Below are 57,671 nucleotides of genomic sequence, written 5' to 3'. Positions count from 1 at the left end.
CCGCACAGGAGGAAAGCCGATCATACTTTCCAATCCGCTGACCAGCATGCTGGTACACAAAAAACGCGCCGAACATGACGCTATATTAGTAGGACGACACACGGCATTACTTGACAATCCCTCCCTATCCACCCGGAATTGGTACGGCAAGCATCCCGTGCGTCTGGTAATAGATAAAGATTTGACATTACCCCGAGATTTGGAACTTTTCAACGGCAAAATAAAGACATTCGTGTTTACCCGGGAATCCCCCTGTCAGCCAAACGCATTAACAGAATATATATCGTTGGATTTCAACAAAGATATCCTGCCGCAAATAATGGAAGTATTATATCAGAAAAAAATACAATCACTCCTAGTAGAAGGCGGAAGTATTTTATTACAGTCTTTCATAGACTCCGGCTTATGGGATGAAGCCTTCATAGAAAAGGCTCCACTACGCTTAAACAATGGAATACAGGCACCTTCTATTCAAAAAAAACACTTTAAACTGAATAAAATATACTTTGGAAGAGAAATAATGCATGCCGTCCATTCACAAATTCAAAGATAAAATGTGGCTGATTGACCGAGAAAAAGGGCTGGTTTATCTATAAATTAATATAAAACTTGTCCCAAAACTTCTATATAGAAAAAAATCTTCCTACTTTTGCGACTTGTAACAATAGACTCATTTGCAAATGAAAATAAAGTTTTTGACTGTCATCACAAGTCTGCTTGCTGCGGCTTTTATGATTACATCTTGCTTGGACGACAACGAAGTAGAAACAGAATATAGTTCAGAATCAAGCATTACCTCTTTTGCTATAAAAGATAAAATTGAAACTCAATATACCGAAAAGGTTAATGGCAAAGACACAACGCTGACATTCACCGTTGATGGTACCAAATACCCTTTTGCCATCGACCAAGGCACAAGACATATCTACAACGTAGACTCCCTGCCAGTCGGTACAGACATCAGCAAAGTCGTAGTCAGCATAAAATCAGACGGTATTGGCATTTTTATTGTCGCTGAGGACAAAGATTCGTTGTGGAATGATACCGACTCCTTGAATTTCGAAAAGCCTGTCCAATTTAAAGTTATGGCGATGAGCGGAGTCTATGGACCTATTTATAAAGCCGAGATTAATGTACATAAACAAGTTCCCGACTCATTGCAGTGGAGCCATAGAGGAAGTAGTTTCGACAACACTATCCAAGCACAGAAAGCAGTCACATTAGGGGATTATATTTATGTTTTCGCACAGCAAGACAATGGCGCCGCTGTTACAAGCACCCACATCAATGACGGAAAAACCTGGACGTCCTTACAGGCTTTACCTGAAAATATGCAAAATGCGGACTATTCTTCTGTCATGGCATGGGGAAACCAATTATACATACTTGCCGACAATGACCTGTACTGCTCCTCTGACGGAAAAAGCTGGAGCAAGATGGGCACTAACACCAAATTCGAGAAGCTGATTGCCGGTGTTCATTCAGAACATAACTGCAAATTGTACGCCATAGACACCAACAATCATTTTATGGAAAGTACGGATGCTCTGGTTTGGGATACTAATGGCGAGGTTCCGGCCAATTTCCCGAAAAATCAGTTATCATACACAGCTTACCCGTTGGTAACCAATAAATTCATAGACCGTATGGTACTAATGGGAGAAAATCCCATTGCGACCGACACGACCTCTACTGTATGGACCAGACTGACTACAGAAGACAGTTGGGCAGATTATCCTACAGCCGCATACGATAGTTTTTATTGTCCCAAGCTGGCTAATATAGCCATGATTCATTACAACGACCAATTATACGCTTTCGGCGGTCCGGGTAAAAGTTTCGGTAAGGACATTCCCGCTTTCAGCCGATTCTACGGATCAACGGATCAAGGCGTTACATGGAAACCTGTTTCAAGATATGTATTCTTCCCTACAGAATTCACTGATCTATACAACCAGGCAGACGGCAACTATTCTTATGTTGTAGACAAGAATAACTTCTTGTGGATTATATGGAGCCGAAGCGGAGAAGTATGGAGAGGACGAATCAATAAGTTGGGATTCGATTCCAAGGAATAAAGTCAAAGAGAGTCATATAAAATAGATTGCGACATGCCATATAGAGAGCAAATAGACAAAAGCCGTATACCTGCCCATGTAGCCATTATAATGGATGGAAATGGAAGATGGGCTAAACAACGTGGACAGGCGCGCAGCTTCGGACATCAAGCCGGTGCAGAAACTGTACACATCATAGCAGAAGAAGCGGCTAGACTGGGAGTCAAATACTTGACACTATATACTTTCTCTACCGAAAACTGGAATCGTCCGGTAGATGAAGTCGCTGCTCTGATGAGTCTTCTGATGGACTCCATTGAAGAAGAAACTTTCATGAAAAACAACATCAGTTTTCGCATTATCGGTGATACGGCAAAGTTACCGGTAGAAGTTCTGGAACGATTGAACCAATGCATTGAACGCACCTCAATCAATACTGGTATGTGTCTGACACTTGCTTTAAGCTACTCTTCCAAATGGGAAATAACAGAAGCGGTAAGACAAATAGCGGCCAAGATTCAAAACGACAAACTAGCCATTGAGGACATCGATGACAATTTGATAAGTGCACATTTAAGTACAAACTATATGCCCGACCCGGATTTGCTTATACGTACCGGAGGAGAAATCCGCCTTAGCAACTATCTGCTTTGGCAATGTGCTTATTCCGAACTATATTTTTGTGAAACGTTCTGGCCGGACTTCCGCGAAGAAGAATTTTGCAAAGCCATTTATGATTATCAGAAAAGAGAACGCCGTTTCGGCAAAACCAGTGAACAAATATAAAGTTAGATAAAATGCTATATCGTATTTCACTTATACTATTAACGCTTACATGCCTATTTTGCTTTTCAACAGGCAGTTACGCCCAAGAAGCAAACGTAGAAGAAAACGACAATCCAGTCATACTTTATTCCGGAACGCCCAAGAAGTATGAAATCGGCGGAATCAAAGTAGAAGGCGTAAAAAACTATGAAGATTATGTATTGATCGGACTTTCAGGACTATCGGTAGGACAGACCATTGTTGTTCCGGGAGATGACATCACCACAGCTGTAAAACGTTATTGGCGACACGGACTGTTCTCGGATGTACAAATCCTAGCTGAAAAAATTGTTGGAGACAAGATCTATTTAAAAATCATCCTGGCCCAACGTCCACGTATTGCCGACATTCGTTACCACGGCGTAAAGAAAAGCGAGCGTGAAGATTTGGAAGCCAAACTAGGTTTGGTAAAAGGAAGCCAGATTACTCCCAACTTGATAGACCGTGCTAAAATATTAATCAAGAAACATTTCGATGAAAAAGGTTTTAAAAACGCCGAAGTGACCATCGTAGAGCGTGATTTGGCTGACAATAAGGACCAAGTGGATGTTGATGTGATGATTGACAAGAAAGAAAAGGTAAAAGTCCACAAGATCACCATTGACGGCAACACCGTGTTAAGTGACAAGAAGTTAAAACGCGTCATGAAGAAGACGAATGAGAAAAACAAACTTGTCAACCTTTTCCGTACCAAAAAATTCATTGAAGAGAAATACGAAGAAGACAAACAGCATATCATCGACAAATACAACGAATTAGGTTACCGCGACGCACAAATTGTTGTGGACAGTGTTTCTCCGTACGATGACCGTACCGTCGACGTGTACATGAAAATAGAAGAAGGTGACAAATACTATCTGCGCAACGTGACCTGGGTAGGTAACACCATTTATGCTTCGGACTGGCTGAACGAACAGCTCCGTATGAAAAAGGGAGATGTTTATAACCAGAAATTAATGACCGAGCGTCTGACCGGTGATGAAGATGCTATCGGTAACTACTACTATAATAAAGGATACGTTTTCTATAACCTTGACCCCGTAGAAGTAAACATAGACGGCGACTCCATTGATTTGGAAATGCGTATTCAGGAAGGTCCTCAGGCCTCTATCAGCAAAGTGCGTATCAACGGTAACGACCGTTTGTATGAAAACGTAGTACGCCGTGAGTTAAGAACCAAGCCGGGAGACCTGTTCAGCAAAGAAGCATTGGAACGTTCTTATCGTGAGATAGCCCAAATGGGACACTTCAACCCTGAAAATATCCAGCCGGATGTACAACCGGACCCGACCAACGGTACGGTAGACATCAACTGGAACCTGGAGTCCAAAGCAAACGACCAGGTAGAATTCTCGGCAGGTTGGGGACAGACCGGTGTTATCGGTAAATTAAGTTTGAAGTTCACGAACTTCTCTATGGCCAACTTGTTCCATAAGAGTGACAACTACCGCGGATTCCTGCCACAAGGTGATGGACAGACATTAACCATCAGCGGACAGACCAACGGTAGTTATTACCAGTCATATAGTGTATCGTTCTTTGACCCATGGTTTGGCGGAAAACGTCCGAATTCATTCTCTGTTTCGGCTTTCTACTCCATACAGACAGATATCAGCAGTAACTACTATAACTCAGCTTATATGAATAATTACTACAATTATTACAGCGGTTATGGAAATTATTATGGCGGATATAATAACAACTACGAGTCTTTTTATGACCCCGATAAATCTATCCAGATGTATGGAGCATCTATCGGTTGGGGTAAGCGTTTGAGATGGCCGGATGACTATTTTACCTTGTCAGCCGAACTTTCTTACCAGCGCTTTATTTTGAAAGACTGGAGCTACTTGTATATCAAGTTGAACAACGGAGAATACATGTCAACCGGTAATTGCAACAACCTGAGTTTGAATCTGACTTTGGCACGTAACTCTACGGATAACCCGATTTTCCCGCGTCGCGGTTCTGAATTCTCGGCTTCCGTACAGCTGACTCCTCCGTACTCATTGTTCAGTAACAAGGACTACTCGGTATACGGTAAAGATGATTATGATGAAGCGGCAAGTATGTTCAACTGGATTGAATACCACAAATGGAAATTCAAATCAAAGACCTATACCGCTCTTACAGGAGGTCAGAAATGTCCGGTTATCATGACACGTGCAGAGTTCGGTTTGCTGGGTCACTATAACAAGTACAAGAAATCACCTTTTGAAACATTCTATATGGGTGGTGACGGTATGACAGGCTATAGCACCAGCTACGCTTCCGAAACCATTGCACTGCGTGGTTACGAAAACGGTTCATTGACTCCTTATGGTAGTGAAGGCTATGCTTACGTACGTTTAGGTGCAGAATTAAGATACCCGTTGATGCTGGAAAATTCGACCAGTATCTATGCACTAGGCTTCATTGAAGGAGGTAACGCATGGACAGATGTAAGCAAATTCAATCCGTTCCAGTTGAAACGCTCGGCAGGTGTCGGTGTCCGTATCTTCCTGCCGATGATTGGTATGATGGGTATTGACTGGGCATACGGTTTCGACAAGATTAACGGATCCAGCCAGTACAGTGGAAGCCAGTTCCACTTTATCCTGGGACAAGAGTTTTAATAACTAAAAACAATGTGATTATGAAAAAGGCTATCCTATTATCTCTATTGTTTGTGGCTTGTGTATTCACAGCCAGCGCTCAAAAGTTCGCCTTGATTGATATGGAATATATCCTGAAGAATATTCCTGCATACGAACAGGCGAATACCCAACTGAATCAAGCTTCACAACAATATCAAAGTGAGGTGGAAGCAAAAGCAAAAGAAGCGGAAGCACTTTATAAAGAATACCAGAAAGCCTCGGCTTCCCTGTCGGCCGCACAGAAAACGCAAAGAGAAGAAGCGATTGTAGCAAAAGAAAAGGAAGCAGCCGAACTGAGAAAGAAATATTTCGGTCCCGAAGGAGAAATGGCCAAAAAACAAGAGGCATTGATCGCACCAATTCAAGATAAAATCTATGAAGCGGTAAAACAGATTTCAGAGCAAAAAGGATATGCGGCAGTAGTGGACAGAAGCTCCGCCCAAAGCATTATTTTCGCATCTCCAAGCATTGATATCAGCAATGAAGTGCTCTCAAGATTAGGATATTCAAATTAATTTCCTACATTTGCAACCGATAATCCAAATTTGCAATAACTAATAAAAAATAGAACTATGTTGAAAAAAATTGCTTTACTACTTTTACTTATCGCTCCGATGAGTGTATTTGCTCAGAAATTCGGGCATATTAAATCCGCAGATGTACTTACTGTCATGCCGGAATTCACAAAGGCCCAGACCGACATCCAAGCCATGCAGAAACAATACGAGGATGAAATGAAACGTGCAACTGATGAACTGACCAAAAAATATACTGAATATCAACAGGAACAAGCCAACCTTCCTAAGAACATTCAGGAAAGACGCCAGAAAGAATTGCAGGAATTACAGGAAAAAGGAATGCAGTTCCAACAAGATGCACAACAACAGTTGCAGAAATCATACGCTGATATGATGGAACCTATCTACAAGAAAATTGAAGACGCCATCAAAGCAGTAGGCCAGGAAGGTGGATATACTTATATCTTCGATTTGAACAGAACAGAAATTCCCTACGTAAATGAAGCGCAGTCTACAGATGTAACTGCTGCTGTCAAAGCTAAAGTAGGAATCAAATAATTAAGTTAAGGACCTTTACAGGCACGGATTACACAGATTTCACAGGTTTCAGAACCGTGAACATCCGTGTAATCCGTGCCTGTATTATATAGCTATACTGCCATGATCCCATCTATCCTCCCTTCAACCGGTCCCATCGGTGTATTCGACTCCGGCTACGGCGGTCTGACCATTCTGGACAAAATACGCGGACTGATGCCTGAGTATGATTATATCTATTTGGGAGACAGCGCACGCTGTCCGTACGGACCGCGCTCTTTTGAAGTTGTTTACGAATTTACCCTGCAAGCCGTAAGCAAACTGTTTGAACTGGGATGTCCTTTGGTGATATTGGCATGCAACACAGCATCGGCAAAAGCCTTACGCACCATCCAGCAGATCAATCTTCCGGTAATAGACGCTACCCGCAGAGTACTCGGTGTCATCCGGCCTACAGCAGAATGTATAGGAGAAATCACCCGAAGCCGGCACGTAGGTATACTGGCCACAGCCGGTACCATCAAATCCGAATCCTATCTTTTGGAAATACATAAGTTATCTCCCGACATTGTGGTAACAGGAGAAGCCTGTCCCATGTGGGTTTCCTTGGTAGAGAATAATGAATATCAATCGGAAGGAGCCGACTATTTCGTCAAACAACATATCAACCGGCTGCTGGATAAAGATCCGATGATTGACACCATCATATTGGGATGTACCCATTATCCGCTACTACTGGATAAAATAAGGCAATTTACGCCTGAACCTATCCGCATCATTTCACAAGGGGAATATGTGGCCCGGAGCCTGCGAGACTATTTAAACCGCCATCCGGAAATGGACGCACGCTGCGATAAAGGAGGAAACTGCCGCTTCCTCACCACAGAAAGCGAAAACAAGTTTGAGGAATCCGCTTCCATCTTCTTGGGCCGGCAAGACATAAAGGTAAAAAGCATAGCATTGGAATAACTTTCTTCCGGTTTACCTGTTATATATACCATCCATAACGCTTAATTCATGAAGATATGTATACAAATAAAGTAAAGAAGATAGCTGCGGTACACGATCTGTCCGGTGCAGGGCGCGTATCCCTCACCGTCGTTATCCCTATCCTCTCATCCATGGGCTTTCAAGTCTGCCCTCTGCCCACAGCCGTATTATCCAGCCACACCCAATACCCGCACTTCTCTTTCTTGGACCTCACGGACGAGATGCCCAAGATTATCAGTGAATGGAAACAACTTGGCGTACAATTCGATGCTATTTATACAGGCTACTTGGGATCTCCCCGCCAGATACAAATCGTATCCGGGTTCATTGATGATTTCCGCCAGTCCGACAACCTGGTCATGATAGATCCCGTATTAGGAGACAACGGAAAGCTATATACCAACTTTGACGAACAAATGATTCTGGAAATGCGTCACCTCATCCGGAAAGCAGATGTCATCACGCCCAATATGACCGAACTGTTCTATTTGCTGGACAAACCCTATAAAGCGGAGAATACAGACGAAGAACTAAAAGCTTACCTGCATGAAATTTCGGAGCACGGCCCCGGTATCGTTATTATCACCAGCGTGCCCGTACAGGGAGATCCTCGCAAAACTTCCGTTTACGCCTATGACAGACAGGGAAACCGCTATTGGAAAGTAACGTGTCCCTACCTGCCCGCACACTATCCCGGCACAGGCGATACATTTACCAGTGTGATAACCGGCTCACTGATGCAAGGCGACAGTCTTCCTATCGCCTTGGACCGCGCCACACAGTTTATCCTTCAAGGCATCCGCGCCACTTTCGGCTATGAATATGATAATCGGGAAGGCATTTTGCTGGAGAAGGTGCTGCATAATCTGGATATGCCTATTCAGGTGAGCAGCTACGAATTGATTTGAGGACCCTGAAAGTAGAAGATCCGAAACACCCTGGAAAGAAGCTTGTACCAAGCCCTATTGCTCCGACGATTAAGGTCGTTTTCCCTTATAGCTAACCCTTATCATACAGTTAACTACTACAGACTCCGGCAGTGGACTGTACAGTCTACTGCAAGAGTTTATACAGTCCACTATATCAGACTGTACAAACCACCGCAAGAGACTATAGTACACAGCCATAAAAAAGAGCTTAACCATAAGGTAAAACAAGGTTAACCACAAAGAAGAAAAGACTTAACCAGATAAAGCCATAAGGCCAAAAGACGAAAAGAATAAAAACAAAGAAAGCAGCCAAGCCGTACCGTACAAACCGACAAACATCAGCCGTATCAACAATAATAAATAAATTACCTGCCCAGCAACCTGCGGCTGAGATAACGCACCGGATACCACACGGAAAGAAAGCCCACCACCAGCACAGTGACAAAGACTATAACAATATCCCATACATGGACACTGACGGGATAGGCATCCACCACAAAATTACCGCCGGAATTACCACCTCCCAGCGAAAGCAATCCGAATTCCTGCTGGATAAAGCAAAGGATCAGCCCCAGTATCACACCAACCACCGCACCTATCAGTGAAATCATACGCCCCTCGAACAGGAATATACGCGTGATCAGCTTGTCGCTGGCCCCCAAATTGCGCAATGTCACTACATCTGCCTTCTTATCTATAATCAGCATGGACAAGGAGCCTATTACATTAAAGCAAGCTATCATCAGGATAAAGGTAAGGAAAATATAAGATATCAGCTTCTCTATCTCCATAATGCGGAAAGTATCCGCTTGCTGCTCATACCGGTCCTGCACCCGGAAACCATCTCCCAATATTTTCTGTATCTTCGATTTTACACTCCCTACATCTGCATCCGGCTTCAATTTCAATTCTACCGAACTCACTTCTGTGTCATACTGGAACAACCTACGGGCAAATTGGAGGGAAGTCAGAATGTAAGAAGAGTCATACTTCTGTTGGTTCACCGCAAACACAAGGCCGCTGGAATATAAATCGGCAGAGTTAAAGCTGGAAGCTGGATTGGCCATATTGACTTTAGCTCCCCGTTTGGGAGCATAAATCTCTAGCGGATCGAGGAATTTGATACCCGTTCCCAAGATGGAAACCAATTCTATGCCGGGAATGGCATAATCCACCACTTCATCATGCAACACGAATTGCCCCCGGCCGAAAAGAATACTGTCAATAGCGGTCAGATCCTCGAAATTATCCTCAATTCCCTTGATCACCGCCATAGTCTGACGGCCCTTATACTGAACCATCGCATTCTCTTCCAAGGACTCAGAAAAAACAGCGATCTCCGGCATCCGGCGCAAAGCTTCTATACGCGCTTCCTGTCCGTCAAAGACCTTTCCGGTGACAGCCGTAATTTTCAGCTCCGGATCAAAAGCCGTAAAGAAAGTAGCCACCAGATCCTGGAAGCCGTTAAAAACAGACAAAGTACATACCAATGCCAATGTAGCCAAAGCCACTCCGCAGACGGAAATGGCTGAAATGACATTAATGGCATTGTGCGACTTCTTGGAAAAAAGATAACGCTTCGCTATATAAAAGGGAAAATTCACCGCCCGGTTCTACTTTTTCAACAATTCGTCTATACGTTCGGCATAATCCAATGAATCATCCACAAAGAATTTCAACTCGGGAATGATGCGCAACTGATGGCGTACCCGTGTTCCTAACTCATAACGGATGGATTTCATATTATCATTGATATTCTTTACTATTTCCTGGCTCCTCTCAGAAGGGAACACGCTGAGATAGACACGTGCAATACTCATATCGGGACTGATGCGGACAGCACTTACCGACACCAAAACACCATTCATGGACTTGGTCTGAAGCAGGAAAATCTCACTCAACTCCTTTTGGATCAAACGAGAAATCTTATTTTGTCTGGTCGTTTCCATAATTAATAATTATTCAGTTTGCTAATTTGTTAATATGCCATACGGTTCATAGCATAACCTATTGGCACATTATTCAACATTTTCTTATGATTGTCAGCCCGTCGCGCAAGGGAAGAATCACCTTTTCAACCCGTTTGTCGGCAGCTACCAAATCATTAAATTTCTTTATTCCAATAGTCTGAAGATCTGTATGATGCGGTTCCTCCAATACATGTCCGTCCCACAATGTGTTATCGGCAATGATGTATCCGCCGGGTGATAATTTCTCCAGTACCATTTCGTAATATTCAATATACTTCCGCTTATCACCGTCTACAAACGCCAAATCAAAGGTAATGTTCATGCCAGGCAGCAACTTCAGCGCATCACCTATATAAAATTTAATCTTGCCGGCGTAAGGCGAACCTTCCAGCCAGGGACGTGTAAAGTCCTCCTGCTCATCGTTTATCTCAAATGTGTGCAACGTGGCCCCCTCTTCCAACCCTTCGGCCAGGCAAAGTGCGGAGTAGCCACTGTAAGTCCCGATTTCCAGCACCTGACGGGGGCGTATCATTTGCACAAACATTTTCAGCATACGTCCCTGCAAGTGGCCGGAAGCCATACGGGGACGTAAAAGCTTGACGTGCGTATCGCGATAAAGTGCCTTCAGATAATCACTTTCTTCATCAATGTGCTGAAGGATATATTCGTCAATAGCGTCCGTTTCTTTCATTCCTATCTTCTATTATTATAGGTAACGGTTGCGGTTGGGCAGCACATAGTCCATAGCATACTTCAACACATCTCCCACTACATTGATTTCAAGGAAAGAAGTCTGAGTACCTTGCTTGCCGCTGCTCAGGTAAGCCACCATGTCGCTTTCACTCAAGACACCATCATCCAGCAATTTACGCAAAGCAGCGAAATAATATGCCTGTCCGTTAGCCTTTTCGGGCATATAGATAGCTTCCACCCCATATGACAAAGCCAGATGACGCATCGTTTTTTCTTTATAACAGATGGCCAATACAGGATATTTGCCACGGAAAGCAGCAATATTACGTGCGGTACGCCCGCTGAAACTGTCGGTAATAATAGCGCGGATATTCAGTTTGCTGGTAGCCTTTACTGCCTGTTTTGCCAGGAAAGCGGTTACATCATTGGAGTTTTCATCCAAAGGAATACGGATGTCATTCTCGGCCAGTTTATCTTTCTCGGCCTGCGCTGCAATCTTGGCCATCGTCTTCACGGCTTCCACCGGATACTTGCCGTATGCCGTTTCCCCACTCAGCATCAATGCATCCGTGCGGTAGTAAATAGCATTGGCAATATCGGTCACTTCAGCACGGGTAGGACGCGGATTATTAATCATGGTATGCAACATCTGGGTAGCAACAATCACCGGTTTCTTTGCCAGAATACATTTTTTGATCAACAGACGCTGAATGCCGGGAATTCGTTCCTGAGGAACCTCAATACCCAAGTCACCACGAGCCACCATGACTCCGTCGGCCACTTCCAATATTTCATCAATATTGTCCACTCCTTCCTGATTTTCGATCTTGGCGATAATCTTAATGTCGCTGCCGTATGCATCCAGTATCTGACGGATATCCAGCACATCCTGCTTATTACGAACAAACGAATGTGCTATGAAATCAATGTCCTTTTCAATAGCATACAGTATATTGTTACGGTCCTTTTCTGTCAAAGAAGGGAGATTGATGCGCACGCCCGGTACATTTACACTCTTACGGTTACCCAAAGTAGCTTCATTCTGCACCTCACACAACAAATACTCGTCTGTCTTCTCAATCACACGCAGCTCCAGATCACCATCATCAATCAGAATATCGCCATCCACCTGAAGATCATGCACAAAACCGGGATAAGATACAGCAATACATTCACGGGTCGTTTCTTGTGCAGGATTACCTACAATCTTCACTTTGTCACCAATCTGATAAGGAATAGGCTCGCCGCCCGCAATAGCAGTAGTACGCACTTCGGGCCCTTTTGTGTCCATCAATATGGCAATACGGTTGGAAACCTCACGTACATTGGTTATCAATTTTTCAAAACCTTCACGTGAAGCGTGAGCCGTATTCATACGGACCACATTCATACCGGCCTTGAAAAGATCTCTTATAAACTCTACCTCGCAACGCTGATCTGAGATGGACGCTACGATTTTTGTTTGTTTCAACATCATAATCTTATCACCTTATATTATACCTAAACGTTTTATTTTCTCATTAACAAAGCCTCAATCGCCAAACGATATGAATGAAGCCCGAACCCACAAATCACTCCCGCACAAGCACAGGAAATCATCGACTTATGGCGAAACTCCTCACGGGTATGTACATTCGAGATGTGCACCTCAACCACGGGAGCTGTCACGGCGCGGATAGCATCCTGCAAAGCAATGGAAGTATGCGTATAAGCCCCTGCATTCAACACGATGCCGTCATAATCAAAACCCACTTCGTGTATTTTGTTGATCATCTCACCTTCCACATTCGACTGATAATACGCTATTTCAATGTCCGGATAAGTATGGCGCAATTCCACCAGATAGTCTTCAAATGAAACAGCGCCATAAATGGAAGGTTCCCGTTTGCCTAATAAATTGATATTAGGTCCATTAATAATTTGTATTTTCATATTTATACTATATCTGAACTTTTTCTACCTTTGCAGGGAATTTGGGTACAAAGGTAGAAAAAAGAAATGAAAAGAACCGAGAAAACAGACAAGATATTGGTGAAATACAAACAATATTTAAAGTTGGAGAAATCGTTATCTGACAATACGGTAGATGCTTATCTTACTGACCTGGACAAGTTACTGGCTTATCTTACATTAGAAAACATCAACATTCTGGATGTCCGGCTTGAAAATCTGGAAGATTTCTCGGCCGGATTACATGATATCGGCATCCACCCCCGTTCGCAGGCACGCATCTTGTCGGGCATCCGCTCTTTCTACCGTTTCCTCATTATGGAAGATTACCTGAAAGCCGATCCGACAGAATTGCTGGAATCCCCCCAGACAGGTTTCAAACTGCCCGAAGTAATGACAGTAGAAGAGATAGACCTGCTGATAGGAAGCATAGACCGCAGCACCAAAGAGGGACAGCGCAACAGGGCCATACTGGAAACGCTTTACAGTTGCGGGCTCCGTGTTTCCGAACTCTGCAACCTGAAATTATCCGAACTTTATTTTGAAGAAGGCTTCATCAAAGTGGAAGGAAAAGGAAGCAAACAGCGGCTGGTTCCTATTTCACCGCGCGCCATCAAGGAAATCAGGCTCTACTTCACCGACCGTAACCTGATGAAAATAAAGCCGGGATTTGAAGACTTTGTCTTTATCAGCAATTTCGGGAAGAACATCTCCCGCATCATGGTTTTCCATATCATCAAGGAACTGGCAGCCCGGATAGGTCTGAAAAAAAAAATCAGTCCTCACACATTCCGCCATTCTTTTGCAACACATTTGCTGGAAGGAGGTGCCAACTTGCGTGCCATACAGTGCATGCTGGGACATGAAAGTATCGGGACAACAGAAATTTATACACATATAGACCGTAATATGCTACGCAGTGAAATCATAGAACATCACCCCCGTAACATCAAATTCAGAGAAAAAGATAATAAAGGTTCTATATTCTAAAATATTTTAAGATAAATTGAAAAAAAAGCAGGCTAAGAAGCTAGCATATAATAGAGTTTTTCCTATCTTTGCCCCCAAAGAGACGCACAAAAACGTACTATAGCGAATTTTACATTACAAACGTTAAATTAATAAGTAACTATGATTAAAAAGTTGTATTTGCCCTTAGTGGCTTTATTGGTCCTTGCCTTATCATCATGCGGCAAGATGGGAGAATTGTCTTCTGACTATTTCACAACTAACCCTGAAGTGCTTGAAGCAATCGGTGGTAAAGTGCCTGTGACAATTAATGGTAAATTCCCCGAAAAGTATTTCAAGAAGAACGCAACTGTTGAAGTTACCCCCGTTCTGAGATGGAAAGGCGGCGAAGCTAAAGGCCAGCCCGCTGTATTCCAAGGAGAAAAAGTAGAAGGAAACAATCAGACTATCGCTTACAAGGCAGGTGGCAGCTACACGATGAAAGCTTCTTTCGACTACGTTCCCGAAATGGCAAACTCTGAACTTTATCTTGATTTCAAGATTACAAAAGGAAAGAAATCATACACTATTCCTTCTGTAAAAATCGCTGATGGCGTTATCGCGACTTCTGAACTGCCTACTGCTGCCAGCTCTAACGCATCATACGCTAACGATGCTTTCCAACGCATTATTAAAGATGCTCAGACTGCCAACATCATGTTCTTGATCCAGCAAGCCAACTTGCGCAACAGCGAATTGAATTCTGACGATATCAAAGAATTCCATAAGAAAGTGGCTGAAATTAATGCCGACACAAAGAACTACAAACTGAACAACATCGAAATTTCTGCATACGCTTCACCTGATGGTGGTGTGGAACTGAACACCGGTTTGGCTGAAAACCGTGAAGCAAACACAGAAAAATATATGGAACGCCAGTTGAAGAAGGGCAAGATTGATACTAACCTGGATGCAAAATACACTGCACAAGACTGGGAAGGCTTCCAAGAACTGGTATCTAAATCAAACTTGCAGGATAAAGATTTGATCTTACGTGTTCTTTCTATGTACAATGATCCTGAACAAAGAGAAGCTGAAATCAAGAATATCTCTTCTGTATACAAAACTTTGGCTGACGAAATCCTGCCTCAGTTGCGTCGTGCCCGTTTAACTGCCAACTATGACATCATCGGTCGTAGCGATGACGAAATCAACGAAGCATTCAACTCTGATCCTAAAGTATTGAGTGTAGAAGAATTATTGTACGCTGCTACCCTGACTAACGACAACGCTCGCAAAGAAGCTATCTTCACCAAGACAACTCAACTTTATCCGAACGATTTCCGTGCTTATAATAACTTGGGTGAATTGGCATTCGCTGCCGGTGATGCTGCTAAAGCAGAAAGCTACTTCAAACAAGCTGCTTCTAAGAACGCTAACGCTCCTGAAGTAAACGCTAACCTTGGTCTTTGCGAATTGGTTAAGGGCAATGTTGCAGCTGCCGAAACTTACTTAGGCAAAGCTACAGGTGCTAACGCTGCCGGCGAAGCTTTGGGTAACTTATATATCAAACAAGGCCAGTATGACAGAGCTGTCAACTCATTCGGTGACGCTAAGACTAACAGTGCCGCTCAAGCTCAGATTTTGGCTAAAGACTATAACAAAGCAAAAGCTACTTTGTCTGCAATCAAGAATCCGGATGCAATGACTGACTACTTGATGGCTATCGTTGGTGCTCGCACAAACAATGCTTCATTGGTAAGCAGCAGCATCAAGAGCGCAATCGCAAAAGATCCTTCAATGGCTGGAAAAGCTGCTAACGATCGCGAGTTCGCTAAATACGCTGATGCTATCAAATAATATAACTAGATATCATCTTGTCTAGTTTTTTAGATGATTATGACTGAAACCGGAGGCTTCGTGATGAAGCTTCCGGTCTTTTTATGTAAAATAACCTTCATTTATGCCTGCCTTTAGCCACAAAATGCGTATTTTCGCAAAAAATATCTTGAAATGAAAAAATTACTATTCTTTCTTTTCACTCTTGTTGTGCTGGCAAGCGGCTGCGGCAAGAAAAATACATTCACCTTGGAAGGAAGCATTAAAGGACTTCCTTCAGACACTATATTAGTATTTTATCAAGAACCCGATTACAAGCTGGATACCATACTCCTCTCAAAAGGTAAATTCACTTACACCATTACCCCTGACACATTTACTATCTTCTCATTACTATTGGGAGAAAAACAAATCTTACCGATATATGCTGATAAAGGAGAAAGTGTTACCCTAAACGGAATGGCCGGAAAGATAGAGGTTAAAGGAAAGGGAGAAAACGCACAACTGGCAAAACATATCCAGTACCTTAGCACCTTAGAAAATAACAAGGCAGCTGTTATGACTGCTGTGGATTCGTTGATTAAAACCAACCCAAGCTCGTACAGCAATATCTATCTGATAGACAAATATTACGTACAGGACTCGCTTCCTGATTACAACCACATAGATCAGCTGATAAAAGGACTAAGCGGTATTATAAAAGACACACCTTATATTATAGAACTCCAGAATAAATTAAGTGAGAAAAAAGAACTGACAGAACATCGCTACGTTTCCAACATCTCGTGCACGGATAAAAAAGGAAAGACCGTCAACTGGAACAGTGTAAAAGGGAAATATGTCCTTTTGGATTTTTGGGCAAGCTGGAACAAAGAAAGCATTGCCACACAAGATTCTTTAGTATCCGTACAAAAGGCATTGAAAAAAGACAAGTTTGTTATTATCAGCCTCTCCCTTGATCTGAATAAAAAGGAATGGATGGAGAAAATCATTCAAAAAGATACCACGCAATGGAAACAAGTTTGCGATTTCAAAGGCTGGAACAATTCCATTGTCAAGCAACAAGGCATAACCCGGATTCCTGCCAATATACTGATAGGTCCTGACAAGCGGGTCATCACACAAGATATACGGGGCAAAGAACTGATAGACAAAGTGAGACAGCTGACAGAACAAGATAAAGAGAAAGAAAAAGCCGCCAAAGAGGCAGAACGTGCTCGAAAGAGACAAAATAAAAAATAAAAGAATGCTGGTAAAAGTCTATGGAGCAGCCGTTCAAGGTATCGACGCTACCATTGTAACTATTGAAGTAAATAGTTCACGAGGTATAAAATTCTTCCTTGTCGGTCTGCCGGACTCGGCCGTGAAAGAAAGTCATGAACGTATTATTTCCGCCTTACAGGTAAACGGATATAAATTCCCCACTTGTCAAATTGTAGTGAATATGGCCCCTGCCGACATACGCAAGGAGGGGTCTGCATACGACCTTCCGCTAGCAATCGGAATATTGGCCGCTACCCAAATCGTATCGGAAGAAAAACTTTCACGTTATCTTATTATCGGAGAACTTAGCCTGGATGGAAGCCTTCAACCAGTCAAAGGAGCCCTCTCCATAGCTATCAGTGCCCGCGAGCAAGGTTTTGAAGGCTTCATACTTCCCAAACAAAATGCGCGGGAAGCTGCTGTAGTAAACAACCTGAAAGTATATGGCGTAGAAAATATCAAAGAGGTCATCGAATTTTTCAATAATGAACGCAATCTGGAGCCTAGCATCGTCAATACACGGGAGGAATTCTATGAACACCAAAGTAGCTTTCCATACGATTTTGCTGATGTGAAAGGACAAGAAAGTGTAAAACGCGCATTGGAAGTAGCCGCGTCCGGAGGACACAACCTGATTATGATCGGTTCACCCGGAAGTGGGAAGTCCATGATGGCAAAGTGCATGCCAAGCATTCTCCCTCCCCTTTCATTGGGTGAAAGTCTGGAAACGACTAAAATACATTCAGTAGCAGGAAAATTAGGAAAAGACAGTTCACTGATTGCCATCCGGCCTTTCCGTAGTCCCCATCATACAATTTCGCAAGTAGCAATGGTAGGTGGCGGCACCAATCCCCAACCGGGAGAAATCAGTCTGGCTCACAACGGTTTGCTCTTTCTAGACGAGTTGCCGGAATTTAACAGAAGTGTACTTGAAGTACTTCGCCAACCCCTAGAGGACAGGCATATATCCATCGCACGAGCTAAATACAGTCTGGATTATCCGGCCAGTTTCATGCTGGTAGCCAGTATGAATCCCTGTCCATGCGGATATTATAATCATCCCACACGAGCTTGCGTCTGTAATCCCGGACAAGTGCAACGGTACCTGAACCGTATCTCCGGTCCTTTACTGGACCGCATAGATATCCAAATAGAAATAGTTCCGGTTCCATTCGAAAAAATGGCAGAACGCCATCATGCGGAAAGTAGTGCAAGCATACGCGAACGGGTTATCAAGGCCCGGGAAATACAAGCTCAACGTTTTGCCAACCATCCGGGTATTTACTGCAACGCACAAATGGAAGCCGGGTTACTCCATCTGTACGCTCAACCCAATGAAGCAGGGCTAAAATTATTACGAACTGCCATGACACGCCTCAACCTGTCGGCGCGCGCATACGGTCGTATTCTAAAAGTAGCGCGTACCATTGCCGATCTGGACAACAGCGAACACATTACTTCCATCCACCTGGCAGAAGCGATAAGCTATAGAAATCTTGATAGAGAAGACTGGGCCGGTTAGTTTAGCTGCCCGACTCAGTTTCCTTTGCATGATAAATGACCTGCATCAATGAGTCCAGTTCAATGTAATTTGAAAGAACATCCTCTTCCTTATCGGTCGTTTCCCAATCTTTATCCTCTCTCTTTTTAGAGAAAAGTGCATTTAAAATGAATTTATACCACGTATTCATGTCTCGTTCGACTTAAGGTTTTATAAAAAACAGGATAAGTAAAATTTAGTTCATCATTTTTCTCTCCTTAAGATTAAATGCAAATAAGTGCAAATCACTGCATCACGATATAACATTTTTCTGTATTTTCACTTCTTCCGACAAAGCCCCCGAATAACCATATTTTATAATAAGTACGGCCTGTCAGAGATTTTAAGGGAGAAATATTTCTGATTATTCCATATACTTACTAAAAATCACTAACTTTGCACGTTACTGGTAGAAATAACAAAAAAGACATCATACAATGGAAAATAAATTCAAAAGAACCACCGTCACATCCGCTTTGCCCTACGCAAACGGTCCGGTACATATTGGTCATCTGGCAGGTGTATATGTTCCTGCTGATATCTACGTGCGCTATCTCCGCCTGAAAAAAGAAGATGTTCTTTTCATCGGAGGCTCTGACGAACACGGAGTACCTATCACCATTCGTGCAAAGAAAGAAGGTATTACTCCACAAGATGTGGTGGACCGCTATCATACCTTGATAAAAGAATCATTCAAAGAATTTGGAATTTCATTCGATATATACTCTCGTACTACATCAAAGACACACCACGAACTGGCTTCCGAATTCTTCAAAACCCTGTATGATAAAGGTGAGTTCATTGAAAAGACCTCCATGCAATATTACGACGAAGAAGCCCATCAGTTCCTGGCCGACCGTTATATTACCGGTGAATGTCCTCACTGCCATGCAGAAGGAGCCTACGGTGACCAATGCGAGAAGTGCGGAACATCACTTTCTCCGACCGACCTGATCAATCCGAAAAGTGCTATCAGTGGCAGTAAACCAGTGATGCGTGAAACCAAACATTGGTATCTGCCATTGGACAAACACGAAGGATGGCTGCGTGAATGGATTCTTGAAAATCATAAAGAATGGCGCCCCAATGTATACGGACAATGTAAAAGCTGGTTGGATATGGGCTTGCAACCCCGTGCGGTAAGCCGTGACTTGGATTGGGGAATCCCTGTTCCTGTAGAAGGCGCTGAGGGAAAAGTACTTTATGTATGGTTCGATGCCCCCATCGGCTATATTTCAAATACAAAAGAATTACTTCCCGACAGTTGGGAAACTTGGTGGAAAGATCCAGAAACCCGTTTGATTCACTTCATCGGAAAAGACAATATTGTATTCCACTGCATTGTTTTCCCTGCTATGCTGAAAGCGGAAGGAAGCTATATCTTACCGGATAACGTACCTAGCAATGAATTCCTGAATCTGGAAGGTGATAAGATTTCCACTTCACGCAACTGGGCAGTATGGTTGCATGAATATTTGCAGGACTTCCCCGGCAAACAGGATGTATTGCGCTATGTATTGACAGCCAATGCCCCCGAAACAAAAGACAACGATTTTACCTGGAAAGATTTTCAAGCACGTAACAACAATGAGTTGGTGGCTGTTTACGGTAACTTTGTAAACCGTGCTTTAGTGCTGACTCATAAATATTTCGACGGAAAAGTTCCCGTTTGCGGTGAATTGACCGACTACGACAAAGAAACATTAAAAGAATTTGCAGACGTAAAGGCAGAAGTAGAAAAGCTACTGGATGTATTCAAATTCCGCGATGCACAAAAAGAGGCAATGAACCTGGCACGTATCGGTAATAAATACTTAGCCGATACAGAGCCTTGGAAACTGGCAAAAACTGATATGGACCGTGTAGCCACCATCCTTAACATAGCATTGCAACTAGTTGCCAATCTGGCTATTGCATTCGAACCTTTCCTGCCTTTCAGCAGCGAAAAGCTCCGCAAAATGCTGAATATGGAAACATTTGAATGGGACCAACTGGGACGTACCGATCTGCTGGCAGAAGGACATCAATTGAATAAGGCAGAACTGTTGTTCGAAAAGATCGAAGATGAAACCATTCAAGCACAAGTAGACAAACTGTTGGCTACCAAAAAAGCAAACGAGGCTGCCAACTATAAAGCCAACCCGATAAAACCGGTAATTGCTTTTGAAGAATTTGAAAAGTTAGATATCCGTGTAGGTACCGTATTAGAGTGTGAGGTAGTGCCTAAAATGAAAAAGCTGCTGAAATTCAAGATTGCTGACGGACTGGAGAACCGTACCATCGTCAGCGGTATCGCACAACATTATAAACCGGAAGAACTGGTGGGCAAACAAGTTTTATTCATTGCCAACCTGGCTCCACGCCAATTCAAGAACGGATTGGTGAGCGAAGGCATGATCCTGAGTGCTGAAAACTTTGACGGCACCTTAGCGGTGACCTCTTTATTAAGAGAGGTAAAGCCGGGCAGTGAAGTGAAATAATATACACCCAAATACAGAAAAGGCTGAAAGCAACTGAAACGTCCGCTTTCAGCCTGACTGTTTTATAATCTATCTATAAAAATGACAGAACAATCCTTGAAAGAAAAGACAGCAAAAGGCCTCTTCTGGGGCGGATTAAGCAATGGAGTACAGCAGCTGCTGAATCTTTTTTTCGGGATATTCCTGTCACGCATTCTGAATGCGGAAGATTATGGCATGGTGGGAATGCTGTCCATCTTCTCCCTTATTGCAGGCTCTTTGCAGGAAAGCGGGTTCACGGCCGCCCTAGCCAACAAACGGGATATCTCCCACAAAGACTATAATGCCGTATTCTGGTTCAGTACCGGGCTAAGTGCCTGTCTCTACCTCATTCTGTTCCTTTGCGCCCCACTCATTGCCGAATTCTATCACACTCCCGAACTGACAGCTTTGGCACGATACACTTTCCTCGGTTTCTTTGTAGCCAGTTTGGGCATTGCCCACAGTGCTTACCTGTTCCGCAACTTAATGGTCAAGCAAAAGGCAATGGCGGTCACTATCGGATTAACCGCCTCAGGAACTATCGGTATAACTATGGCCTGCTTGGGATTTGCCTATTGGGGGATAGCCACACAAAGCATTGTCTATGTAGGAACCATTAATATCTGTTATTGGTGCTTCTCACCCTGGCGACCTACACTTACTTTCGACTTCAAGCCTTTGAGAGGGATGCTTTCTTTCAGCAGCAAATTATTAGTAACCAATATATTCAACCACATCAATAATAATATCTTTACCGTTATCCTTGGTAAATTCTATTCGGGACAAGAAGTAGGCTATTTTACTCAAGCTAATAAATGGAATTATATGGGACATTCATTAATTTCAGGAACAGTCAACAGTGTGGCCCAACCTGTACTTTCCAGTTTGTCGGATGAAAGGGAACGCCAACAACGCGCTTTCCGGAAGATGCTCCGCTTCACTGCCTTTATTTCTTTTCCGGCTATGTTAGGATTATCATTAATCGCACCCGAACTGATTATACTGACTATTACAGACAAATGGCTACCCAGTGCCTTCATCCTGCAATTGCTCTGCATCGGTGGCGCATTCATTCCCATAACCAATTTGTATTCCAACCTAGTCATCAGCAAAGGAAAATCGGATATCTATATGTGGAATACCATCAGCTTAGGCATTATCCAGTTAACAACCATGCTGCTGCTCTATCCATACGGCGTACATACCATGATTATAGTGTATGTATCCATCAATATCTGCTGGCTGTTTGTATGGCACTATTTTGTATGGAAACAAATACGGCTCAGCTTGTTTGCAGCGCTGAAAGACATCCTTCCGTTTGCCTTCATAGCTACCGCGGTAATGGCGGCTACCTATTATATCACTATCGGCTTTGCCAATCTGTATTTATTAATGGCAAGCAAAATGATCATAGCCGGCACACTCTACACAGCCATCCTGTGGTTGAGCGGCTCCGTCACTTTTAAAGAGAGTTTACACTATATAATCAAGAAATAATGGCTGCTACACGTCACTCCGGATTAGAATGTTTACGAATTATCAGTATCATACTGATTGTATCCATGCATATTCTAGGAAATACCTTCCACACCGGTAACTGGCTGAACAAAGAATTCATACTATTTATCAATACACTGGGAAACACCGGAGTAACCTTGTTCATTCTGATCTCAGGTTATTTTGGAATCCGTTTCAATACACATAAATTTTTCAAAATGCTGGTTGTCGTATGGTTTTATTCCATCGTTTCTTATCTGATCGAAACAATATGGCTTCACACTCCGCATACCTGGACAGGGCTGGCCTCCTCATTGCTACCGATACTTAGCAAAAAATACTGGTTTATGACCTGCTATGTAGTACTTTATTGTTTCTCGCCCTATTTAAACCGACTGGTTCATAACCTCTCACAAAAAAGTTATAAACAACTACTGTTACTATGGGGATTCTTTTTTGTATTTGCCCCGACAATCCTGTTTTTTGAAATTCAGAATGACACGGGCAAGGGAATTATCAATGTCACACTAGCTTATCTCATAGGACAATATCTGAAGACCTATGGTCTTCCGGAAAATATGAAACGACATAGCCGGGAAATCTTGTCAGGCAGCCTTGCCTGTATTTTTATACTAAATTCCCTGCTTACAGCAATGAGTGGAAATATCATACTGAGATTCGCCCGAGATAATAATCTACTGATTATCATCGCCTCCATCATGATTTTCTACCAGTTTACCCGGTGGCATTTTTCATCCCGCATCATCAATTACCTAGCAGGATACGTTTTTGCCTTATATATGCTTCAAGGACTTCTTATCCACTGTTTACAACCCTGGTATACCCCTTATGCAGACAGCAACCTACTTGTTCTGTATTTTATGGGAACACTTGTTTCTATCTGTCTGACGACGCTTGTTATAGAATGGAGCAGACGGCTGCTATTAGGAAAAATAGAAAACAAATTGGCAAATGCCATAGAAAGAAGAGGAGCAAAAATAAAAATGTTTGCAGATAATCATTAAAACAATGATTTATTTCCGTAACTCATAATTTCAAAATCTCCAATGGAACCCCTCCTATCTGAGCTGCCATATCCGAAAATGAACTCTGAAAAGAACCATATATTTTTTGTGTACGAGCCAATGTGTACATATCCGTGATACCCTCCCTTATTCCCTCCAAAGATCCACGGTCTGCCTTTTTTCCGGAACAGAATATCCGGTCACCATAACGCTCTTTCATTTCCCGCTTCACCTCTTCCGAATCTGTAGCCAAATAGATAGCCACCTTGCCGTCCTCTTTTATCTTCTCATCTAATTTCTGATAGAACAACTCGATAGGGCTTTGCCTGATAGAAGCCAGATTATCTGTACGACGGATATGCACACCAATCATAGCATCCGAAAAATTCCGACAACGGTTTTCTACCTCTTCCATAATCTCGTCTACCGGAACAAACAACCGACTGATCCACGCATAATCATAAAGTTGGAAAGCGGTGTATGATGCCATATAAACACAGCCACCTTCTTTAACCCACCGTTCAAAATCAAAATGCCGGTTACATAAAGGAGTAATGGAACGCTCGTACAGACAAGACTTGAAAAGCAGTTTCTGAAACAAAAGCGGGAAATGAAAATTCTTGGAACGAGGTCTGTCTAATAATGCATAATCCAACCGCGAAGCATCCCGTAAACAAGCCACTTCCCTGTCTACAGGCTTAAACAACTGATAAAACGGTGCATTCAGTGCCCAATCCCGAAACCAAATGATGCTTAATTCACTTTTCGTCTTTCCTGCCAGCATTACCGCCGAAGCCACTGCACGCATACGGTTGGCCAATCCTCCTACCGGTACAAATGTTATTTTACCCATTCCTGTTTAAAATTTGAGGCAAATATAAATAACATCGCTTATAAATGCTAATTAATTACTACTTTTGCAATATATATACCTAAATTTATTATGCAAGCAATCATTCTAGCCGCCGGCATGGGCAAGCGCTTGGGAGATCTTACCAAAGATAACACCAAGTGTATGATTAAAGTAAACGGGACCTATCTGATAGACCGTCTGCTCTCACAGTTAGATTCATTAAATCTGGAACGCATCATTTTAGTCATAGGCTACCAGGGAGAGAAATTACGTACCCACATAGAGAAACAAAGTAGAAATACTCCGATAGAATATATTTACAATCCTGTCTACAATAAGACCAATAATATCTATTCTCTCTATCTTGCTAAAGAGGAATTGCAAAAGCAAGATACTTTATTAATTGAATCCGATTTGATTTTTGAGGATACACTTTTCCACAAAATTTTAAATAACCCCTATCCCAATCTGGCACTTGTAGCTAAATATGAGCCATGGATGGACGGCACGATGGTACGGCTCAATACTGAAAATGACATCATTGATTTTATCTCAAAAAAAACGTTCCGCTACGCAGATATTGACGATTACTACAAAACCGTCAATATCTATAAATTCAGTAAAGAGTTTCTCCGCAACAGTTATGTGCCATTTCTTGAAGCCTACAGCAAAGCCCTGGGTAATAACGAATATTACGAACAGGTATTACGGGTAATCACCCTGCTGGAGAGATGTGAACTGAAAGGACTCCCTTTGGAAGGAGAACGCTGGTATGAGATTGATGATATACAAGATCTTGACATCGCTGAAACCATTTTTGCCGAACAGGACCAGCTACAACGCTACCAAAAAAGATATGGCGGATACTGGCGTTTCCCAAAGCTGAAAGATTTCTGCTATTTAGTAAACCCCTATTTTCCACCACAAAAAATGTGTGAAGAACTACAGGCTAATTTTAATGTGCTTCTCCGTGAATACCCTTCCGGCATGGGAGTGAATACACTTGTCATGGCAAAAAACTTCGGTATCCGGCAAGATTATGTGGTTGTTGGCAACGGAGCCGCCGAAATCATCAAAGCGCTGATGGAACATTCAGATGGCAAAATGGGAGTAATTTATCCCACTTTCGAAGAATATCCCAACCGACAATCAGAAGAAATCATTGCATTCTATCCACAGAATGCCGATTTTCATTATACGGCAAAAGAACTGATGCTTTTTTATGCGGACAAAGATATCCGCCATTTACTCTTGATCAATCCGGATAACCCATCAGGTAACTTCATCCCCCTCAACGAACTTATGGATTTGCTGGCATGGACGCAGCAGCGAAATATCCACTTAATACTGGATGAATCTTTTGTTGACTTCAGCGAAAAAAGTGTCGAAAATACGCTGCTTAAGAATGAAGTTCTGGAAACATACCCACACCTCACAGTCATTAAAAGTATTTCCAAATCTTATGGAGTTCCGGGATTACGCTTGGGGATAGCCGCATCTTCCGACAAAGAGATAATATCCTATTTACGAAAAAACATGGCTATATGGAATATAAACTCCTTCGCCGAATTCTATTTACAGATATACAGCAAGTATAATAATGATTATCAAAATGCCTGTAAAAAATTCATAGCCGAGCGCCAACGCTTTTTCGAGGTATTGCAACAGGTTGACTTCCTACGTGTCATACCTTCACAAGCCAATTATTTCCTGTGCGAAGTAACTTCCCGCTTCAGTTCCACCAAACTCGTTTCTTTATTGCTGGAGCATAATCTCTTGTTAAAAGATTGTAGTACCAAGACAGGATTCGATGGCAGGAATTACATCCGTATCGCCATACGCGATACTGAAGACAACAATTATCTGGCTGAAAACTTAAAAAAACTGCAAGCATGAGTATCAATATCTGTATTTGTGGCGGTGGCGGTCTGGGGCACGTCATTGCAGGAGTAGCTGCACATAAAGGCTTTAATGTTTCCATCCTCACCCGGCATCCCGACCAATGGAATCCATCATTACTCATTGAAGATTGCCGGGGAAATACATTCTCCGGCTCATTAGCCTGCGTTACGGCTAACCCGGCAGAAGTCATTCCACACTCTGATATCGTATTGCTTTGTCTCCCCGGATTTGCCATTGAGGAAGAACTTCTCCACATACAACCGTTCTTGCAGGAAAAAACTTGCATAGGAAGTGTAGTCAGTTGTACCGGTTTTTTCTTTACCGCTTATAGAATATTAGGCAAAACAGCTTCACTCTTCGGATTCCAGCGTGCTCCATTCATTGCCCGTGTGCAAACCTATGGCCAGAAAGCACTCTTGTTGGGATACAAAAAGGAATTACAAATAGCCACCGTAAACATATCAAAATCCGATATTTTACTACGAACTCTTCAAGAAATGTTAGATACGCCGGTGCGTATGCTTCATCATTTTCTAGAAGCCAGCCTGACCAATAGCAATCCATTGCTTCATCCAGCCCGTCTTTATTCACTTTTCCATACCTGGAGTAGAGGAAAAGCATATCATGAGATTCCCGGGTTCTATAATAGTTGGGATGAAGAAAGTTCGGAGCTCCTCATTGCTTGTGACAATGAATTCCAACAAATTCTGAAAGCACTGCCGGTCCGAATAGAGCCAATTCCTACTTTATTGGAATATTATGACAGTTATGATGCAAGGTCACTTACCCGCAAGATACGCTCCATCATTGCCTTCAAACATATTCCAGCTCCTATGGAAAAAACAGAAAAAGGATTTCTGCCTGATTTCAAAAGCCGGTATTTCACTGAGGATTTTCCATTTGGATTATTGATAATCAAATCAATAGCAGAGGTATTAAACATTTGTACCCCAAACATTGATAAAATATTGCTATGGGGGCAAGATGTATTAAACAAAGAATATATCCACGAAGGAGAATTAAAAGGAAAAGACCTGTCAAAAACAGGTTACATCAACGCTGATTTGTTTTATAAACTACTAAAAAATTAATGTATGGATAGTGAACTAAGAAAGCGATTTAACCCCGATGGTTCCCTTCTCCGTCGCCAGCAACTACGTATGTTAGAGCTTCTGGAGGTTATTGATGTGATTTGTCGCAAGCACCAAATACCCTATTGGCTCAGTTCCGGAACTCTAATAGGTGCAGCACGTCACAAAGGTTTCATTCCCTGGGATGATGATCTGGACATAGAAATGCTTCGCTCAGATTACCTGCGTCTGCTGAAAGTTCTTCCTCAAGAACTTCCGGACAATCTTGCATTGCAAACTAATGAAACAGATCCCAATTACATCTTTATATACGGCAAATTACGTGATAAGGATTCTCATTTGGAAGAAACAAATTCATATGACCGTATTTTCCATTATACCGGTATCTACATTGATATTTTTCCTTTAGAAAATATCCCTTATTGTCTAGCTTGGATAGGAGGACACATGCAAGGGCAGATATACAATCAGTTGAATAATAAAAATATAAAAGAAAGCACATTATACAAACGGATTCGTAGAATTTATCATTTTAATACCCGCATCGGTTTTCCCATCCTAAGGTTCATTGCCAAGTTATTCCCCGGAAAAGAATTACGCCATTCTTTTGGCACCGCCTATTTCAAACCGCGCTATACAGACGATATTTTTCCACTGACAGAAATGGAATTTGAAGGAAAAATGTTCCCCGTACCACGCCAAACAGATGCTGTGCTAAGGAAGATATACGGTAATTATATGCAATTACCGGATTTAGAGAATATACATCCACATTACAACAAACTCGAATTTTACAAATAAAGGAGATTGAACCATGAAACCATCCCTTGTAGATGTACCCGTACTTATATTGTTCTTCAACCGCCCGCAACAATTGTCGCAAGTGTTTGAACAAGTCAGGAAAGCCCGTCCCTCCAAGCTCTTCCTCTATCAGGACGGGCCGCGTGGCGAACGCGACCTGCCCGGCATAAAGGCATGCCGCGAAGTGGTGGACCAGATAGACTGGGAATGTGAAGTGCATCGTAAGTATCAGGAAAAGAATTATGGTTGCGACCCTTCGGAATACATCTCACAGAAATGGGCCTTTTCCATGGTTGACAAATGCATCGTATTGGAAGATGACGACGTGCCTTCCGTATCTTTCTTCACCTTCTGCAAAGAAATGCTGGACAGGTACGAACAGGATACCCGCATCACCATGATTGCCGGTTTCAATAACGAAGAGATCACTCCGGATGTACCATACGACTATTTCTTCGCCTCCACCTTCTCCATCTGGGGATGGGCCAGCTGGAAAAGAGTCATCGACCAATGGGACGAGCATTATACCTTTCTGGAGGATACATTCAATATGCAGCAACTGGAACAGCTCATGAAAGAACGGAAATTCCGTAAAGACTTTATCTATATGTGCCATCGCCATAAAGAAAACAACAAAGCCTATTATGAAACCATCTTCCACGCTTCCATGCTTTTCAACTCGGGACTGGCTATCGTGCCCACCCGCAACATGATTAACAACTTGGGAGCCACGGCAGATTCCACCCATTTTGCCGGTTCTGTGCATACACTGCCTAAAGGATACCGCCGCATCTTCACCATGAAACGGTATGAAGTAGAATTTCCTCTCAAGCATCCTCGTTATGTCATTGAGAATGTAGCTTATAAAAAAGCTGTCTACCGCATTATGGGGTGGGGACATCCCTGGATTAAGATAGGACGTTCTTTTGAAGAACTATTTCTGAACCTGCGATACGGCAATTTTTCCATCATCACTAAAGCAATAAAAAACAGAATTAACAAATGGCTGAAAAGAGACCAACACCGGTAAAACCACTCACTATTTATTTTTATCACACCCGATTAACCCGTGAAAGTTACGAGGAATGGAAAGATTATAAGTTTCCGGGACATATCCTCTACGGACTTCCTTTGCTGGAAAAATATGGAATCCGGTCGGTGATGCATAAATACAAAGCTTTCCCCAGCCGTCTGAAACTAATGCTCTATGCCACTAAAGAGATTCTGTGCTGCAAAGAGCCATACGAAGTGCTCTACGGTACATCTTTCCGTGGGTTGGAACTTATCATCCTACTCAGAGCATTAGGCCTCTACCGCAAGCCCATTGTCATTTGGCATCACACTGCTTTAAAAACCTCATCCAGAAAAATAAGAGAACGCATCTCACGTTTCTTTTATAAGGGCATTGATCATATGTTCCTGTTCAGTAAAAAATTGATTAAAGACTCATTAGCAACCGGAAAAGCTCCCGAAGAAAAGCTTCAGCTTATCCATTGGGGGCCGGACCTCGCTTTCTATGACCATCTTCTACAAACAATGCCGGATCGGAAACCGGAAGGTTTTATCTCCACCGGGAAAGAAAACCGGGATGTAGACACAATGCTGCAAGCTTTCTGCGCCACCGATCAACAACTGGACTTGTACATAGCCCCCACCAATGGAAGTGTAAACTACCAACAGATTATTGAAAGCTTCTGTCTGCCCGATTCTGTACGAGTACATTATACGGACGGTGTCATCCCATACTTGTTGGCACAGAAAGTGGCACGAAAAAGCTGTGTTGTCATCTGCTGCATGGATTTTCCTTATACCGTAGGTCTTACCACACTGGTAGAGGCCTTTGCATTAGGCATCCCTGTCATTTGCTCACGTAATCCTAATTTTGAAATGGATATAGACAAAGAAGAAATAGGAATTACCGTAGCCTATGATGACGTGGAAGGGTGGATCAATGCCATTCATCGCATAGCCGACCATCCCGAAGAAGCCCAAAAAATGGGCGCCAACGCCCGAAAGCTGGCAGAAAAACGTTTCAATTTGGAAATCTTTTCCCGTGAAATAGCAGAAAGCTTACTGGAAATATCCAAGATGTCCCCTAAAAAACGTACATTTGCATAAACTTTTATGCACATGAGAGTACTTATCATCAATACGTCTGAGCGAATAGGTGGAGCCGCCATTGCAGCCAACCGCCTCATGGAGGCTTTAAAAAACAACGGAATAAAGACAAAAATGCTTGTACGCGACAAGCAGACCGACCAGATAAGTGTCGTTGAACTAAAGAAATCATGGTGGAAAGTATGGCAATTCATCTGGGAGCGTGTCGTTATCTGGCAAGCCAACCACTTCAAGAAACATAACTTGTTTGCCGTTGACATAGCGAATACCGGCACCAATATCACAGCATTGCCCGAATTTACCCAAGCCGATGTCATTCATCTGCATTGGATTAACCAAGGTATGTTGTCACTGACAGATATCCGGCGTATCATCCAATCCGGCAAGCCCATCGTTTGGACAATGCATGATATGTGGCCTTTTACTGGTATCTGCCACTATGCAGGAGATTGCGATAAATATGCCACACAATGCCACAACTGTCCGCAACTTTACAAAGGGAGCAAGAAAGACATAGCCTACCGTACTTTCCAGAAAAAGAAAAAACTGTTTGAAGGAGCACAAATCACCTTTGTAGCTTGTAGCCGCTGGTTAGAATCATTGGCTAAGAAAAGTGATCTGATTAAAGGTCAGACCATTACCAATATTCCCAATGCAATCAACACCAACCTGTTCAAACCTCGTGATAAAAAACAGGCCAGAGAAAAATGCCACCTCCCGCAAGACAAGAAGTTATTGCTTTTCGGCTCCGTAAAAATTACAGACAAGAGAAAAGGAATAGACTATTTGGTATCAGCTTGCAAACAAATAGCTTCCTCATATCCTGATTTTAGTAAAGAGTTAGGTGTAGTGGTTTTTGGCAACCAAGCCGAACAATACGCTTCCCTGTTTCCTTTCCCTATCTATCCGATGAATTATGTCAGCAACGAGAAAGAACTGGTAGATATTTACAACGCAGTCGACTTATACGTCACACCTTCTTTACAAGACAACCTACCCAATACCATCGTAGAGGCAATGGCCTGTGGTATTCCGTGCATAGGGTTCAATGTAGGAGGTATTCCACAAATGATTGACCACCTGCACAACGGCTATGTTGCCGAATATCAGTCTTCCAAGGATCTGGCAAACGGAATTCACTGGGCATTGACCGAAGGAGAATATGAAAGTCTGAGCGAAGAAGCCTGCCGTAAGGCAGTATCCAGCTATTCGGAAAGTACCATCGCCAAGAAATATGTTGAAATCTATAACAAGATTACAGGGAATCATGCATAACCATCATCCTCATCCCAAGTTTTCTATTATTACTGTCACCTACAACGCCGCAAAAGTATTGGAGGATACTATACAAAGTATTGTTACACAAACTTATAAGAATCTGGAGTATATAATTGTAGATGGGGGATCAACAGATGAAACACTGGATATCATTCACAAATACCAGGAACATATCACCACTGTTATCAGTGAACCCGACCAAGGTTTATACGATGCCATGAACAAAGGAATAAAATTGGCAACCGGAGATTATCTTTGTTTCTTGAATGCCGGTGACGGCCTGCACGAGGATGATACTTTGCTGCAAATGGTACATTCCATCAATGGAACAGCCCTGCCGGGAGTACTATATGGAGAAACAGAAATTGTGGACAGTCAAGGGCATTTTTTATATATGCGCCGCCTGTCCGCACCCGCAACGCTTACCTGGAAAAGCTTCAAGCAAGGAATGCTAGTCTGCCATCAAGCCTTTTTCGCCCGCCGTGATCTGGTGGAACCATATGACCTGAGATATCGGTTCTCGGCAGATTTTGACTGGTGTATCCGTATCATGAAGAAAGCGGATGTACTCCATAACACCCATCTTACTCTTATTGATTACCTGAATGAAGGAATGACCACCCGTAACCATAAAGCCTCCTTGAAAGAACGCTTCCGTATTATGAGCCGTCACTATGGATGGGCAAGCACAGTGACACACCACTTATGGTTCGTTCTGCGCCTGCTTTACAAATAATCCGGAGTCTGGCTTACGACGGGCCTTAATCAATTTTCCTACGGGCTCTTCTGACCTGCAAGAATAAGAACAAGACCAGCACACAGGTCAATACACCCAACGCCACAAAAGCCACCGTTTCCGTAACATGCAGCGATTTCGGATCGAACTTAAATTCCACTACATGCTTTCCGGCCGGCACATTCATCGCCCGAAGAATATAATCCGCTCTTCCGTGCGGTGCTTCCACACCATCAATATATGCCTGCCAACCAGGATAGTAAATTTCCGAGAAAACCACTGTTCCTCCTGTCTTCGAATTAACCTCATATTTCAAGTCATTAGGTTCGTACGCAGTCAGTTTGATTGTACCCAGTGTATCTGTTTCAGCCGCCGATTTTACCTCCGCACTGAATTTTTTATCTACGACAGCCGTTTTTGCCGGATCTATCCGATGCAAAGCATCTATCTCTTCATTGGCATTATCCACATACTGCACCTCGTTTACAAACCAAGCATTGCCCAGCGTATAAGGATTCTGTATCGGGACAGTCTTTCCATCTTGCAGCGGAAAAATAAAGTAACGGGTATTCAGCATATTCAACACAGGAAAACCGGACGGAGCCACCTTCTGCATATCGCCTCCCGCCTCCGAAACAGCCTTGAACACGCCATTCATCTCGGTGCTGATATGCTCCTCTATCATTTCCTGATAGCGGCGCAACTTGGCGGCATGATATCCACCGATGCTCTTATGCCAATAAGAAGTCGTATTTTCATTAAACGTATTGCCGGCTAGGTTCAGTACCCGGAAATCCAACGTTTTATCGGCCAATATTGCCTTATCCGTTTCGGTCGGTTTAAAGGAATTATCCTGCTGCACCTTCTCCACAAATTGTTCATCATACAAATAACGTTTGTTCACACTCCACATATCTGCCAGACAGAGGACAGCCAATGCCAGAATCGTCACCTTCGCCTTTAGTTTGCCCATGCCATATAACCAAAGAACTGCCGTACCTATCATAATAACAAAGAAACTGCGCCATGCATCCGAAGTAAAGATACTCTGACGGATTTCTTCCAGATTAGCAAGTAACGGAGCCAGCTGATCTGCCGGAATACCCTGCAATGCCTGCATTTCCATACTTGAAACATACGACGGGAAAAAGAAACCGGGAGCTAATGCAAACAATAAAGCGATGCCACCTGTCAATCCCAGGCTGATATAAAACGACCGGGCCTGTTCCTTAACCAACTGAGGGCGTGCCATTACCTCCTTTAAAGCAAGGACTGCCAACAAAGGTATGGTAAACTCAGCAATGACCAAAATAGAAGAAACCGCACGGAATTTATCGTACATCGGGATATAATCCAAAAAGAAATCAGTGAATCCCATAAAATTCTTTCCCCATGACAGCAGGACAGACAAAACTGTAGCACTCAAAAGCGCCCATTTCATAGGACCTTTCACTATAAACAGCCCAAGAACAAACAGAAACATCACAAACGCCCCCACGTATACAGGACCGGATGTACCGGGTTGCTCACCCCAATACTGACCTATCTGGCTATAGATACTATTATACATAGGATTCGCCTTTTCCATCGCCTTTTCGTTAGCTGCCAAAGGTACGGAAGCACCACCTTTCACATTAGGGACAAGCAAAGAGAAAGTCTCACCGATACCGTAGCTCCACTGAGTGATATAATCTCGTTCCAGACCACTTTTTGTCTGATTATGACTATCCGGTTTCACCAGCTCACTCTTTCCACGCATCGTTTCCTTACTATACTCATACGTATGATATAAGTTAGATAGATTTATACAAACTCCCAAAATACCGGCCATCAACAACACACCAGTTGCTTTCAGAAATTGCGGCATTTCCTTCTTCTGCCAAGCATCCACTCCGAACGCAACCGCCATAAAGAGCATGACAAAAAGAAAATAATAACTCATCTGCACATGGTTCGACACTATTTGCAAAGCAACAAAAACCGCTGTCAGCAAACCACCTGACAAGTATTTCCCTCTATAAGCCAATACCATACCGGCTATAGTGGGTGGAATATAAGCCAAGGTTACAAATTTCCAGATGTGTCCGGCAGCTATAATGATGAAAAAATAAGAAGAAAACGCCCACAACACAGCCCCCAATGAAGCCAGCCAGACCGAGAAATCGAATGCACGCAATAATATATAAAAGCCCAACAGCATGACAAATACATACCACACATAATTCGGGAGATACAAATGATATAACTTCTCCACTCCCTTCAGGGTATCCGTAGAATCATAACTGGGTGCCATCTGATAAGTAGGCATACCACCAAAAATCGAATTAGTCCAGCGCGTACGCTCTCCCGTACGTTCCAGATATTCTTTCGCTTCTTCACCGGCACCAATGCCCGCCACAGAGTCATGTTGTGAAAGGATACGCCCTTCTGTCACTGCCGGGAAAAAATAGACGAATGAGATGACAGCAAAAAGGATAATCACTACTATATCAGGTAGTATTCTTTTAAATAAGTTCATAAGTATATCTGTTTATTAACGTTGCAAAGATACGATATACTCTGATAAAATGCGTACATTTGCAGCCATAAATAAAGTTGAATTATGAAAATAGGAATTATAACAGCCATGAGTTCCGAGCAGAAACAAGTAGCGCAACTGCTCGAAAACAAGAAAGAATACACCGAAGGTCCTTTCCAATATACTGAAGGCAGCATTAGAAATAATACCATTATCCTGATGAAATGCGGAATAGGTAAAGTGAACGCTGCTGCCGGTACTGTAGAACTGATCCGTACCTTCCAACCCGACTGTGTCATCAGCACCGGTGTAGCAGGAGGCATAGACAGCTGCCTGAAAATAATGGATGTTGTGGTGAGCCGACAAGTTGTATATCATGATGTATGGTGTGGAGAAGGCAATATGTACGGACAGATACAAGGACTTCCCGCCCGATTCGAAGGTAATGCCACATTGTTTGATTGCGCCATGTCACTGGATACTCCGACCGCCATTCATGGAGGTCTGATATGCAGCGGAGACAAATTCATCACCGACCGTTCCGAACTGAACGACATTAAAGAAAAGTTCCACGAAGGGCTGGCAGTAGATATGGAATCGGGAGCCATCGCCCAAATCTGTTATATATATAAGGTACCGTTCATCAGTTTCCGTATCATCAGCGATACGCCGGGATCCGACAACCATTGGGAACAATACACAAATTTTTGGGAGACTATAGCCGACCGTTCCTTCGAGGTCACTCATACCTTCCTTTCCTCATTACCAGCTAATTTATAAAAACGAATAATATGAAAACAATACCCAGTTTTACCATTGACCATATCCGCTTGCTTCGCGGTATCTATGTATCCAGAAAAGACGAAGTGGGCGGTGAAACGGTCACCACCTTTGACATCCGCATGAAAGAACCCAACCGGGAACCTGCTTTGGGACAAGGAGCCTTGCATACCATAGAGCATCTAGCCGCTACCTACCTGCGTAACCACCCTATATGGTCTGACAAAATTGTCTACTGGGGACCGATGGGATGCCTCACCGGTAACTACCTGTTAATGAAAGGCGATTTAAAATCGGAAGATATTGTAGAACTGATGCAGGAAACGTTCCGCTTTGTAGCCGATTTTGAAGGCGAAGTTCCGGGAGCCTCCCCTAAAGATTGCGGTAACTACTTGCTTCACGACCTGCCTATGGCCAAATGGGAGTCGGCCAAATATCTGCATGAAGTATTGGAGCACATGACAAAAGATAATCTGTACTATCCTACTAAAGAGTAATTCTCAACAACAGAACAGTAGAAACGTAATAACAGAAAATAGAAAAGCCGCTTTCTTTTCAGAGAGCGGCTTTTCTTTAAGTCCTTTTCAATAAAGATTGAATTACTTACGTAATCCTAGTGCTTTAACAATAGCACGATATCTTTCGATATCACGGTTCTTCAGGTAGTTCAACAACGCACGGCGTTTACCTACCAAAGTTGTCAAAGCTCTTTCAGTGCTATAATCTTTTCTGTTGAGCTTCAGGTGCTCAGTCAGGTGAGAAATACGGTATGAAAACAAAGCTATCTGCGCTTCAGCTGAGCCAGTATCAGTGTTAGACTTTCCGTACTTTTCAAAGATTTCTTGTTTTTTAGCTGCATCTAAATACATAATTCTTAGATTTTTTGATATATAAAATTTTCATTTAGCGGGTGCAAAGATAGACATTATCTTTTATATCACAATGAATTAGAGCGATTTATTTTAAAAATAATCTTCTATCTCTTTTACTGTCGCATCTTTCAGCATATCTTCGAACATCATAGCAAAGGCTGCCCAACTGACATTGAATGAAATTGTAAACCCGATTTCTTTTCATCCGATGAATAAAAGTGCCCAGTCCGAAACCGTTTCTTCATGAATTTCGGACTGGACACTTTTTAAACTATCGCTATTTTATTTCAACCAGCCACTCATGGAACCCATCATAAGGGGTATAGTGCAATACATATTCGGATTGGCTATGACTGATAACTTTATCCCAAGGAATCCGGTTTACATCAATTTCCGCCCTTGCCAGCCACAAAGCATTTTCCATCACATAACGGTCTAAAGAAAGCTCAAGCATCATCCGGCTCAAATAAAAAGCAGACTGTTCATAGGCATACCATTTACCGTCACTTTCCCGATAGATATATATCAAGCCATCATTGCTTAATTCTCTTTCCAACATCATTATTATCTCGCGCATAATTTTATAGATTACTCGTTTTTAATCAGTATCATCTCATTGTCCGAGCACAGAACCACAATCCAAGGGCCGTTCAGTAACTTATTCAAATCGACTTCCACCTTATCCAGCATAACACCTCTCAATACCGTCTCATTAAGTTTCTTCAACAAATGAGCAGAACGGTAGCAAGCGTACCAACGTCCGTCTTCTTCGGATATATAAATTTCCGATTTACCGCATGATTTCTTGTCCATGATTTCTAACAGGTTGCTCATAACATCCTCCTTTATACTTAATAATAGCCTAAGCTATTATATCGCCATACCAGCCTGAAACGATGCGACTCATTTCTTGACCTGTTTTCTGACACTCCCTGCCCCGGAATATATACTTTTGACTGATTTCCCTCCGTCGTAGCTGTCCAATAAGGCACACCTGACCAATTATTATACTTAATACCGGAACTGGTAATCACCCCATTTATTTGCTGCCACTCTGCTTCTGCGGGCAAAGAGAAATGATAAAAAACCGTATAGCTATTACCCGATGTGACAGGAGTAGAACTACCACTGGAATTAACCGCCACACCTATCGCATTATCCATTACACTTCTTTCATCATTGTCACTGGAATAATGTTCTTTATTTATCTTCTTATAATACTCCTTTATTATTTTCTGTCCGTCCGTCAGGTTCGTTGTGTACCCATTGTCTCCCCAGGGCAGACCGCCAACAGCAAAACGGTCTATTCTGTCAACATACAATTGTTCTGTAATCTGGATAGGATACCATTGTTTGATAGGATATTTCATTTCGCTGCCCGCAACAGGCTTGTTTTGCGCATCCAGTTTACGCACATAAATATTGCACGAACGATACGGCTTCTCTGAGTTCCATTCTTTCTCCCAAATCGTTTTTTGATCAGCGTATCCCTTTAAATACATTCTAAGCTCTGCCGTTCCCTCCTTTTGTATCACATTGTATTCATCATATCTAGGAGTAATCCAACTCATATCAGACTCAAACATCACCCAATAGTCTCCAGAAACGCCATCAAAATCATCCACTTTGATTTGCCATTTCTGCCTATCGGTACTCACCACTTTGATTTTCACCAAATGTCCGTCAATATTATAATCTTGCCCTTCATTGAACTGAATAAACAAGTCAGACAATTCGCTGTCTACCCTCCATTGAGCATCCTTCGTGTTTCCCGAGATGTTGATCACACCGTTCTCATCCATGCAGCCCGATTCTTTCACACCTCCCGCTCCGCGCAAATGAAGCGTAACATTATAAATGGTATTTCTGTTCACATCAAAATCATACGATATGTTCTTACCTAAAAACAGTCGGTAACTAATAGTTCCCTTTACATGTGCACTGCTCGATTTATATTCATAATCCGCCGTAACAAGGATGTATGAACATCTGCGACCCAAGTTCTCATTGTCTGTATAGTCGGTAAATGCAGCATACACTTCTTTACCTGCCTCCATCGTATTTTTGATACGATTCGGGGTTTTGGCTTTTTCATTACCATTTTGGGCATCCGTACAGTTTTGGGCATGAACCGTCTGTTTATTCTCAAACTGATAAAGACGCTCGGACATCACTTGAGTTTCGCCATTTCCACTTGGTCCCGTAAGCAACGAACCGGATGGGAAGTCATACTTCTGTCCTTCCTTGTCAAAAGAAGTAAAATCCGTTATACTATTATCCGAAGCCAAGGTACAAGTCTTAGGCACATTACATAATTGTACTGATCGGGGCGTCAAGGTCACTTCGTTGTCCAGCCCGGAAGTATTGATATTTACTTTAATCATAGCATACGGGCGTTTCAAAGAAACTTTAGCCAAATAGCAACCTTTATTACCACCTTGAGCCCCCTCATGCGGATTCTCGGTATAGATAAACTGCTCGGATGCACCGTAAAGGAGACAAACGGATGTTTCATCAAAATCCACCGGCCACTGAATCAAACTCTCTTTAACACTCTGCCACAATGACAAAGTAATCTTTCGTCCATAATTAGCGATAACCTCTACTCTTACAGCCTGGTTACCTTGTTTGGCATTGATGTGGATATATACTTTTCCATCTGCTGTTTTAGAAGAAACGACCTCTGCACTACCATTCTCCACACTACCGGAAACTTCGAACGAATCCCCATTCTTAACCAGATAGACGGTTACCGTATTTCCTCCATAATTCACTTTTACATTCACATCATCAATAACGGAGAATATGGAGTTATCTCCGGCAGCCCTGCTGTTCATGTTCACAGAAGTAATATCGGCTGGTGATATTGCTATGACCACAGGAGCATCGTCCTCCACTCCGGACTCCGGACCGGCTAACTCCTCTGCCGTACAAGCACCCAACATACAAATGATGAAAAACATCATTATCAGTCTTATTGTCTTCATTTTTCCTCCTTTTGTTTATTCATAGCCCGGACTAAGCAATATTTCATCCCAATCTGCCACATAAGTTTCCACATCCGTCTTCAAACCGCCTCCAGCAGGAGTCTCGGTCACTTTTATATTAAATATATACACATGGTTACGCACCACCTCAAACCGATCTCCAACCCCATCTTTTCTGAACTCGATCGTTTTTGTCTTGGTTTCACCTCCATATGTGTAAGTCACATCCAAGGATACTGCCCGGCTGTCGTTATTTTCTTGTTCCGGCAAATAAATCAAATCCTCATAAGCCATTGTCACATTCAGTCCCGTATAAACAAAGTTCTGCGGCTTCATCGACAACCCTGTTACGTAAGGACTTTGGTACTGAATTGTTTCATCGGGGCTCAACGTAGCTTGTGACACACAATACCCTTTATCATTAGCGTTATTCACCGTGATGCCGGTAATAGTAAAATCGCCTTTTGTATCTTGAAGCCCTTGTTTCCCGTTCACCCAAAGGCTCACCTTAGCCACTGCCCTATACAGTTTGCACTCTAAGCTTGGTCCTGCAGGAGGGACACCGGTAGCGGGACTGATCCCCCACATCGGCAGACGCCTTTCGGCCAGATTCCACGGGGTCGGACCAGTGTAATTATAAACCAATTTATTATAGATTTCAACGGCAGTATTGCCTACCATCGTATTAAGATATGCCTGCATTCCCTCACTGACTCCCTGAATTTGGTTCTGATTCAAATTGGCGAGAACCACCAACCGTACCTGTTCATTACCTATCGTCCTCTGCATAGTCCCTTCCAGTATCTTTTGGTCGGCATAATCATTAATCACTCTCAAATCCTCTACCAAATATTTCAGTCTTTGAGTAACCGCATCAATCACTAGTACATACACATCGCCTTCCACAATAGTCCCCTGTTCCGGAGTGGTAAAATCCCAATTACCATCTGCTGTGGGCGCGTCAACCGTTCTGGAAGAATTCCCCGAAAGAGACAATGCAAGACGTACCGGCGCTCTTCCGTCCCCCCCAGCCTTCGCCGCCAACTCGTCCTTCGCACACGACGAGAAGCACAGTCCGCAGAACACCGCCATCACTATATAGGATAAACCTCTTTTCATAGATTGCTTTTTTAGTTTCGTTATTACATGTCCAGTTCGTTGAAGCGTACCACCCAATCATTGATAATGATGCTAGTATTAATCCACTTCATGCTCTCGTCCAAAAAGAAAGTCATATTGTATTCGTCCTGGCGATCCAGATACTCCTGATTGGTCATCTCATGTCCTTCTGCTTCAGTAAGCAGCAAGTATTTCACTAATGGTATGGAAAGTACAGGCTCCCCTGTTTCCTTGTTGGTTATGGTGAGGCGGGGATTATTTTCAACCACCAGACGCCCTACGGTAATCTGTGCAATAGCTACGCTGATATTGCTGTCCTCTGCATCTCCATCGGCACGTGTTCCCATATCCGTGCCACCCTGCATACGGTAATAGGGATAATATGTTAATGTTTCGTCCTCCAGCAGCTTATTATCATAGTTCATCAAACCGTTGTCGTCTGTAATCGTAAATTCAAATTTATCTACCTCCACAGTCACTCCGTCCATTTGCTGGAGAATGATGCGTATGGTGTTGGTGTTCTTCACCAGTGGCACAGTCACTACCTGCGAGCTTGCTGCCCGCGAGAAAGATTGCTTGGTCACTTCACCGTGCCACAACGCAGAAAGTTTACTGTTCACAACAGCCGTTCCATCAGCCGCACGACTGTACAGACGATCCATCCTGCATTGCAGTTCATCTAGCGAGGATTCCCCTGCCGTAACCAAAGGCACTGAGAATGAAGCCTCATCATTCAGTCCCGCCCAAGTGACAAGATGATAGTCACCCGGTTCCAAATCCACTTTCATGGTATATCCTTCTTCTCCCAGCACATCGCCTTCTTCTGTCTTCTGATATACCAACTTGCCGTTATCGTCAAAAGCATAAAGTGTCACAGTCCCCACCTCGCGCGAGAAAGCATCGGCATACTTCATGTTATAATCATACTTGAATTTCACTCTGTACTCTACAGAGCAATCTACCTCTTCTTCACCGAGTATGCTGTCGCACGACACAACGGCACTTCCCAATGTCATGGCCATCATCAGGCTGAAGGAGAATTGTCGGGCGAATGTTTTTACTGTTTTCATGCTTTTGGTCATTTTATAATGTTAGAATATAGAAAGGTATAAAGGGGAGGGAGATGAATCCTCCCCTGTCTGTCATAGTGTTTGTTAGAACTCAATGTTATTGAAACGTACAATCCAAGGAATAATCTTAGCATTCAATTGCAAATAGAAATTATTATCACTCTCTTCACCGCTAGGATCTATTGTTATTGTTGCACCACCGATATTCTCGAATCCAGTAACTTTCAGTACATAGATATTATTTCTCATGATTGCCTTATCCATATACTGATCTCCTTTATTGTGGCAAATTTCAGATGAATAATAATAGCAATGTCCATTTTCATAAGTATCATAAGATGCATCTGCACCATTATCAGCTTTTACAGCATCAATAGATGTATAAAATTTATTATTGCATTTATAAATGGTACCAACAGGCTCACCCGTTTCATCGCCAATCTGACCACGGAAAATAATACCAGTCACTAAAGCTGGTACTTGCTTTTCTTTTTTCACAATATTTTCTAAACAATAAGCCAAACGATGACCTACCTGTTCATTATCGTTAATGTCAGTATTAGCAGTGGGAAGATCTTGGAAATAAACTTGGCTATCATCGCTGGCCTCATCAACTTTATCCGCATTTACATTTTTCAATGCGTTATAGAAATATGATCCAAAAACTTGGTCGTAATCTGTTACATTATTCTTATTCTTTGAATTAGGATCAACCATATAGGCCATATTGTCTACACCTAACAAGCCTAAAGTCCTGAAGTTTTCCCAGCTCGCATCCGTCAAATGTCTTGCCGTATACACAGAATTTGAAAGATTCACCAACGCGTATTTATCCAGTTTCACTGTCCAGTCAAGCTTACCATCAGTAGATGTAGTATAATATTCAAATTTGGGGAACGGCTCAAGAAGAGTAAAAATATGTTCACCTGTCTGACCATAAGTTTTTTCTGTCTTTATAAAAGCTCTTCTATCAGTTCCATCTGTTCCCTCATGTATCCAAACATCAGAATTATCATTATCCAAATTCTTTGCCTTATGCAAACCTGTCAAACGAACGGCTTTATTATCGGGATATATATAGTAACCACTTGTAGTTTCCGCAATGGCATAATCAGTAGTTTGTACTGTAAGAGGATATAAGTTATTTGGTTTAGCAATTACATAATTTATCTTTGAAACAACACGTTCCACCTCTACCTCTTTTTTTATTGTTGGATCTTCATAGTTGTTGGATAAAACGTCTACCTTTATCTCTTTTTTGTTCACCATCATAAATTGACCGGCAGCAGCTATGGTTATATCACCAGTTGTTGTATAAGAACTTTCTGCAATTTGTTCATACTTAGACTTATCAGTCGATTGTTGGCTGTTGGCAATAGCTTCTATTGACTCAGTCGGATTTAACACAACAAGCACTTTATACCATCCAGAATTTGCCAATGTAAAGAAAGGATTATAAATGGTCTCTCCACTAGCCGTAGTTTCATTCAATTGTGCCTTTGTTAAATAACCACCGAATTCTTCTTTAGTAAGATTTCCATTTTCATCTAGTCTATTTAAAATTATAACGGCATCTGTTACAGTTGATTCACCTTCGATACCTGGATCCGTTACACCGCTTTCTTCATTATCAGCAGCGCGTGATGAGTTTGATGTAGAACTTATCACTAATGAAAGGTTACCCTTCACTTTCTCTGGTTGATTCACATTGTTTTTCACAATGTCCTCATTCGTACATGCTACCATGGCAGCATATGCCAACATTCCTAATAATAATCCCTTAATCTTCATAATCCTAAGTTTTTAAATTATAAACTATTTTTGTAATTTCCATTCTTGTTTGTCAACACAGCAAAGGTAAGTGGTTAATCGTATAAACCTTAATCGGTATTTTCGACAAAATAGATTGGTATCTTTGACAAAATGACTTTATATCGTCTTTTACAGGGCATTTCCATCATACGTGAATAAAATACCCTACACGTTGAAAGAATCACCTCTTACATTTTTCCATTAAAAAAGAAGAGAAAAAAACAAGGATAACATGTACTTTTTTTTCACTACATCAAACAGATCGGACAGTGTGGCATTTCAGCAAAATATCCCTCCATAAAAGCCGCCCTCATCAACATATGCGGAAGCCAAATCTAAAGTGGGAATCACCCGTAAAAACATAAAAATGTAGTGAGCAAGTGTTTCTCTCATCAAGAAGTACACATTCCTTCACATACGTACATATCCATAGACCTATACAATTATATAGGCTTATGCGTACGTATATAAATACTACATGTTCAAAGACAAGGGTATTTCTTAAAAAGATCAAGTCGTTTTCAAAAAAGACGGCGAGCTTTTTTAAAAAGATGGCGAGCTTTTTAAAAAACGTCTTGATCTTTTTTGCCACTGCCGGAACTTCGACTTCCGACATATTCCATAAAGCCCCCAACCGACAGATTATGTAAAATTCAACTTAAAAACACTGTGAGGACACTAATGCGCTGAACTTTAATTCAAAATCCGGGAATAGACTCCACTACCCCGGATTTTACCTTGCGCTTTTCGCAAAGAACAAGTTTCTTCTAACATCTTTTATTGTACTGTTTGTCTATATGTCTTATTTTACAAAGATTGCTTCATCCTTACGTTTATTGGTCACTTCTTCCAAATTGGCTCCGGCTTCGACGGAATCCTTGGCCTGTGCCTGTTTGAAATAATTCTCAGCAGAGTCGAGGTCCCCTTGCAACAGTTTCAGTACGCCTCTGTTGTTCAGCGTCGCACTCGCCTGTGCATCGGCCTTGTCCAAATAACGTACCGCCTGTTGCAAGTCACCCCGTTGGAGTTCGATAGCGGCAGCGTTTATATTCGCTGTTGGGTCATCAGGAAACATGCGCACTGCCACATCGAACACTTCGTTAAACTCGTCACTCCCCTTTTCGTATGTTTGGGCAACCAGAAACATTTCCTGCAAGCTCAACTGCTGGGGACGGAGCTTTATAATCTGTTTTGCCTCTTCCACATCAAATCCGCGAACTACATAACGTACAGTGTAATCAGAGTGACGCAAAGCCGGATAACAATCCTGTAGTAATGCGGCATATACCTTTCCACCATCCAAGGCCTTAATGCGTTCCTCCTTCACGTCAAAATCGCTCTCATTCTTATCTATTATGGACAAAATCTCTTCTTTCAGCGGTAAATCATTCTTAGCCACATACGCACGCAGTCCGGCCCAGTCCTCGGGTACAGAATTCACCTTGAACAAATCCGCTTTAAAGCCATACTCATTCATTACATAACTCTTCAATGCCTCAGCACGCCCCTGAGCCAAACGCGCATTGGCCGCATATCTGCCCTCAGGAGAAGCATAACCCACAATAGCTATTTCAGTAATGGTAGTATTGACATCATTTTTCACTACATCCACCGTATGTTTGATAGCAGCCAGTTCGGATGGATTATGACGATAATCAGGATAAATCTTCATCTGATTTACCGGAAAATCCAAATAAGCACGTCCTTCCTCGGCACGATTCTTCACAGCCTCGACAGCAGGAGAAACGAATGCCACGACAGGTTTTACCACATAGCGTTCCAAATTGGCACGAGTTATAAAGGCACTGTTTTCTTCTTTCTGACAATCGGCACAGCCACGTATAGCAGCCTGCAGTTCCAGTTCTGCACCATTCATCCATTTCTCGTATGGAATACGGGCTGAATAATTTACAGTCTGTTCCGTTCCATTCTTACGACGAAGAATGGTATATGCATCCGACGGAATACTGCGTTCACGCTGTTGCACGATGGAACGGATACGCCCATATACCCAAATAGCAGGCAAAATCCTGTTATAACTGTTATCCTGTGTCTTCAAAACCGGAGTCAGAGTTGCCACACAGTTGGAAGAAAGCTCCATTGCAGCCGGCAACGTGATATCCATTCCTATCATCACCTGTCCATTATCACTAATCAGGATTGACTGATTGCTGACTTGTACCTGACCACCTGATAATGTCTGTGCACCTACCGGAATAGTCGGTATCAATAATATAAGAAGTATATAACATATAAGTTTCATAATCCGTAATTTTTAGAATATATAAATAAGATTCAAAGCAGCCTTAGTAGGACCCCAATAATTCTTGTTGGATTTCTCCAACATATCTCCACATTCTTCACACTCATATTTCTTATAACGCACATAAGCATAACCCAAACCGATGGTGGCGCCCAGATTCCAATGGCGTCCCAGCACAAACTGATAACCGTAACTGACACCTCCGCCATAAAAATGTCCCTTATAACGGAAGTCTTTCAAATCATCGAAAGGAGAAAACGGCAAATCAATACCGGTAGTATTGTATGCTCCTCCCATTAAATGGAAACCGAAAAAATGACCATTGAACTTATCACAAAGCCAATAACGCAACTCGGGCTGTACCATCACCAGTTTCAACATTTTATTATCGCTGTATTTCCAGGGATTATAATAAAACGGAATATCCACTGTAAGCTTCTTGCTCAACCCTACTTCCACTCCTAAGTTTGGTATGGCGACGGCATCTATCGCCACATTAGTCTTAACAGCCACCTGTCCATACATAAATAAGGAAGAAGCCAGCAGACACACCCATGAAAATAAAAATCTTCGTATTACCATATTCAATTCTCTCTAGCTAAGTTATTTTTTACATCACAAAGGTAGAGGCTATTCTTTTAACAGGATATTGGCAAATTAATCTTTATTAAGAGGTGGTTTCGGCAAAATACAGAATGAACAAAAAACAATCTTAGTTCCTATTTCCGTCAAAAACAGAACATCCATTCAATGAGAAACATTCCAACTATCAAATGGAACACCAACGGAGTTTTCTCCATCCATAAATGAAAATCCTTTCATCATGATAAAAACGCCCCCTTATATAGCCAAACAACTCCTTCTTTCCAACATAGCAGGTATTTTCATCAAAAAGAGGGTGTTTTCATCAAAAAAGCTTGAAAATAATTTGGATACATGAAAAGAATACCTACTTTTGTATCGGATGATAATGGGTCAATCATTCACATAATCAAAAAAACAATAAAAAATTATAGTTCTATGAAGGCAATGCATTTAATAATTGCCATGCTCGTCATGATGAGTTTGGCATCCTGCTCTGCAGATGGTAATGACCCCGTTGAAAACTCAGTTTCAACGTATCTCCTGGAAAAAACGTATGGAGCCAGAAGCGTTACATACGAGGAAAACAATTCTGACAAGTTAAAATTAAGTGAGTTACCGGCTATCAGCCTTTCTGAAGCCGACCATATTCTATCTGTCCTACGAAAACATACTGATGCTCAAGAAGAACTTGATATTCAAACTGCCACCAAAGGAGAACAAACATGGCTTAGAATTGTAATGAAGCAAACAATAGATCATAAATATGCTTTCACTATCCAGTTAAATATGAACTGTTACAATGACGGAAGCCTCTACTATGGCGGATATCAGGCGGAATGTTCTTCTTCTTTGATAAAATGGTATCTTAAAGGTTTCAGCCTGGCTACCGATAATGCCACAAAAAATTATAAATTCGAATCCCAAAGCTATATTTATATGAAAGTAATAGATAATGGAATCAAATATATGCAGATTCCTGTCACTATAAATGGCAACTATAATCCCCGAAACCATGATGCTGCATTTTCCTACAATTTATGATATATAATACAATAATCACTTTATAATATATACCATCATTCCCCCCTTGTTTCTAGCTTGGTATACATACCTTAATAAAATAGCAAGAGACAGGGGGTGTATTTCATTCAAATACAATCGTCTAATAATCAAGACAAGACAAAACTGTGTGAACGGAATACCTACTATCCTTTCTTTTCACCGAACCTGTTGATACTAAAAACAGAATATATTCCTATGACTTTTAGTTGGTTATGAAAATATAGTTTGCTATATTTGTAGGAATTCCTAAAATAGATTAAGGAATAATATCAAGCAGATTGTACGTGACCAATCTGATTACAGGGGAATAAAAGTGAAACAATTTATTATGATGAAATCTTTAATAATCACCTTATTATGTAGTTTTTGTCTATCAACTACTAATGCGCAAAGTTATTTCCGCCAGTGTGGTATCCAACTACTTACCAAACAAAACGGATTGAGCAACAATACATTGACTGGAATTTATCAGGATAAAGCCGGCTTTTTATGGTTAGGAACCGATGTTGGACTAAGCCGCTATGACGGAATACATTTTCATAATTACAATCTGATTGATAAAGAGCCACGTGCCTTAACTCATTTATATGAAACATCAAACAATCTGCTATGGTCTCATATCGCCAATTTAAACCAAATAGCCTGTTTTGACAAGATGCGTGGAATCTATATGCCACTTATCTCACCTACTCCTGAGGTATTGCAAGATATACAGGATATATGTGTACTGCAAGACAAATTATATGCCTTGACCTCCAATGCCATAGTAGAGTTAAATATGGAGAAAAATGCAGATGAAATAAGACTGACTGCCCAACTGCTTATAGATATAAAAACAAAAGTCCTAGGACTTTATAATAACGAAGATATTTTATGCGCACTGACAGCAGAGAATCAAATCTTGCTTTATAACGTTTCCGATAAAAGTAGCGAGCATATAAATGGAACCGATCTAGGTATTGTGAAAGCCGACAACATTGAAAAAATACATATATATAATGATAATGTGTGGATTTGTGACCAAACCGAAGGAATCATCTGTTATAATACAAACACTAAAACATCACGCACACTGAATGATAACAGCCAGTCATCCTTCATTCAAAAAGATATACGCGATATAATCCAAATAGATAAGACCACATTCATTATAGCCACATGGAGTTCACTGTCAGCCATAAGATTTGAAACGGACAACTACCTCCAGTCACCATTCCACATTGTAGATCTGACCCAACATGATTCTTACTATGCCCCCATCCTCAAAAACAGAATTACCGACATTCATTTTGACAAGTCCAACAATGTGCTTTGGGTAGGAACTTTCGGCAGAGGATTGCTGAAACTGAATCTCAAAGGAAACGATATCAACCGTATCCCGTTGAACGATGAAATAAGATATGTGAATAGTATAGCACAAGATGCCGACGGATACATCTGGCTGGTCACCGAAAAAGATGGCATATATAAAAGTACAGAAAATAAGATCTCTCCTAATCTGCACTTTTCCTTATGGGAGAAAAGTCACAAGAATAATCATTATTGCCTGCACAAAGATCGCAATGGAGGATTATGGTTCGGCGATGACAAAGGAAACATCCTTTGGGTAAATCCTACTACCGGTGAAACGGTGATTCACCAACTAAACCCCGAAACAGCAGACTCTGCTGTAACTGCTTCTATCTTGAAACTATATCTAAACTCACAAAACCATTTATGGATTGCCACCGAAAAAGGAATAATGGTCTATAACCATCAGACACACGAATGCATAGCAGCACAACCTTATACGAAAGAATTCAAAAAAATAACCGCTATATGTGAAGATGGAGATGGAACCATGTGGCTAGGTACTGAAAAAGGAATACACCGTGCCAGCCGTAAAGGAAAACAAATAAAATTCACCGGTGGTTATGAAAAGGCAAGAAACCTGACACCCGGAAAAGTATTGGCACTTTATCTGAATAACTATAACCAATTGCTTATCTCATACACTGATAAAATTATCCAAATAGACGGAAAAGAGAAAACCATATCCTCTATCATGATCTTACAAAAAGACTTGCCTAACGGACACATAAGCTGTATGATAGATGATAAGAACGGAAATACCTGGCTGGGAAGCAATGCTGGTTTTATCACATTGAATAACAAGAACAATGCATCATATACCTACGCATTACCGGAAAGTTATTACGATGTATGTCGGCTGAATGACGGGAAATTGCTATGGGCGAACTCTACAGGATTACTCTATTTTGAACCGCGCACTTTAAAAGAAAGTTCAAGTAACTGCCAATTCCATATCTCCGATATAGATATTAATTACAATAAAGTAGAAATAGGAGAAAAAATAAACGGACAAGTCATTCTGGACAAACCTGCGTACCTGATAGAACATTTATCTTTAGACTACAATAACAACAACCTGATTCTCTATTTAAGTGATCTGAAATACGGAACCTCGCCCAACACAGTGAAATATCGCCTGTTACCCACAGAAGAAAAATGGAATACGAATTATGACGATCATATAAAACTCAGCAATATCCCTCCTGGGAAATATGTACTGGAAATACGCTCGTCTTATCCGTTGGAAGAAAATAAACAAATAACCCGGTTATCTATCAATGTAAATAGATATTGGGCTGCAACCGGATGGGCCATCGCTGCATACATCCTGGCTATTATCATTATTTCTTTGCTTACATGGATGTACTTTAACCGGAAATTACAGAAACGGCAAGTTTACAAGGCCAAAGAAGTGAAACTGAAAGAAAAGCTGGAAGAAGAAACGGAAATAAGAAAAGAAGAAGAGAAAAACCATCAATTGCGTGACCAAATCAGATATATGCTGGCACAGGAATTACGCACCCCGTTATCACTCATCACCGCTCCGTTAAAAGAAATGATTACTAATACAGCCTTCCCGGAATCATTCCTGCAAAAAGCAAAAATGGCCTATCGGAATTCAATCAGCCTGCAAGACATTTGTAACCAGCTATTGAATATTCATCAGCAAGAAAGTTACAGTCCTAAATTGAATGTGGCCCCTTATCCTGCCAGCGTGATAGCCGACACTGTAGTGCGTGCATCTCACGAACTACTGAACGTCAGTCCCATTAACCTGCATTATGACAAAGACAACAAAATAAATACGGAAATATGGATTGACCGGAAAAAGATAATCTTTATTCTAAGCAATATATTATCCAATGCCTACCGGCATATCTCGTATTCCGGTTCCATCCACTTTACTGTAAACACCAGTACTATCAACGGAAAAGATTTCTGCCTTTTTACTATAGAGGATGACGGGAAAGAAATGATAGAAGAGTCCTCTGTCATCTTCCTTGGATCGGACAATTACAATCCTCCAAGCAACCGGCTACATCCCGAATTAGGCATTGAAATTATGAAAACGACAATACTAGCCCACCACGGCGATATCCAAATCACTCAAGAAAAAAACAAAGGAACCCGAGTTGTTCTTTATATCCCTCTAGGTAAACAACATTTGAAAAATGATGAAAACGTATGTTTCATCGAACCCGAAACAATAATGGAAGATTCAGATAAAGCAATGATTACTGCAGAGGATAAAAGACAACAGGAAATAGCAAACAGTATAACCGCCAAACCTATTGACAACCCCGAAACCAAATACAAACTACTGGTTGTTGAGGACCATGCAGATATCCGCCTCTATCTGAGAGTATTATTTTCTGCCACCTATAATATTATTATGGCGGAAAATGGGGAAGAAGGAGTAAGAATGGCACGTAAAGAAATACCGGATCTTGTAATAACGGATGTCATGATGCCTGTCATGAACGGTTTTGAATGTTGCCGTATCCTGAAAGAAGATCTAAAAACTTGCCATATCCCTATTATTCTGCTGACAGCTTTGACAGATGATGAAAATATAGTGAAAGGAATAGAATTAGGAGCTGATGACTATATTCTGAAGCCGTTCAATCCGGAGATTCTCCGCACTAAAGTAAAACGTTTAATAAAAAGCCGGACTGAACTGAAACGGATTTATACCAAACTACTAATGCCTTCCATCACCGTCAACGGCTCGCAAGAAGAGAATACGGAAACAATCATCATAGAAGACCCGTTCATCACACAAATTCTGAATATTGTAAATGAGAACCTGCAAAACCCGGAATTCAATGTGAAAAAACTGGCCGAAATGCTGAACATGAGTCAACCTACCCTTTACAGAAAAGTAAAACAACTCACTAATTTCACTATCATAGAATTAGTAAGAGGAGTCCGGTTAAAACGTTCTGCCGAATTACTGAGAAGCCGCAAATACAATGTTCAGGAGGTAGCCGAAATGGTTGGTTATAATGACATCCCCACCTTCAGAAAGCATTTTGTCGATTTCTATGGCACCACTCCCTCTACATTTAATAGTAAAGAAGATACGGAAGATAAAAAATAATCGTTAACAGCCAAATATTTTTTGAATTAAAAATCGTACCTTTGCAGCCAAATATATAGGTATAGTATGCAAGACATTAGAAACATTGCGATCATCGCCCACGTAGACCACGGAAAAACGACTTTGGTGGACAAGATGATGCTGGCGGGACATTTGTTCCGCAACGACCAGACAAATGGTGAACTGGTATTGGATAATAATGACTTGGAACGCGAAAGAGGGATAACTATCCTTTCAAAGAACGTTTCAATTAACTACAAAGGAACAAAAATCAATATTATTGATACTCCGGGACACGCCGACTTCGGTGGCGAAGTAGAACGTGTACTCAATATGGCTGATGGATGTATCTTATTGGTAGACGCATTCGAAGGCCCGATGCCGCAGACACGCTTCGTATTGCAAAAGGCATTACAGATCGGTTTGAAACCTGTAGTTGTAGTGAACAAGGTGGATAAACCCAACTGCCGTCCGGAAGAAGTATACGAAATGGTATTCGACTTGATGTTCAGCCTGAATGCTACAGAAGATCAGTTGGATTTCCCCGTTATCTATGGTTCTGCCAAAAATAATTGGATGAGTACTGATTGGAAAACCCCGACAGAAAACCTGGTTCCGTTGTTGGACGCTATTATTGAGCATATTCCGGCACCGAAACAGTTGGAGGGAACTCCTCAAATGTTAATCACCTCTTTAGACTATTCAGCATATACAGGTCGTATTGCTGTAGGACGTGTACATCGTGGTACGCTGAAAGAAGGTATGAATATTACACTAGCAAAGCGTGATGGTAGTCTGATAAAGTCTAAAATCAAAGAGCTACATACTTTTGAAGGCTTAGGACGTAAAAAGACAAATGCCGTTTCATCGGGAGACATCTGTGCTGTAGTAGGTGTAGAAGGCTTCGAAATTGGTGATACTATCTGCGATTTCGAAAATCCGGAACCATTGCCCCCCATCGCCATTGACGAACCGACCATGAGTATGTTATTCACTATCAACGATTCTCCTTTCTTCGGCAAAGAAGGTAAGTTTGTGACTTCACGCCACATCCAAGACCGCTTGACCAAAGAATTGGATAAGAACCTGGCATTGCGTGTACGCAAAAGCGAATTGGAGGACGGTAAATGGATTGTTTCAGGACGTGGTGTGCTTCATCTTTCTGTCCTGATTGAAACCATGCGCCGCGAAGGATACGAATTACAAGTGGGCCAGCCTCAGGTTATCTTCAAAGAAATAGACGGAGTAAAATGCGAACCTATCGAAGAATTAACGATCAGCGTACCCGAAGAATATTCCAGTAAAATGATCGATATGATAACCCGCCGTAAAGGTGATTTAGTTTCTATGGAAACACAGGGTGACCGTGTAAACATTGAGTTTGATATGCCTTCGCGCGGTATTATCGGTCTTCGTACCAATGTACTGACAGCATCGGCCGGAGAAGCGATCATGGCTCACCGTTTTAAATGCTACCAACCATACAAGGGCGAGATAGAACGTCGCAGCAACGGTTCTATGATTGCTATGGAAAGCGGAACAGCTTTTGCATACGCTATTGACAAATTACAGGATCGTGGCAAATTTTTCATTTATCCGCAAGACGAAGTATATGCCGGCCAAGTAGTAGGTGAACATGTTCATGAAAACGACTTGGTTATCAATGTAACTAAATCGAAGAAGCTTACCAATATGCGCGCATCAGGTTCTGATGACAAGGCACGCATCATTCCTCCGGTAGTATTTTCGTTGGAAGAAGCATTGGAATACATTAAGGAAGATGAATATGTAGAAGTTACTCCAAAGAGTATGCGTATGCGTAAAGTGATTCTTGACGAAACAGAACGTAAGAGAGCTAACAAAAGCTAATCAATCTACCTTTAATATAAAAAATCCCGGAGACCATATTACCTTCGGGATTTTTTATATTTAATCTACAAACTTTACTTTACTAACTTCTCTAGGTTTAGCAGCCGGCATTTCATCGGGATAACCGAAAGCAATCGCATAAAGCAACTCATACCCTTCACTGAATCCCAACTGTTTCATATATTCGGCAGCTGCAGGTGATTTCATGAAACGCACAGGCCCTCCCAAACAGCAGGAACCTATTCCCATTGACCAAGCAGACAAAATCATATTCTCACCCAACAGACCACAATCTATCTGTGACATATCATATGCAGGATCGTTAGCAATAAACACTACTGTAGGAGCATTATTGAACATATTCTGAAATCCCGGACGTTCTGCCGCTTTGGGATTTTCTTTTTTGAAAATTTCAGTCAAACCATTGATAAATTCCGGATTATCTACTACACGAACCTCCCATGACTGTTTATTCATTCCATTAGGTGCATTGATTCCACATTCCACTATAGTCTGCATTTTTTCACGTTCCACAGCCTTGGGCTTATACTTCCGTATACTACGGCGGCTCATAATAGTTTCTATTACAGGGTCTACCTGACTCACGGAAACACTATCCGTAACAACTTCCTTCTGTTGAGAACCTTGCGATGTACAGCTGCATAATACGAACATACCTGCACCAACTAACATTAATCTAAATAATTTCATTTGCTATCATATTTGGTTTGCAACAAATCTAGGCATTTTCAAGCATAAAAAAAAGTGGTTCCTATCGGGAACCACTTTTTATATGTTAAATCTGTAAAATTCAGATTACAATTTCGGACCGGCAGCAACCAATTTCTTACCTGCTTCGTTACCAGTGAACTTAGCGAAGTTCTTGATGAAACGACCAGCCAAGTCTTTTGCTTTTTCATCCCACTGAGCAGCGTCAGCGTAAGTGTCACGAGGATCAAGGATCTTCGGATCAACACCCGGCAATTCTGTAGGAACAACGAAATCGAAGTAAGGAATAACCTTAGTAGGAGCCTTATCAATAGAGCCATCCAAAATAGCATCGATGATACCACGAGTATCGCGGATAGAGATACGTTTACCAGTACCGTTCCAACCAGTGTTAACCAAATATGCTTTAGCACCAGTCTTTTCCATCTTCTTAACCAATTCTTCAGCATACTTAGTAGGATGCAATGACAAGAAAGCAGCACCGAAGCAAGCAGAGAATGTCGGAGTCGGTTCAGTAATACCACGTTCTGTACCAGCCAATTTAGCTGTAAATCCAGACAAGAAGTAATACTGAGCTTGTTCAGGGTTCAAGATAGATACCGGAGGCAATACACCGAATGCATCAGCTGACAAGAAAATAACTTGTTGAGCGTGAGGACCTTTAGAGATAGGTTTAACGATGTTTTCAATATGATAGATAGGATAAGAAACACGAGTGTTTTCTGTTACGCTCTTATCAGCGAAATCAATCTTACCGTTAGCATCAACTGTTACGTTTTCCAGCAAAGCGTCACGTTTGATAGCAGCGTAGATATCGGGTTCACTTTCCTTATCCAAGTTGATAACTTTAGCATAGCAACCACCTTCGTAGTTGAATACACCTTCGTCATCCCATCCGTGTTCGTCGTCACCGATCAACTTACGTTTCGGGTCAGTAGACAAAGTAGTCTTACCTGTACCAGACAAACCGAAGAAGATAGCCGAACTAGTTCCTTCCATATTTGTATTAGCAGAGCAGTGCATGGAAGCGATACCACGAAGCGGGTTCATGTAGTTCATGATAGAGAACATACCTTTCTTCATTTCACCACCGTACCAAGTGTTCAGGATAACTTGTTCTTTAGTCTTCAAGTTGAAAACAGTAGCTGTTTCAGAGTTCAAGCCCAGTTCTTTATAGTTGTCAACTTTTGCTTTAGATGCATTGAAACATACAAAATCAGGTTCTCCGTAAGCTTCCAGTTCTTCAGCAGTCGGGCGGATGAACATGTTAGTTACGAAATGAGCCTGCCAAGCCACTTCCATGATGAAACGTACTTTCATACGAGTTGCAGCATTAGCACCGCAGAATGTATCAACAACGAACAAACGCTTGCCGCTCAATTGTTTTACAGCTTTAGACTTCAAGTCAGCCCAAGCTTCTTCAGTACAAGGTTTGTTATCGTTTTTATATTCGTCAGAAGTCCACCATACTGAATTTTCAGAAGCTTCATTCTTAACGAAGAATTTATCTTTAGGAGAACGACCTGTGTAAACACCAGTCATTACGTTTACAGCACCCAGTTCAGTAACCTGTCCTTTTTCGAAACCTTCCAATCCCGGTTTAGTTTCTTCAGCGAAAAGCACATCATAAGAAGGATTGTGGAGAACTTCCTTCACGTCGGTAATACCGTACTTGCTTAAATCTAAATTTGCCATTTTTAAATGATTTAATTTGGTTATTGTATAATGTTATTTTTACTCTTTATTTTCTGAAAGAAGATGTTTTTCAACACCCCCTTGTCTAAGGCGCTACAAAATTAGTGCTTTATTTTAAAAAAAAGAAGTTATTAGAGAAAAATTTCCGTAATAATCAAATATTTATATTTGTGTAACAAAAATGCAATTCGTACTTTACAAATCTAGAAATTATTTGTTTCTTTGCAGGTCAAAGTCAACAATATAACAAAAGCATAGATATGAAAATCATCAATCTCAGTGAAGGCAATTCTCTCCTAAACCAATATGTAGCGGAATTGCGCGATGTACATGTTCAAAATGATCGTATGCGTTTCCGCAGAAATATTGAAAGAATAGGAGAAATCATGGCATACGAGATGAGTAAAGCACTAACCTATTCCGTAAAGCAAGTACAGACACCCTTGGGAACTGCCACGGCCAGCACACACGATGACAAAATAGTGATCGCAACGGTATTCCGTGCCGGACTGCCGCTGCACACCGGTTTTCTGAACATGTTCGACCATGCCGACAACGCTTTCGTTTCCGCATTCCGTTTTTACAAAGATGATGAACACCGTATTGTAGATGTACACATTGAATACATCGCCGCTCCTTCATTGAATGACAGAACCTTGCTTCTCGTTGATCCCATGCTTGCCACCGGTGAAAGCATGGAACTTGCCTGGAAAGCGTTCCTTACCAAAGGCAAACCAGCTAAATTGCAGATGGCCTGTGTCATTGCCAGCCAACAAGGGGTAGCGCATATGGCAGAACTTTTTCCCGGCGATGATGTCACATTATGGTGTGCCGCCATAGACCCTGTCTTGGACGAGCACAAATACATTGTTCCGGGGTTAGGGGATGCCGGTGATTTATCATTCGGCGAGAAACTCTAAAGCTCAAACTATAAGGACAGTTTCAGGTGTGTTCTCTTACACACTAAAATTCTAAATTAAATGGTTAGTAACCGGCAATTATTCACTGCCTATTACTAACCATTTAATTTTTAGAACAACTCTGTAGATCCGGTTCCTACAGGGAAAATGAAAATATTATTTCACTTCCCAAATATCATTTGTCATCAGTAATTCCTGGAAATTATGATATTTTTTCTTTGCGGCCACTTCTTCAATCTGTGCATTAACGGCGTCATCATAAGTAGGCGCTTCCACATCACGGATCACCCCTAACGCAACCGGAAAATCCGGTCCTTCCATCAATGCCAGTTTCAACTGCAAAGTATTATCCATACAATGAGCATCGTGCACTAAAATGTCTTTTTCCGTCACACCATTCTCGCCAAGCTTTACCACTTTCAGCCCGAAACCTTCCTGCA

At 41.8% G+C, this 57,671-nt stretch carries 48 protein-coding genes (2 of these 48 cut by a window edge); 28 read left to right on the top strand and 20 right to left on the bottom strand.

Features of this window, described 5'->3' with window-relative positions; all coding sequences use genetic code 11:
• The 8 genes from ribD to AB5062_RS07850 all read left to right on the top strand — a co-directional run.
• Window positions 1–553: the 3' portion of a bifunctional diaminohydroxyphosphoribosylaminopyrimidine deaminase/5-amino-6-(5-phosphoribosylamino)uracil reductase RibD gene (ribD, locus tag AB5062_RS07885; RefSeq protein ID WP_032952998.1), read on the top strand. The gene continues 500 nt to the left of window position 1, outside the view; only the last 553 of its 1,053 coding nucleotides appear in the window; the start codon falls outside the window, past its left edge; its stop codon occupies window positions 551–553.
• A gap of 127 nt (window positions 554–680) precedes the next feature.
• Window positions 681–2,078: a DUF6242 domain-containing protein gene (locus AB5062_RS07880; protein WP_032952997.1), complete on the top strand. Its 1,398-nt coding sequence runs from the start codon at window positions 681–683 to the stop codon at window positions 2,076–2,078.
• Between the two features lie 33 nt (window positions 2,079–2,111).
• Window positions 2,112–2,843 carry an isoprenyl transferase gene (locus AB5062_RS07875; protein WP_005844501.1) on the top strand — a complete coding sequence of 244 codons (732 nt, stop codon included), beginning with the start codon at window positions 2,112–2,114 and terminating at the stop codon, window positions 2,841–2,843.
• An 11-nt stretch (window positions 2,844–2,854) separates the two neighbouring features.
• Window positions 2,855–5,497 (top strand): outer membrane protein assembly factor BamA, encoded by a 2,643-nt coding sequence (gene bamA, locus AB5062_RS07870; RefSeq protein WP_005844499.1) that lies wholly within the window; start codon window positions 2,855–2,857, stop codon window positions 5,495–5,497.
• 20 nt (window positions 5,498–5,517) lie between these two features.
• On the top strand, window positions 5,518–6,033 hold the full coding sequence (locus tag AB5062_RS07865; protein ID WP_117699905.1) for an OmpH family outer membrane protein: 516 nt from the start codon (window positions 5,518–5,520) through the stop codon (window positions 6,031–6,033).
• A gap of 57 nt (window positions 6,034–6,090) precedes the next feature.
• The gene (locus tag AB5062_RS07860) at window positions 6,091–6,594 is read left to right on the top strand and encodes an OmpH family outer membrane protein (RefSeq protein WP_005844495.1); all 504 of its coding nucleotides are present in this window, start codon (window positions 6,091–6,093) and stop codon (window positions 6,592–6,594) included.
• A gap of 102 nt (window positions 6,595–6,696) precedes the next feature.
• A complete protein-coding gene (gene murI / locus AB5062_RS07855) occupies window positions 6,697–7,542 on the top strand; it encodes a glutamate racemase (protein ID WP_005844493.1) in 846 nt (281 codons plus the stop codon).
• A 56-nt stretch (window positions 7,543–7,598) separates the two neighbouring features.
• Window positions 7,599–8,471, top strand: a complete 873-nt coding sequence (locus tag AB5062_RS07850; protein ID WP_032952995.1) for a pyridoxamine kinase — start codon at window positions 7,599–7,601, stop codon at window positions 8,469–8,471.
• Window positions 8,472–8,857: 386 nt separating this feature from the next.
• Here AB5062_RS07850 and AB5062_RS07845 read toward each other — a convergent pair whose 3' ends face one another.
• The 5 genes from AB5062_RS07845 to aroQ all read right to left on the bottom strand — a co-directional run bounded on the left by AB5062_RS07845 (window position 8,858) and on the right by aroQ (window position 13,087).
• The gene (locus tag AB5062_RS07845; RefSeq protein ID WP_005850573.1) at window positions 8,858–10,096 is read right to left on the bottom strand and encodes an FtsX-like permease family protein; all 1,239 of its coding nucleotides are present in this window, start codon (window positions 10,094–10,096) and stop codon (window positions 8,858–8,860) included.
• Window positions 10,097–10,105: 9 nt separating this feature from the next.
• Window positions 10,106–10,441 carry a 30S ribosome-binding factor RbfA gene (gene rbfA, locus AB5062_RS07840; protein ID WP_005844486.1) on the bottom strand — a complete coding sequence of 112 codons (336 nt, stop codon included), beginning with the start codon at window positions 10,439–10,441 and terminating at the stop codon, window positions 10,106–10,108.
• A 73-nt stretch (window positions 10,442–10,514) separates the two neighbouring features.
• Entirely contained in the window at window positions 10,515–11,153 is a 639-nt protein-coding gene (locus AB5062_RS07835) for an O-methyltransferase (protein ID WP_005844483.1), read from the bottom strand.
• A gap of 15 nt (window positions 11,154–11,168) precedes the next feature.
• Complete coding sequence (gene pyk, locus AB5062_RS07830) at window positions 11,169–12,632, bottom strand: pyruvate kinase (protein WP_005850571.1); 1,464 nt, start codon at window positions 12,630–12,632, stop codon at window positions 11,169–11,171.
• A 32-nt stretch (window positions 12,633–12,664) separates the two neighbouring features.
• Window positions 12,665–13,087 (bottom strand): type II 3-dehydroquinate dehydratase, encoded by a 423-nt coding sequence (aroQ, locus tag AB5062_RS07825; RefSeq protein ID WP_008781394.1) that lies wholly within the window; start codon window positions 13,085–13,087, stop codon window positions 12,665–12,667.
• Between the two features lie 66 nt (window positions 13,088–13,153).
• On the opposite strand from aroQ, the gene xerD reads away from it, so the two are divergent.
• The 4 genes from xerD (at window position 13,154) to AB5062_RS07805 (ending at window position 18,677) form a co-directional block, all read left to right on the top strand.
• On the top strand, window positions 13,154–14,095 hold the full coding sequence (gene xerD / locus AB5062_RS07820; protein ID WP_005844476.1) for a site-specific tyrosine recombinase XerD: 942 nt from the start codon (window positions 13,154–13,156) through the stop codon (window positions 14,093–14,095).
• 141 nt (window positions 14,096–14,236) lie between these two features.
• Window positions 14,237–15,913 (top strand): tetratricopeptide repeat protein, encoded by a 1,677-nt coding sequence (locus AB5062_RS07815; protein ID WP_008781393.1) that lies wholly within the window; start codon window positions 14,237–14,239, stop codon window positions 15,911–15,913.
• Between the two features lie 153 nt (window positions 15,914–16,066).
• On the top strand, window positions 16,067–17,134 hold the full coding sequence (locus tag AB5062_RS07810) for a thioredoxin-like domain-containing protein (RefSeq protein ID WP_008781392.1): 1,068 nt from the start codon (window positions 16,067–16,069) through the stop codon (window positions 17,132–17,134).
• Between the two features lie 4 nt (window positions 17,135–17,138).
• Window positions 17,139–18,677 carry a YifB family Mg chelatase-like AAA ATPase gene (locus AB5062_RS07805; RefSeq protein ID WP_008781391.1) on the top strand — a complete coding sequence of 513 codons (1,539 nt, stop codon included), beginning with the start codon at window positions 17,139–17,141 and terminating at the stop codon, window positions 18,675–18,677.
• Between the two features lies 1 nt (window position 18,678).
• On the opposite strand, the gene AB5062_RS07800 is transcribed toward AB5062_RS07805, so the two are convergent.
• Window positions 18,679–18,846 (bottom strand): hypothetical protein, encoded by a 168-nt coding sequence (locus tag AB5062_RS07800; RefSeq protein ID WP_005850567.1) that lies wholly within the window; start codon window positions 18,844–18,846, stop codon window positions 18,679–18,681.
• 286 nt (window positions 18,847–19,132) lie between these two features.
• On the opposite strand from AB5062_RS07800, the gene metG reads away from it, so the two are divergent.
• The 3 genes from metG (at window position 19,133) to AB5062_RS07785 (ending at window position 23,718) form a co-directional block, all read left to right on the top strand.
• Window positions 19,133–21,175: a methionine--tRNA ligase gene (gene metG, locus AB5062_RS07795; RefSeq protein ID WP_005850560.1), complete on the top strand. Its 2,043-nt coding sequence runs from the start codon at window positions 19,133–19,135 to the stop codon at window positions 21,173–21,175.
• An 81-nt stretch (window positions 21,176–21,256) separates the two neighbouring features.
• Window positions 21,257–22,693 (top strand): lipopolysaccharide biosynthesis protein, encoded by a 1,437-nt coding sequence (locus AB5062_RS07790; protein ID WP_008781389.1) that lies wholly within the window; start codon window positions 21,257–21,259, stop codon window positions 22,691–22,693.
• A complete protein-coding gene (locus AB5062_RS07785; RefSeq protein ID WP_117870516.1) occupies window positions 22,693–23,718 on the top strand; it encodes an acyltransferase in 1,026 nt (341 codons plus the stop codon). Before AB5062_RS07790 ends, AB5062_RS07785 begins: the two co-directional genes overlap by 1 nt.
• Before the next feature lie 22 nt (window positions 23,719–23,740).
• On the opposite strand, the gene AB5062_RS07780 is transcribed toward AB5062_RS07785, so the two are convergent.
• Window positions 23,741–24,571 (bottom strand): hypothetical protein, encoded by an 831-nt coding sequence (locus AB5062_RS07780; RefSeq protein ID WP_005844462.1) that lies wholly within the window; start codon window positions 24,569–24,571, stop codon window positions 23,741–23,743.
• 90 nt (window positions 24,572–24,661) lie between these two features.
• Between AB5062_RS07780 and AB5062_RS07775 the strand changes: the two genes are divergently transcribed.
• From AB5062_RS07775 to AB5062_RS07745, 7 genes are read left to right on the top strand one after another with little or no spacing between them, the layout of a single operon-like run.
• Entirely contained in the window at window positions 24,662–26,467 is a 1,806-nt protein-coding gene (locus tag AB5062_RS07775; RefSeq protein ID WP_008666695.1) for an aminotransferase class I/II-fold pyridoxal phosphate-dependent enzyme, read from the top strand.
• Window positions 26,464–27,564, top strand: a complete 1,101-nt coding sequence (locus AB5062_RS07770; protein ID WP_057098667.1) for an NAD/NADP-dependent octopine/nopaline dehydrogenase family protein — start codon at window positions 26,464–26,466, stop codon at window positions 27,562–27,564. The genes AB5062_RS07775 and AB5062_RS07770 overlap by 4 nt, the downstream gene beginning before the upstream one ends.
• Before the next feature lie 3 nt (window positions 27,565–27,567).
• A complete protein-coding gene (locus AB5062_RS07765; RefSeq protein ID WP_057098670.1) occupies window positions 27,568–28,365 on the top strand; it encodes a phosphorylcholine transferase LicD in 798 nt (265 codons plus the stop codon).
• Window positions 28,366–28,378: 13 nt separating this feature from the next.
• Window positions 28,379–29,395: a hypothetical protein gene (locus AB5062_RS07760; RefSeq protein ID WP_057098673.1), complete on the top strand. Its 1,017-nt coding sequence runs from the start codon at window positions 28,379–28,381 to the stop codon at window positions 29,393–29,395.
• Complete coding sequence (locus AB5062_RS07755; protein ID WP_008666693.1) at window positions 29,368–30,483, top strand: glycosyltransferase family 4 protein; 1,116 nt, start codon at window positions 29,368–29,370, stop codon at window positions 30,481–30,483. The genes AB5062_RS07760 and AB5062_RS07755 overlap by 28 nt, the downstream gene beginning before the upstream one ends.
• 12 nt (window positions 30,484–30,495) lie before the next feature.
• Window positions 30,496–31,758 carry a glycosyltransferase family 4 protein gene (locus AB5062_RS07750; protein ID WP_008781381.1) on the top strand — a complete coding sequence of 421 codons (1,263 nt, stop codon included), beginning with the start codon at window positions 30,496–30,498 and terminating at the stop codon, window positions 31,756–31,758.
• Window positions 31,751–32,497 (top strand): glycosyltransferase family 2 protein, encoded by a 747-nt coding sequence (locus AB5062_RS07745; RefSeq protein ID WP_005844447.1) that lies wholly within the window; start codon window positions 31,751–31,753, stop codon window positions 32,495–32,497. Before AB5062_RS07750 ends, AB5062_RS07745 begins: the two co-directional genes overlap by 8 nt.
• 25 nt (window positions 32,498–32,522) lie before the next feature.
• On the opposite strand, the gene AB5062_RS07740 is transcribed toward AB5062_RS07745, so the two are convergent.
• A complete protein-coding gene (locus tag AB5062_RS07740; RefSeq protein WP_100262901.1) occupies window positions 32,523–35,015 on the bottom strand; it encodes a YfhO family protein in 2,493 nt (830 codons plus the stop codon).
• 84 nt (window positions 35,016–35,099) lie between these two features.
• On the opposite strand from AB5062_RS07740, the gene AB5062_RS07735 reads away from it, so the two are divergent.
• Together AB5062_RS07735 and AB5062_RS07730 are read left to right on the top strand one after the other, a co-directional pair.
• A complete protein-coding gene (locus AB5062_RS07735) occupies window positions 35,100–35,795 on the top strand; it encodes a 5'-methylthioadenosine/adenosylhomocysteine nucleosidase (RefSeq protein WP_005844442.1) in 696 nt (231 codons plus the stop codon).
• 11 nt (window positions 35,796–35,806) lie between these two features.
• Window positions 35,807–36,292, top strand: coding sequence for an S-ribosylhomocysteine lyase (locus AB5062_RS07730; protein ID WP_057098675.1), 486 nt, complete (start codon window positions 35,807–35,809; stop codon window positions 36,290–36,292).
• A gap of 102 nt (window positions 36,293–36,394) precedes the next feature.
• On the opposite strand, the gene rpsO is transcribed toward AB5062_RS07730, so the two are convergent.
• The 9 genes from rpsO to AB5062_RS07685 form a co-directional block, all read right to left on the bottom strand.
• The gene (gene rpsO, locus AB5062_RS07725) at window positions 36,395–36,664 is read right to left on the bottom strand and encodes a 30S ribosomal protein S15 (protein ID WP_005844439.1); all 270 of its coding nucleotides are present in this window, start codon (window positions 36,662–36,664) and stop codon (window positions 36,395–36,397) included.
• Window positions 36,665–36,944: 280 nt separating this feature from the next.
• Complete coding sequence (locus AB5062_RS07720) at window positions 36,945–37,244, bottom strand: hypothetical protein (RefSeq protein WP_005850422.1); 300 nt, start codon at window positions 37,242–37,244, stop codon at window positions 36,945–36,947.
• A gap of 11 nt (window positions 37,245–37,255) precedes the next feature.
• Window positions 37,256–37,501, bottom strand: coding sequence for a hypothetical protein (locus AB5062_RS07715; protein ID WP_005844436.1), 246 nt, complete (start codon window positions 37,499–37,501; stop codon window positions 37,256–37,258).
• A gap of 17 nt (window positions 37,502–37,518) precedes the next feature.
• Window positions 37,519–39,654, bottom strand: coding sequence for a DUF4906 domain-containing protein (locus AB5062_RS07710; RefSeq protein WP_224205239.1), 2,136 nt, complete (start codon window positions 39,652–39,654; stop codon window positions 37,519–37,521).
• 15 nt (window positions 39,655–39,669) lie between these two features.
• Window positions 39,670–40,773 carry a FimB/Mfa2 family fimbrial subunit gene (locus tag AB5062_RS07705; protein ID WP_057098678.1) on the bottom strand — a complete coding sequence of 368 codons (1,104 nt, stop codon included), beginning with the start codon at window positions 40,771–40,773 and terminating at the stop codon, window positions 39,670–39,672.
• A 23-nt stretch (window positions 40,774–40,796) separates the two neighbouring features.
• Complete coding sequence (locus AB5062_RS07700; RefSeq protein ID WP_005850416.1) at window positions 40,797–41,843, bottom strand: FimB/Mfa2 family fimbrial subunit; 1,047 nt, start codon at window positions 41,841–41,843, stop codon at window positions 40,797–40,799.
• Window positions 41,844–41,927: 84 nt separating this feature from the next.
• Window positions 41,928–43,634 (bottom strand): Mfa1 family fimbria major subunit, encoded by a 1,707-nt coding sequence (locus AB5062_RS07695; protein ID WP_057098680.1) that lies wholly within the window; start codon window positions 43,632–43,634, stop codon window positions 41,928–41,930.
• Window positions 43,635–44,457: 823 nt separating this feature from the next.
• Complete coding sequence (locus tag AB5062_RS07690; protein WP_057098682.1) at window positions 44,458–45,918, bottom strand: DUF3868 domain-containing protein; 1,461 nt, start codon at window positions 45,916–45,918, stop codon at window positions 44,458–44,460.
• Between the two features lie 12 nt (window positions 45,919–45,930).
• On the bottom strand, window positions 45,931–46,500 hold the full coding sequence (locus AB5062_RS07685) for a DUF3575 domain-containing protein (RefSeq protein WP_005844422.1): 570 nt from the start codon (window positions 46,498–46,500) through the stop codon (window positions 45,931–45,933).
• A 438-nt stretch (window positions 46,501–46,938) separates the two neighbouring features.
• Here AB5062_RS07685 and AB5062_RS07680 point away from each other — a divergent pair, with 438 nt between their 5' ends.
• From AB5062_RS07680 to typA, 3 genes are all read left to right on the top strand, one after another.
• Entirely contained in the window at window positions 46,939–47,544 is a 606-nt protein-coding gene (locus AB5062_RS07680; RefSeq protein ID WP_005844420.1) for a DUF5033 domain-containing protein, read from the top strand.
• A 352-nt stretch (window positions 47,545–47,896) separates the two neighbouring features.
• The gene (locus tag AB5062_RS07675) at window positions 47,897–52,018 is read left to right on the top strand and encodes a two-component regulator propeller domain-containing protein (protein ID WP_032939312.1); all 4,122 of its coding nucleotides are present in this window, start codon (window positions 47,897–47,899) and stop codon (window positions 52,016–52,018) included.
• Between the two features lie 66 nt (window positions 52,019–52,084).
• The gene (gene typA / locus AB5062_RS07670) at window positions 52,085–53,887 is read left to right on the top strand and encodes a translational GTPase TypA (RefSeq protein ID WP_368326851.1); all 1,803 of its coding nucleotides are present in this window, start codon (window positions 52,085–52,087) and stop codon (window positions 53,885–53,887) included.
• 60 nt (window positions 53,888–53,947) lie between these two features.
• Here the strand turns inward: typA and AB5062_RS07665 are convergent, their stop codons facing one another.
• Together AB5062_RS07665 and pckA are read right to left on the bottom strand one after the other, a co-directional pair.
• Window positions 53,948–54,598 (bottom strand): nitroreductase, encoded by a 651-nt coding sequence (locus tag AB5062_RS07665; protein ID WP_011964992.1) that lies wholly within the window; start codon window positions 54,596–54,598, stop codon window positions 53,948–53,950.
• Between the two features lie 105 nt (window positions 54,599–54,703).
• Entirely contained in the window at window positions 54,704–56,311 is a 1,608-nt protein-coding gene (gene pckA, locus AB5062_RS07660; RefSeq protein WP_005844412.1) for a phosphoenolpyruvate carboxykinase (ATP), read from the bottom strand.
• Window positions 56,312–56,571: 260 nt separating this feature from the next.
• Here pckA and upp point away from each other — a divergent pair, with 260 nt between their 5' ends.
• Window positions 56,572–57,231, top strand: coding sequence for a uracil phosphoribosyltransferase (gene upp / locus AB5062_RS07655; RefSeq protein ID WP_005850404.1), 660 nt, complete (start codon window positions 56,572–56,574; stop codon window positions 57,229–57,231).
• Between the two features lie 156 nt (window positions 57,232–57,387).
• Here the strand turns inward: upp and AB5062_RS07650 are convergent, their stop codons facing one another.
• Window positions 57,388–57,671, bottom strand: partial view of a 2-oxoacid:ferredoxin oxidoreductase subunit beta gene (locus tag AB5062_RS07650; RefSeq protein WP_007833723.1) — the end only. Its footprint extends 721 nt past the window's final position; only the last 284 of its 1,005 coding nucleotides appear in the window; its start codon lies off the right edge, out of view; the stop codon is at window positions 57,388–57,390.

It is taken from the genome of Phocaeicola sp. RTP21359st1_B8_RTP21360_211022, assembly GCF_040911965.1.
GTDB lineage: Bacteria > Bacteroidota > Bacteroidia > Bacteroidales > Bacteroidaceae > Phocaeicola > Phocaeicola vulgatus.
This window is presented reverse-complemented; position numbering and strand designations above follow the sequence as displayed.

Bases quoted from the DNA above. Each gene is read 5' to 3' on its own strand.
- pckA (WP_005844412.1), bottom strand. From the start codon at position 56,311: ATGGCAAATTTAGATTTAAGCAAGTACGGTATTACCGACGTGAAGGAA.
- AB5062_RS07800 (WP_005850567.1), bottom strand. From the start codon at position 18,846: ATGAATACGTGGTATAAATTCATTTTAAATGCACTTTTCTCTAAAAAG.
- AB5062_RS07735 (WP_005844442.1), top strand. From the start codon at position 35,100: ATGAAAATAGGAATTATAACAGCCATGAGTTCCGAGCAGAAACAAGTA.
- AB5062_RS07785 (WP_117870516.1), top strand. From the start codon at position 22,693: ATGGCTGCTACACGTCACTCCGGATTAGAATGTTTACGAATTATCAGT.
- AB5062_RS07780 (WP_005844462.1), bottom strand. From the start codon at position 24,571: ATGGGTAAAATAACATTTGTACCGGTAGGAGGATTGGCCAACCGTATG.
- AB5062_RS07695 (WP_057098680.1), bottom strand. From the start codon at position 43,634: ATGAAGATTAAGGGATTATTATTAGGAATGTTGGCATATGCTGCCATG.
- AB5062_RS07860 (WP_005844495.1), top strand. From the start codon at position 6,091: ATGTTGAAAAAAATTGCTTTACTACTTTTACTTATCGCTCCGATGAGT.
- rbfA (WP_005844486.1), bottom strand. From the start codon at position 10,441: ATGGAAACGACCAGACAAAATAAGATTTCTCGTTTGATCCAAAAGGAG.
- AB5062_RS07765 (WP_057098670.1), top strand. From the start codon at position 27,568: ATGGATAGTGAACTAAGAAAGCGATTTAACCCCGATGGTTCCCTTCTC.
- AB5062_RS07680 (WP_005844420.1), top strand. From the start codon at position 46,939: ATGAAGGCAATGCATTTAATAATTGCCATGCTCGTCATGATGAGTTTG.
- AB5062_RS07835 (WP_005844483.1), bottom strand. From the start codon at position 11,153: ATGAAAGAAACGGACGCTATTGACGAATATATCCTTCAGCACATTGAT.
- AB5062_RS07875 (WP_005844501.1), top strand. From the start codon at position 2,112: ATGCCATATAGAGAGCAAATAGACAAAAGCCGTATACCTGCCCATGTA.
- AB5062_RS07690 (WP_057098682.1), bottom strand. From the start codon at position 45,918: ATGAAACTTATATGTTATATACTTCTTATATTATTGATACCGACTATT.
- AB5062_RS07740 (WP_100262901.1), bottom strand. From the start codon at position 35,015: ATGAACTTATTTAAAAGAATACTACCTGATATAGTAGTGATTATCCTT.
- AB5062_RS07685 (WP_005844422.1), bottom strand. From the start codon at position 46,500: ATGGTAATACGAAGATTTTTATTTTCATGGGTGTGTCTGCTGGCTTCT.
- AB5062_RS07710 (WP_224205239.1), bottom strand. From the start codon at position 39,654: ATGAAGACAATAAGACTGATAATGATGTTTTTCATCATTTGTATGTTG.
- AB5062_RS07705 (WP_057098678.1), bottom strand. From the start codon at position 40,773: ATGAAAAGAGGTTTATCCTATATAGTGATGGCGGTGTTCTGCGGACTG.
- AB5062_RS07715 (WP_005844436.1), bottom strand. From the start codon at position 37,501: ATGAGCAACCTGTTAGAAATCATGGACAAGAAATCATGCGGTAAATCG.
- murI (WP_005844493.1), top strand. From the start codon at position 6,697: ATGATCCCATCTATCCTCCCTTCAACCGGTCCCATCGGTGTATTCGAC.
- AB5062_RS07850 (WP_032952995.1), top strand. From the start codon at position 7,599: ATGTATACAAATAAAGTAAAGAAGATAGCTGCGGTACACGATCTGTCC.
- bamA (WP_005844499.1), top strand. From the start codon at position 2,855: ATGCTATATCGTATTTCACTTATACTATTAACGCTTACATGCCTATTT.
- AB5062_RS07720 (WP_005850422.1), bottom strand. From the start codon at position 37,244: ATGCGCGAGATAATAATGATGTTGGAAAGAGAATTAAGCAATGATGGC.
- aroQ (WP_008781394.1), bottom strand. From the start codon at position 13,087: ATGAAAATACAAATTATTAATGGACCTAATATCAATTTATTAGGCAAA.
- upp (WP_005850404.1), top strand. From the start codon at position 56,572: ATGAAAATCATCAATCTCAGTGAAGGCAATTCTCTCCTAAACCAATAT.
- typA (WP_368326851.1), top strand. From the start codon at position 52,085: ATGCAAGACATTAGAAACATTGCGATCATCGCCCACGTAGACCACGGA.
- pyk (WP_005850571.1), bottom strand. From the start codon at position 12,632: ATGATGTTGAAACAAACAAAAATCGTAGCGTCCATCTCAGATCAGCGT.
- AB5062_RS07755 (WP_008666693.1), top strand. From the start codon at position 29,368: ATGGCTGAAAAGAGACCAACACCGGTAAAACCACTCACTATTTATTTT.
- metG (WP_005850560.1), top strand. From the start codon at position 19,133: ATGGAAAATAAATTCAAAAGAACCACCGTCACATCCGCTTTGCCCTAC.
- rpsO (WP_005844439.1), bottom strand. From the start codon at position 36,664: ATGTATTTAGATGCAGCTAAAAAACAAGAAATCTTTGAAAAGTACGGA.
- AB5062_RS07700 (WP_005850416.1), bottom strand. From the start codon at position 41,843: ATGAAAACAGTAAAAACATTCGCCCGACAATTCTCCTTCAGCCTGATG.
- AB5062_RS07750 (WP_008781381.1), top strand. From the start codon at position 30,496: ATGAGAGTACTTATCATCAATACGTCTGAGCGAATAGGTGGAGCCGCC.
- AB5062_RS07730 (WP_057098675.1), top strand. From the start codon at position 35,807: ATGAAAACAATACCCAGTTTTACCATTGACCATATCCGCTTGCTTCGC.
- xerD (WP_005844476.1), top strand. From the start codon at position 13,154: ATGAAAAGAACCGAGAAAACAGACAAGATATTGGTGAAATACAAACAA.
- AB5062_RS07865 (WP_117699905.1), top strand. From the start codon at position 5,518: ATGAAAAAGGCTATCCTATTATCTCTATTGTTTGTGGCTTGTGTATTC.
- AB5062_RS07810 (WP_008781392.1), top strand. From the start codon at position 16,067: ATGAAAAAATTACTATTCTTTCTTTTCACTCTTGTTGTGCTGGCAAGC.
- AB5062_RS07775 (WP_008666695.1), top strand. From the start codon at position 24,662: ATGCAAGCAATCATTCTAGCCGCCGGCATGGGCAAGCGCTTGGGAGAT.
- AB5062_RS07790 (WP_008781389.1), top strand. From the start codon at position 21,257: ATGACAGAACAATCCTTGAAAGAAAAGACAGCAAAAGGCCTCTTCTGG.
- AB5062_RS07805 (WP_008781391.1), top strand. From the start codon at position 17,139: ATGCTGGTAAAAGTCTATGGAGCAGCCGTTCAAGGTATCGACGCTACC.
- AB5062_RS07880 (WP_032952997.1), top strand. From the start codon at position 681: ATGAAAATAAAGTTTTTGACTGTCATCACAAGTCTGCTTGCTGCGGCT.
- AB5062_RS07665 (WP_011964992.1), bottom strand. From the start codon at position 54,598: ATGAAATTATTTAGATTAATGTTAGTTGGTGCAGGTATGTTCGTATTA.
- AB5062_RS07745 (WP_005844447.1), top strand. From the start codon at position 31,751: ATGCATAACCATCATCCTCATCCCAAGTTTTCTATTATTACTGTCACC.
- AB5062_RS07770 (WP_057098667.1), top strand. From the start codon at position 26,464: ATGAGTATCAATATCTGTATTTGTGGCGGTGGCGGTCTGGGGCACGTC.
- AB5062_RS07815 (WP_008781393.1), top strand. From the start codon at position 14,237: ATGATTAAAAAGTTGTATTTGCCCTTAGTGGCTTTATTGGTCCTTGCC.
- AB5062_RS07675 (WP_032939312.1), top strand. From the start codon at position 47,897: ATGAAATCTTTAATAATCACCTTATTATGTAGTTTTTGTCTATCAACT.
- AB5062_RS07760 (WP_057098673.1), top strand. From the start codon at position 28,379: ATGAAACCATCCCTTGTAGATGTACCCGTACTTATATTGTTCTTCAAC.